Here is a 40,885-nt window from a genome sequence, read left to right as displayed (position 1 = left end):
CGGCGCCCGCCGCGAGCGTGAGAGCGGGGGGGCTCCTGGACGAGCGGCTGGACGCCCGCGCGGTGGCGCCGGCCGCCGCGGCGGCCCCCGCCGCCGACCCGGACACCGATGTGCGCGACCTCATGCCGGACGCGCTGCAGCCCGGCACGCTCGCCGAGCTGACGAGCCCTTCTCTGTTCGCCGAGCGCAAGGTCGTGGTGGTGCGCAACGCACAGGACCTGTCGGCGGACACGATCAAGGACGTGAAAGGGTATCTGAGCGCCCCCGCCGAGGAGATCACTCTCGTGCTGCTGCATGCCGGCGGCGCCAAGGGCAAGGGGCTGCTGGACGCCGCCCGCAAGGCGGGCGCGCGCGAGGTCGCGTGCCCGAAGATGACCAAGCCGGCCGACCGGCTGGCCTTTGTGCGGGCGGAGTTCCGGGCCACCGGGCGGTCCGCCACGCCGGAGGCGTGCCAGGCGCTGGTCGATGCTATCGGAAGCGATCTGCGCGAGCTGGCGAGTGCCTGCGCGCAGCTCGTCGCCGATGTGGAGGGCACGATCGACGAGGCTGTCGTCGCCCGCTACTACACGGGCCGTGCCGAGGCGTCCAGCTTCACCGTCGCCGACCGCGCGGTCGAAGGGCGCACCGCCGAGGCCCTGGAGGCGCTGCGCTGGGCCGTGTCCACGGGCGTGGCCCCGGTGCTGATCACCAGCGCCCTCGCCCAGGGCGTGCGCGCCATCGGCAAGCTCGCCTCGGCGCCGCGCGGTGCGCGCCCCGGCGATCTGGCGCGTGAGCTCGGCATGCCGCCGTGGAAGATCGACCGGGTGCGGCAGCAGATGCGCGGCTGGTCGGCGGATGGTGTGGCGGTGGCGCTGCGCGCCGTGGCCGAGGCCGACGCGGGGGTCAAGGGTGGCGGCGACGACCCGGAGTACGCGCTGGAGAAGGCGGTGGTCACCGTCGCCCGTGCCGCCCGAGCGGGCCGCTAGGCCCCTTCTCCCACGGAGATTCAGCAGAGCTGGATCCATCAGAGATGCGGTAGAAAAGCCACGGACCCGCCCGGGGTTACCGGACGGGTCCGACGGTGACAGCCCGCGCGGCTGCCGCTTCGAGCCGGTTGGCCAACTGGCCGACTACTTCTGCAGCTTCTCCAGCGTCCCCTTGGCGCTCGCCTTGAGCATTTCGGTGATCTCGGCATTGCTCTTGACCGGGCTGTCCGACGAACTCGACGCGTACTGCGACCACGTCGTCTGGTACGTCATCCAGCCGTCGCGCACCCCGAGGATCACATAGGCGCTGGTGTTGCTGGTGCTCTCGTACTCCTGCGCCACCACATACGCCTCGTCGCCGACACCGCTGACCTTGGACACCTTGTAGTGGGTGGTGGAGGTCTTCTGGTTCTTGTACGACATGTAGGTCGCCTTGAACTCGGGCGTGGGGTCGGTCTTCCGGTGAAGATACGCCGTCGTGTAGAGCCAGGCGGAGGAGTAGTCGCTGCTGGACGAGGAGCTGGGCTCGTAGTCGACATTGCATGTCATCGAGTCCATGGCCGGGTCCTCCGAGCTGCTGTGCTGCGGATTGGTCCCGCTGGTCGACTCCTTCTCCTTGAAGGAGGCGTTCTCGATGGGGGTCAAGTCGCTGGAGGAGCACAGGTTGTTGGCGTACTGGTAGGTCCCCAGGTCGGCCTTCTTCTCGTCGCTCCCGAAGCCGCCGGTCGAGAACACGACCCCGGCCCACACCGCCGAGGCGACGACGGCCCCGCCCAGGCCCCACAGCCAGCCCTTGCCCCGGCCGCCGGGGTTGACCGGTCCGGCGGGCGGCATGTGTGGCTGGGCGCCCATCGGGCCGTACCCGGCCCCGGCCGCAGTCTCGGGTGTGGACCAGCCACCGACGCCGGGAGGCGCGGGAGGACCAGGGGGCCCCGGGGGCATCGCGGTGACGGCGGGCATGGCGGGCATCGTCGGCTGCGCGTACGGATACGGCGACTGTCCCTGCTGCGGGCCCTGCGCGTAGGGGTTCGGCTGTGGGGCCGGTGCGCCTGGCTGAGGTGGCTGAGGCTGCTGCGGCGGCCCGTACGGGTTGGGAGACTCCCCCGGTATCGACATGACGTGAACATACCCGATAAAGGCCAAAAGCCCCACGCTGCCCTGGGGAAACGTCCCGCCACCGCGGAGCTGTTGCGGAATGCGCCGGACGCTCTGGCGCCGCAGTGACGCATAGCCGTCGCTCACCTTAATCGACGCCGTCGCCCGCCCGCCGCCGAGGCCGCAGTTGTCCGCTTGTCTGTCCGGTCTGAGCTGGGCTTTCGGACAACTCCCGACGGCCCGAGAGTCGAGGCACCGGCAGCCGGACGGGACATCGACCGGGTCGGGGACAGGCGCCTGACGGCGCTTCTGCCCGCCTGACGCCGTCCGTCGGCCGGCAGTCAACCGGGAAACGGAATCGCTTCCAGGATTCGCCTTCCAAGAAAGGACACCCGATATGCGACGTACCACCGCCGCGGCTCTGAGCGCCGTCGTGCTGGGAGCCGTGGGCGTGCTCGGCGCGCAGCCGTCGGCCTTCGCCGACCCGCGCACCGACACACTCCAGCAGCAGATGGACGAGACGCTGGCCAACACCCAGGGCGGCCGGCAGATCAGCGACTACGAGATCGCCTGGGACGGCGGCGCGGATGCCGTTCGACGTGCCGACGACCTTCGACGGGGACGCCGTGCGATGGAACGAGGACGCGGACACCCTGCGGGTCTGCGATCAGACTCCCGATGGGGTGGGCATACGGGCGTACGTCTTCACTCCGGCCGGCACGGACATCTGGGCCGACGGCGGGGACGCTCTCATCAAGGGGAGCGACACCAGTGACGACGGGGCATGCGAGGAGTCCTCGCGCGATATCCACGAGGCGGCGCACCTCTCGCTCAGGGTCTGCAAGAGCAGCAAGGGCAGCGAGAGCCGCAAGAGCGACAAGACCGGTGAGCCGCCCGGCAAATGCTGGCGCGTGCGGCTGTGATGACGCCCGGGACACAGCAATGCCCCCGGAGTGGGCCCGGGGGCATCGGACGTAGCGTGGCGTACTACGAAGACTGTCCGTGATTCGAGGTAGAGGGCTCGAATGTTCCCACGGCGGGGTGGGGCGGTGGCCCCGAGAATCAGCCCTGGAGGCCGGCGACCTGGCTGGCCAGGGCCGACTTCTTGTTGGCGGCGTTGTTCTTGTGGAGGACGCCCTTGCTGACGGCCTTGTCCAGCTTCCGGGACGCGACGCGGGCGGCGGCGGTGGCCTTCTCGACGTCACCGGCGGCGACGGCCTCGCGGGTCCGACGGATCGCGGTCTTCAGCTCGGACTTGACGGACTTGTTGCGCAGGCGCGCCTTCTCGTTCGTCTTGTTCCGCTTGATCTGGGACTTGATGTTCGCCACGTAAAGAGCCTTCGCAGGTTCGTTGGATTTCGCTGTTTCGTTTCGCGTCCGGTGTCGCTCGCGAGAGCGGCACGAGACACAGTCGACCAGATTACCAGCAGGCTTCGCGGCCTCCTAAACGGAGCCGAATCCGTACCGAACCCGGCCGCCGTCGCCGTACCGAACCCGGGCGCGGTCGCCAGTCGTGGGACCATGGACTGACGACTGACTGACATCACTGTCTGACAACACCGCGTCCCGCCTAGACACAGGACCCTGCGTGCCCGCGACCCCTACCAATGTGCCGGAGCCGAGCCGTACCGACCCGGCTCTCATCCGTAACTTCTGCATCATCGCGCACATCGACCACGGCAAGTCGACGCTCGCCGACCGGATGCTCCAGCTGACCGGTGTGGTCGATCAGCGGCAGATGCGCGCGCAGTACCTCGACCGCATGGATATCGAGCGCGAGCGCGGCATCACGATCAAGTCCCAGGCGGTCCGGCTGCCCTGGGCGCCCCAGGGCGGGGATCAAGGCGGGGATGCGGGCGCCACCCACATCCTCAACATGATCGACACCCCTGGCCACGTGGACTTCACCTATGAGGTCTCGCGCTCCCTCGCGGCCTGCGAGGGCTGCATCCTGCTGGTCGACGCGGCCCAGGGCATCGAGGCGCAGACCCTGGCCAACCTCTACCTGGCCCTGGAGAACGACCTCACGATCATCCCGGTCCTCAACAAGATCGACCTCCCGGCCGCCCAGCCCGAGAAGTACGCCGCCGAGCTGGCCCACATCATCGGCTGCGACCCCTCCGATGTGCTCAAGGTCTCCGCCAAGACCGGTGAGGGCGTGGCCGAACTGCTGAACGAGGTCGTCAGGCTGGTCCCGGCCCCGGTGGGCGTCAAGGACGCCCCGGCCCGAGCCATGATCTTCGACTCGGTCTATGACGCGTACCGGGGCGTCGTGACCTACGTCAAGGTCGTCGACGGCACGCTGGGCAAGCGCGAGCGCATCAAGATGATGTCCACCGGCGCCGCCCATGAGCTGCTGGAGATCGGCACCAACTCGCCCGAGATGACCCCTGCCGACGGGCTGTCCGTCGGTGAGGTGGGCTATCTGATCACCGGGGTGAAGGACGTCCGCCAGTCCAAGGTCGGCGACACGATCACCCAGTTCACCCACGGGGCGACCGAGGCGCTGGGCGGCTACAAGGACCCCAAGCCCATGGTCTTCTCCGGGCTGTATCCGCTGGACGGCTCGGACTACCCGGAGCTGCGCGAGGCGCTGGACAAGCTCCAGCTCAACGACGCCGCGCTGGTCTACGAGCCGGAGACCTCGGCGGCCCTCGGCTTCGGCTTCCGCGTCGGCTTTCTCGGCCTGCTGCATCTGGAGGTCATCCGTGAGCGCCTGGAGCGCGAATTCGGTCTCGATCTGATCGCCACCGCGCCCAATGTGATCTACCGGGTGGACATGGAGGACGGTTCCGAGCACACGGTGACCAACCCCAGCGAGTTCCCCGTGGGCAAGATCGACAAGGTGCACGAGCCGGTCGTACGGTCCACCATCCTGGCCCCGAGCGAGTTCATCGGCGCGATCATGGAGCTCTGCCAGAACCGCCGCGGTGTGATGCTCGGCATGGACTACCTCTCCGAGGACCGGGTCGAGATCCGCTACACCCTTCCGCTTGCCGAGGTGGTCTTCGACTTCTTCGACCAGCTGAAGTCCAAGACCCGCGGCTATGCCTCGCTCGACTACGAGCCCACCGGCGAGCAGGTCTCCGACCTGGTCAAGGTCGACATCCTGCTGCACGGCGACAAGGTCGACGCGTTCTCCGCGATCACCCATAAGGACAAGGCGTACGCGTACGGCGTCCGGCTGGTCGCCAAGCTGCGCGAGCTGATCCCGCGGCAGAACTTCGAGGTGCCGATCCAGGCCGCCATCGGCAGCCGGGTGATCGCCCGCGAGACGGTCCGCGCCATCCGCAAGGACGTGCTGGCCAAGTGCTACGGCGGTGACATCTCCCGGAAGCGGAAGCTGCTGGAGAAGCAGAAGGAAGGCAAGAAGCGGATGAAGATGGTCGGCAGTGTGGAGGTCCCGCAGGAGGCCTTTATCGCGGTGCTGTCCTCCGACTCCGAGGGCGACGCGAAGGCGAAGAAGTAGGGCGGGCCGGCGGGCAGTGGGTCCGGCGCGCGTAGCGCCAGGCCCACTGCCCTCTTCACGCGACTGCCGCCCCACGCTTCCGCACCGACGCGCCCTTGGTTTCAACAAGGTGGCCGAAGCCCCCTTACGCGGTACGGTTCCGGCCCTTACCCTGATCACTGCTCAAAGGTTACTCGCGAGTCAATAAGCGTGAGGCGAGCGAGGCAAGCGAGACAAGCACTGAGGCGGGCTCCGGAGGATGCCGTGACCGTGACCGACACAAAAACTTTGCTCGAGAACCGCCCGCCGTCCCTGGCGACGCACTTCCTCCAGCGCGTCGAGGCGACGCCGGACGCCGAGGCCTACCGCTATCCGGTCCCGCCCGCCTCGGGCGAGGGCCCCGACGACTGGCAGCCCCTGACCTGGCGCGAGACCGCGGACCGGGTCTTCGCCATCGCCGCCGGCCTGATCGACCTCGGCGTCCGCCCCGAGGAGCGGGTGGCGCTCGCCTGCTCCACGCGTATCGAGTGGATCCTGACCGACCTCGGGGTGCTGTGCGCGGGCGCGGCGACCACCACGGTCTACCCGAACACCAACGCCGAGGAGACGGCCTTCATCCTCTCCGACTCCGGCAGCCGGGTGCTGATCGCCGAGGACGGGGCGCAGCTGGCCAAGGTGCGGGAGCAGCGCGAGGAACTTCCCGACCTGGCCCATGTCGTGGTGATCAAGGCCGAGGACGCGATCCCCGCCGAGGGCGACCCCGAGGGCTGGGTGCTCTCGCTCGCCGAGCTGGAGAAGCGCGGCACGGCCCACCTCGACGACCACCCGGACGCGGTGCGCGAGTGCATGGACGCGCTCCGCGCCGACCAGCTGGCCACGCTCATCTACACCTCCGGTACCACCGGACGCCCCAAGGGCGTACGTCTGGCGCATGACACCTGGTCGTACATGGCCATCGTGATCGGCAATCTCGACGGGATCCTCTTCGAGGACGATGTGCAGTATCTGTGGCTGCCGCTGTCGCATGTCTTCGGCAAGGTGCTGACGGCGGGGCAGGTGTACGTCGGCCACACGACGGCCGTGGACGGCCGGCAGGACAAGATCATCGAAAACCTGCCGGTGGTCAGGCCCACCTACATGTGCGCCGTGCCGCGGATCTTCGAGAAGGTCTACAACGGCGTGGCGCAGCGGGCCCGCGCGGGCGGCGGCGCCAAGTACAAGATCTTCCAGTGGGCGGTCGAGGTCGCCCGCGAGTACGCCAAGACCTCCCAGGACAACTTCCGCCGCACCGGCACGGCCTCCGTGCCCATGGGCCTCAAGGCCAAGCACGCCGTCGCCGACAAGCTGGTCTACGCCAAGCTGCGCGAGGCGTTCGGCGGGCGGCTGCGGGCCGCGGTGTCCGGCGCGGCCGCGCTTGCGCCCGACATCGGCTACTTCTTCGCCGGCGCCGGCATCAACATCCTGGAGGGCTACGGACTCACCGAGACCAGCGGCCCCGGCTTCCTCAACCCCGTGGAGTACCGCACCGGCACGGTGGGCAAGGCGTTCGCGGGCCTGGAGGTGCGGGTGGCCGAGGACGGCGAGATCCTGATGCGCGGACCGTCCATCATGCAGGGCTACCACGGGCTGCCAGAGCTGACCGAGCAGGTGCTGGAGTCCGACGGCTGGTTCCACACCGGAGACATCGGCGAGCTTTCGCCGGACGGCTATCTCACCATCACCGACCGCAAGAAGGACCTGATCAAAACCTCGGGCGGGAAGTACGTCGCGCCGGCCGAGGTCGAGGGCCAGTTCAAGGCGGTGTGCCCGTTCGTCTCCAACATCCTGGTGCACGGCGCGGACCGTAACTACTGCACCGCGCTGATCTCCCTCGACGAGCCCACGCTCATGGACTGGGCGCGGGAGCACGGCCTGGAGGGCAAGTCGTACGCCGAGCTGGTGGCCACGGACGAGGTGCGGGACCTGATCGACGGCTATGTGCGGCGGCTCAACGAGGGGCTGCAGCGCTGGCAGACGATCAAGAAGTTCCGGCTGCTGCCGCGCGACTTGGACGTCGAGCACGGTGAGCTCACGCCGAGCCTGAAGCTCAAGCGACCGGTGGTCGAGCGGGAATACAAGGACCTGCTGGAGGATATGTACGCGGGTACGAGGGAGAACTGAGCGGACGCATGCGGCGGGCATCCCGGGCCGGGGTGTCGAGCGGGGGTGTCGGGTGGGGCTGATGCGCCACCCGAGGCGTAACATCCGCACAGGTGCCGCAGCTCCGACACACTGTTCACCTGATTTTTCCCCTCATCGCGGCTCACTTGCGTAACTCGGCGCATATGAGGGCGGCATGTCTGCCACTCTGTCGGTGTCGGACTACGGCGTTAGGCCGGGACTGCTCAGGAGCCGCACAGTGGGGACGCCTTCTTCTGCCACACCTGCTTCTGTCACACCTGCTTCTGTCACATCTGATCCGGCGCCGGGGGCGGTGCCGGGCGTAGTGCCCCGCCCCCGGCCCGGATCCGGGCCAGGGCCGGCGCTCGTGGCCGTGCCCGGGGCCGTACCGGCCGCTCGGATCGCCGCCGCGCGCACCAGCCTGCCCGGCAATCCGCTGGCGGCCTCCGCCGCGCGCCGGTTCGCGCGCACGGCCCTCGCGGACTGGACCTCGCTCGACTTCCCCGCCGTCGGCCGGATTCCCGACCGGGTCGCGGACGAAGTCGTACTGCTGGTGAGCGAGTTGGTCACCAACGCCGTGGTGCACGCAGGGACGGCGGTCGAGGTGAGCTGTGCGCTGGACGTCTTAACCGGGGACGGCGAAGTGCCCTCCGTGGTCGTGGAGGTGACTGACCATCACCCCACCCGTTTCCTGCGCGGTGAGCCACCCGATGAGGGCGAGGACCCGGTGTGCGCTGGGCACGGGCTGCGGCTGGTCGCCGAGCTGGCCGAGTGCTGGGGCACGGCCTACCGCCGGGACAGCAAGACGGTGTGGTTCCAACTGCCCGTCACCGCGGTCGAGTCCGCCGCCCTTCCGGGGGAACCACTTTCGGACGGCTCATTGCCCGCCGATCTGCCCGCCGCCTCGGGTGACTCCCCCAATGACGGCTCCCTAAAGGACGGCTCCCCCAACGGCGCCTCCCTGAAGAGCGATCCGTCAAGTGGCGGCACACTGAACGGCGACTCGCGCGGCGATGCGTACGCCGTCGAACTGCTGGCCCCCGACCCCCGGCGCGTCGGCGGCCGCAAGGACGACGCCGACTGGGTCCGGGAGGGCGCGCTGTCCTTCCTCGCCGAGGCCTCCGAGCTGCTGGCCGGACAGTTCGACGAGGACATGGTGACCTCGCTGGCCGCCCAGCTGCTCGTACCACGGTTCGCCGACTGGAGCGCGGTGTGGCTCGACACGGAAGGCGGCCCGCCGCGGCTCGCCCAGGTGTGGCACGCGAGCGAGAGCCGGATCGAAACCCTCCGCCAACTGCTCGAGAAGGAGCCGCTGGAACTGCCCGCCACCGCACGCGGCCGGGCCGTGCCCTGGCAGTGGCCCAGCGATCCCTCCGCGTACGGGCCCGGCGGCGCGGCTCTGGCCTGCCGGCTGATCGCGGGCGGGCGCACCGTCGGCACGCTGCTGCTCGGCCGGGCCGGGCTGATGCGGGTGCCGGGCGAGGTGGCCGGACTGGTCGAGGACTTCGCCCGCCGGGTCGCGCTGGCGCTGGCCTCCGCCCGGCAGTACACGCGCCAGGAGACGATCAGCCGGGTGCTCCAGCGCGGGCTGCTGCCGTCCCGTATCGCGCGGATCCCGGGCGTGGAGTCGGCGGTGGTGTACGAGCCGACCGGCGGCACCTCGGCCGGGGGTGACTTCTACGACATCTTCCCCGCGGGGAACGGCCGTTGGGTCTTCGTCCTGGGCGACGTATGCGGCAACGGGCCGGAGGCGGCCGTGGTGACCGGGCTCGTACGGCCCTGGCTGCGGCTGCTGGCGCGCGAGGGGTACGACGTCGGGGCGGTGCTGGAACGACTCAACCGGATGCTCGGGGAGGAGGCCGTCGAGGCCGCCGTCGAGGGCGCGGCGGAGGCCGTGGCCGCGGGCGTGGGGTTGTCGGTGGGCGGCGGGGTGTCGCGGTTCCTGTCGCTGCTGTACGGGGAGCTGGTGCCGCTGGGCGAGGAGGGCAAGGACGGCATCCGCTGCACGCTCGCCAGCGCGGGACATCCGCTGCCCCTGGTCCTGCGGCCCGACGGGTCGGTGCGCACCGTCGCCGAGCCGCAGATCCTGCTGGGTGTCGTGGACGATGTCGCGTACCAGAGCGAGACCTTCGAGCTGGCGCCCGGGGAGACGCTGGTGTGCGTGACGGACGGGGTGACGGAGCACAGATCCGGCGCCCGGCAGTTCGACGACGGGGACGGGCTGGCGTCGCTGCTCGGCGACTGCGTGGGGCTGGACGCGAGCGATCTGGCGGAGCGGATCCGCCAGGCGGTGCACGCGTTCGCGGTCGAGCCGCCGGACGACGATCTGGCGATGCTGGTGCTGCGGGCGCGGTAGGAAGCGCTCCGGACGGCCACGCGGCGGAGCCGCGGAGCCGCGTATCGGGCGGCTCCCCGACCTGACACCGGGGCTCCGCCCCGCCAGGGGCCTGGGCCCGGCCCAGGTCCCTGGCGGGGCGGGTCCCTGGCGGGGCGGGGCTGCCCCGGGCGTGCGGGGCGTTCTGGCTACGAGGCGTCCGTCCGCGCGGACCCCTCGGCCCAGGCAGGGGCGGCCCCGGCCGCACGGGCCCCCGGCCAAGGCACGGACCAGCCTTGGCTGCGCGGCCTCCCGGCTGCGCGGGCCTCTCGGCCGTGAGGCGTTCGGCGCGCTGCGCCGATGGCGGACAATGGGCGCATGCCTTCCGTACTGCCCGATGGCGAGCCCATGCCCGAGGACGGCGCGCTGCCCGTGAGCGCCGTGGCCGGGCCGGCGAACCGGCCGCTCGGGTTCTATCTGCATGTGCCCTACTGCGCGACGCGCTGCGGCTACTGCGACTTCAATACCTACACCGCCACTGAGCTGCGCGGATCCGGCGGAGTGCTCGCCTCGCGCGACAACTACGCCGACATGGTCGTCGAGGAGGTCCGCCTCGCCCGCAAGGTGCTGGGGGACGACCCCCGGCCGGTCGAGACCGTATTCGTCGGGGGCGGCACCCCGACCCTGCTGGCGGCTGCCGACCTCGGGCGGATGCTCGGTGCCATCCGGGACGAGTTCGGGCTGGCGGAGGGGGCCGAGGTCACCACCGAGGCCAACCCGGAGTCGGTCGACCCGCGCTATCTGGAGCAGCTGCGGGCGGCCGGGTTCAACCGGGTGTCGTTCGGGATGCAGAGCGCCCGGCAGCACGTCCTGCGGGTACTGGACCGCACCCACACCCCGGGCCGCCCCGAGGCGTGCGTGGCCGAGGCGCGGGCGGCCGGATTCGACCATGTGAACCTGGACCTGATCTACGGCACGCCGGGGGAGAGCGACGAGGACTGGCGCGCCTCGCTGGAGGCCGCGCTGAGCGCAGGGCCCGACCATGTGTCGGCGTACGCGCTGATCGTCGAGGAGGGCACCCAGCTCGCCCGGCGGATCCGGCGCGGCGAGGTGCCGATGACCGACGACGATGTGCACGCCGACCGCTATCTCATCGCGGAGGAGATGCTGTCGGCGGCCGGGTTCCGCTGGTACGAGGTGTCGAACTGGGCCACGTCGGACGCCGGCCGGTGCCGCCACAACGAGCTGTACTGGCGCGGCGCGGACTGGTGGGGCGCCGGCCCCGGCGCGCACAGCCATGTGGGCGGTGTGCGCTGGTGGAACGTGAAGCACCCCGGCGCCTACGCGCAGGCCCTGAGCGAGGGCCGGTCCCCGGGGGCCGGCCGCGAGGTGCTGACCGACGAGGAGCGCCGGGTGGAGCGGATCCTGCTGGAGCTGCGGCTCGCGGAGGGCTGCCCGCTGGACCTGCTGGCCCCGGCGGGCGCCGCGGCGGCGGCCCGGGCCGTGGCGGACGGCCTGCTGGAGCCGGAGCCGTACGGCGCGGGCCATGCGGTGCTCACCCTGCGGGGGCGGCTGCTGGCCGATGCGGTGGTGCGCGATCTGGTGGACTGACGCCCGTCCCAAGGCGCCTGCCTGAACCGAGGCCCTGACCTGACGTTCGGACGACCGACCCGACGCCCCGGCAGGCCCACAGGCCCCCTACGGCCCGGCCGGGCCGCCCACGGTCACATGGTCGATCAGCTCCTCCACCCGCCCCAGCAGGACCGGCTCCAGGTCCTTGTACGAGCGGACCGAGGACAGGATCCGCTGCCAGGCGGCCCCCGTGTTCTCGGGCCACCCCAGCGCCCGGCAGATCCCCGTCTTCCAGTCCTGGCCGCGCGGCACCGTCGGCCAGGCCGGAATGCCGACCGAGGAGGGCTTCACGGCCTCCCATACGTCGATATAGGGGTGCCCGACGATCAGTACGTGCTCGCCGGTGACCTCGGCCGCGATACGGGACTCCTTGGTGCCCGGGATCAGATGGTCGACCAGCACGCCGAGGCGGGCGTCGGGGCCGGGGGAGAAGTCGCGGACGATCGCGGGCAGGTCGTCGATCCCTTCCAGGTACTCCACGACCACGCCCTCGATGCGCAGATCGTCTCCCCACACCCGCTCGACCAGCTCCGCGTCATGGCGCCCCTCCACGTAGATGCGCCCCGCGCGGGCGACGCGCGCGCGGGCCTGGGGGAGGGCGAGGGAGCCGGAGGCCGTGCGGCGCGGACCCGTGGGGGCGGCGGCGCGGGGGCGTACCAGGGTGACGACGCGGCCCTCCAGAAGGAAGCCGCGCGGCTCCATGGGGAAGACCCGATGTTTACCGAAACGGTCTTCCAGAGTCACCGTGGGGCCCTGCGCGGTCTTCTCGCAGCGGATCACGGCGCCACAGAACCCGGTGGTGACCTCCTCGACGACCAGGTCGGGCTCGGCGGGCACCTCGGGCGCGGGCGCCTGGCGCTTCCAGGGTGGGGTCAGGTCCGGGTCGTACTGTCGCATCCGCATGACCCTAGCGCCGCGGCGGCGGCCTCAGGAGGACACGCCGAAACGAGCCGTGAGTTCAGCGGCCGAAACGAGCCGCGAGTTCATCGCGCTGTGCCCGGACGAAACGGGCGTCCACGGCGGCGCCGTGCCCCGGGACGTACACCGCGTCCTCACCGCCGAGGGCGAGCAGCCGGTCCAGGGCGGCGGGCCACTGGCCGGGGACCGCGTCGGCGCCCGCCTGGGGCAGCCCCGACTCCTCGACCAGATCGCCGCAGAAGACCACCTCGGGCTCGCCCGGGGCCCGGCCGGGGACGAGGACGGCCAGGTCGTGGGCGGTGTGGCCGGGGCCCACGTTCGCCAGCAGGACGGGCCGGTCGCCCAGGTCCAGGGTGAGCTCGCCGCACACCAGGTGGTGCGGGCGTACGAGATGGTCGGCGGCCCCGGCGGCGGCGCCGGGGTCCACGCCGTGCCGCACCGCGTCGTCGCGCAGCGCGTCCCGTTCGCGGCGCAGCAGCTCGTCGAGCCCGGCCGCCCCGTACACCTCGCAGCCCGCGAAGGCGGCGGTGCCGAAGACGTGGTCGAAGTGGGGATGGGTGAGGGCGATATGGGTGGGCCGGCGGCCGAAGAGCCGGGTGACCTCGCGCCGAACCCACGCGCCCTCGGCCAGGTCGGCGCCGGTGTCGACGACCAGGACGCCGGTTCGGCCGGCGATCGCGCCGACGGTCGCGTCCCAGCCGGGCAGCCGGCACCGGACGACGGACGGCGCGAGATCTTCCCAGCGCGCCTCTTCCCAACGGGTGTCCATACGGAGACGCTAGCTCCAGTGGTGGCAAAGCGGCGGCTCTTGCCCCGGCCACGGCACCCCGCCGTACACTGGCTGAGGGGTTCTGGCACTCGTGACCATTGAGTGCCAGGGGGAATACCTGATGAGACGGCTGGACTGGAGGTGCGCGCGGTGCTCAGCGAACGCAGACTCGAGGTACTGCGTGCGATCGTCCAGGACTATGTGGGCACGGAGGAGCCGGTCGGCTCCAAGGCGCTCACCGAGCGGCACCGGCTGGGCGTCTCCCCGGCCACGGTGCGCAACGACATGGCGGCTCTGGAGGACGAGGGCTATATCGCCCAGCCGCACACCAGCGCCGGGCGCATTCCCACGGACAAGGGCTACCGGCTGTTCGTCGACAGGCTGGCCGGGGTGAAGCCCCTGTCCACGCCGGAGCGGCGGGCCATCCAGAGCTTCCTGGACAGCGCCGTGGACCTGGACGACGTGGTGGGCCGTACGGTCCGGCTGCTCGCGCAGCTGACCCGGCAGGTGGCGGTGGTGCAGTACCCCTCGCTGACCCGCTCGACGGTCCGCCATGTGGAGCTGCTGGCGATGAGCCCGGCGCGGGTGATGCTGGTGCTGATCACCGACACCGGGCGGGTCGAGCAGCGCATGGTGGACTGTCCGGCGCCCGTGAGCGAGGAGTCGCTCGCGGACCTGCGGGCCAGGCTGAACAGCCGGGTCGTGGGCCGGCGGTTCGCGGATGTGCCGCAGCTGGTGCAGGATCTGCCCGAGTCCTTCGAGCAGGAGGACCGGGGTGCCGTCTCGACGGTCCTGGCCACCCTGCTGGAGACGCTGGTCGAAGAGACCGAGGAGCGGCTGATGATCGGCGGCACCGCCAATCTCACCCGCTTCGCGCATGATTTCCCCCTGACGATCCGGCCCGTGCTCGAAGCGCTTGAGGAGCAGGTCGTGCTGCTCAAGTTGCTGGGCGAGGCGAAGGACTCGGGCATGACCGTACGGATCGGTCATGAGAATGCTCACGAGGGCCTGAATTCCACTTCGGTCGTGGCAGTCGGCTACGGTTCGGGCGACGAGGCGGTCGCCAAACTCGGCGTGGTCGGACCGACCCGCATGGACTACCCCGGAACGATGGGAGCGGTACGCGCAGTGGCACGTTACGTCGGACAGATCCTGGCGGAGTCGTAAGTGGCGACGGACTACTACGCAGTCCTGGGCGTGCGGCGTGATGCCTCACAGGACGAGATCAAGAAGGCATTTCGCCGGCTCGCCCGTGAGCTGCATCCGGATGTGAATCCGGATCCCAAGACCCAAGAGCGGTTCAAGGAGATCAACGCCGCCTACGAGGTCTTGTCCGATCCTCAGAAGAAGCAGGTCTACGACCTGGGCGGAGACCCGTTGTCCGCCGCGGGCGGCGGGGGCGGCGCGGGCGGCTTCGGCGCCGGCTTCGGCAACTTCTCCGACATCATGGACGCCTTCTTCGGCACCGCGTCCCAGCGCGGCCCGCGGTCCAGGACCCGGCGCGGCCAGGACGCCATGATCCGCCTCGATATCGAGCTGACCGAGGCGGCCTTCGGGACCACCAAGGACATCCAGGTCGACACCGCGGTCGTCTGTACGACGTGCAGCGGCGAGGGCGCGGCGCCCGGCACCACGGCGCAGACCTGTGACATGTGCCGCGGCCGGGGCGAGGTGTCCCAGGTGACGCGGTCCTTCCTCGGCCAGGTCATGACCTCCCGGCCGTGCCCGCAGTGCCAGGGCTTCGGCACCGTGGTGCCGACCCCGTGCCCGGAGTGCGCGGGCGACGGGCGGATCCGCTCGCGCCGGACGCTGACCGTCAAGATCCCGGCCGGTGTGGACAACGGCACCCGGATCCAGCTCGCCGGCGAGGGCGAGGTCGGCCCGGGCGGTGGCCCGGCGGGCGATCTGTACGTGGAGATCCACGAACTGCCGCACGCGGTCTTCCAGCGCCGGGGCGACGATCTGCACTGCACGGTGACCATCCCGATGACGGCGGCGTCCCTGGGCACCAAGGTGCCCCTGGACACGCTCGACGGCCGGGAGGACGTCGACATCCGGCCCGGCACCCAGTCCGGCCAGTCGATCCCGCTCCACCAGCGCGGCGTCACGCACCTGCGCGGCGGCGGCCGGGGCGACCTGATCGTCCACGTCGAGGTGCAGACCCCGTCCAAGCTCGACCCGGAGCAGGAGGAGCTGCTGCGGCGGCTGGCCAAGCTGCGGGGCGAGGAGCGGCCGGTGGGCGAATTCAAGCCAGGGCAGCAGGGGTTGTTCTCGCGACTGAAGGATGCGTTCAACGGACGGTAGGCGCCCGGCCGGGGGTCCGGCCCGCGGCGGAGCCGCTGTTGTCCGCAGCGGCCCCGGGGGATGGAGTAAGCCAGGGCAGCAGGGGTTGTTCTCGCGCTTGAAGGATGCGTTCAACGGACGGTAGGCGCCTCAGCGGGCCTGAGGCGGCCCTGAGCGGCACCGAGCCGAGTACGGATTCACGCGGAGGACATGACACGATGTCGCCATGTCCTCCGCGTTGACCGATCTCTTTCGGTACCCGATCGTGCAGGCCCCGATGGCGGGTGGGGCCTCCTGCCCGCAGTTGGCCGCCACCGTCTCCGAGGCCGGTGGCCTCGGGTTCCTCGCCGCCGGCTACAAGACGCCGGAGGCGATGTACGAGGAGATCAAGCAACTGCGGGGGCAGACCGCCCGGCCCTTCGGCGTGAACCTGTTCATGCCGCACGCGCTCACCGCCGACCCCGCCGCCGTGGAGGTCTACCGGGAGCAGCTGGCCGGCGAGGCGGCCTGGTACGACACCCCGCTGGGCGACCCCGACGCGGGCTCCGACGACGCGTACGACGCCAAGCTGGCGATACTCCTCGACGACCCGGTCCCGGTCGTCTCGTTCACCTTCGGCTGCCCCGCCCGCGCCGTCCTCGACGCCTTCGCGAAGGTCGGGACGCGGACGGTGGTGACCGTGACCTCGCCCGCCGAGGCGCAGGCCGCCCAGTGGGCGGGCGCAGACGCCGTATGCGTGCAGGGTGTCGAGGCGGGCGGCCACCAGGGCACCCACCGCGACGACCCGCGCGCCGACGGGACGGGCGCCGGGCTCGGCCTGCTGTCGCTGCTCGCGCTGGTCCGGGAGATCGTGCAGATTCCGGTCATCGCGGCGGGCGGGCTGATGCGCGGCTCGCAGATCGCCGGGGTGCTGGCGGCGGGCGCGGTCGCGGCCCAGCTCGGGACCGCGTTCCTGGTCTGCCCCGAGTCGGGGGCCAACGCCCTGCACAAGCGGGCCATGACCGACCCGGTCTTCGGCCGTACGGAGCTGACCCGCGCCTTCTCCGGGCGCCCCGCGCGCGGGCTGGTCAACCGCTTCATGCGCGAGCACGGCCGGTACGCCCCGGCCGCCTACCCCCAGGTGCACCACCTCACCTCGGGGCTGCGGAAGGCGGCGGCGAAGGCCGGCGATCCGCAGGGCATGGCGCTGTGGGCGGGGCAGGGGCACCGGCTGGCCCGGGAGCTGCCCGCCGCGCGGCTGGTGGAGGTGCTGGCGGCCGAACTGGACGCGGCACGTGAGGGTTTGGGCATCGTGTGGGACAGAGGGGCGGTGTCGTGACCGCCCCTGTCTTCCTGGCCGACTCCCTCGCGGGGGCGGCCGTAGGGGCGCGGCTGGCGCTCGAGGGGCCGGAGGGGCGGCATGCCGTGTCCGTGCGTCGGCTGCGCGTGGGCGAGCCGGTGGTGCTGACCGACGGGGCCGGTACGGGCGCCTTCGGCGCCGTTGCGGCCGTCGAGGGCAAGGACCGGATGCTGGTCGAGGTGGCAGAGGTGCGCCATGAGGCGCCGCCGAGCCCGCGGATCACCGTCGTCCAGGCACTGCCGAAGGGGGACCGCGGCGAACTGGCCGTGGAGACCATGACGGAGACCGGCGTGGACGCCATCGTGCCCTGGGCGGCGGCGCGTTGTGTCACCCAGTGGAAGGGCGAACGCGGCCTGAAGGCGCTGGGCAAGTGGCGTGCGACCGCCCGGGAGGCGGGCAAGCAGTCGCGGCGGCTCCTCTTTCCCGAGGTGATGGACGCGATGACGACCCGCCAGGTTGCTCGGCTTCTGGCCGAATCCGACTTCGCGGCCGTGCTGCACGAGGAGGGCGCCGAGCCGCTTGCGACCGCGCCGCTGCCCGCCGAGGGCGGCGTCGTGCTGGTGGTCGGCCCTGAAGGGGGCGTATCTCCCGAGGAGTTGGCGGCCTTTGCCGAGGCGGGGGCGCGTCCGTACCGCCTGGGCCCGACCGTGCTGCGCACCTCCACGGCCGGAACGGCGGCGGCCGCACTGCTGTTGGGCCGTACGGGCCGCTGGGGCTGACGCACGCCGGCCCGGATGGCCGCCGCCCGGCGGATCATGTGGCCGAGGTTGCTCTTCCGGTTCCCCCCGCTCCGGTGGGAACCTTTTCTTATGGGGGCAATGAGGCATCAAAGGAACGCGCTCTTCGCGGTGGTGGCGGCGGCTCTGACGATCGTCGCCGTGGCGGCGTGCGAGCCCAGGGACAACACCGGGCTCAACGCCATCGGGGTGGCGGTCACCACGGACCGGGTCAGCACGCGCGCGCTCGAAAAGGGCGGTATCGACGTGCGGTGGATGACGTGCAACGCGGATGTGAAGGGCAAGCACACGTCCGGCCCGTCGCAGGACGCGAAGGCGTCCGTCCGCTGCCGGGGCAAGACCGATGACGACCGCACCATCAAGGTCAGCGGCACCGTCACCTACGAGCGCAAGAACGTCTGCGTTCGGGGCGATCTGACCGCCAAGGTGGACGGGCACCAGGTCTTCCAGGCCAATGTGATCGGCGACTGCAACGCGCGGAAGACGACGCATCCCCGGCCGTCCGGGCACACCACCCACCCGTGGGACCGGAAGACCACGGCGGGCAGCAACAAGTAGGCGGAACGAGTAGGCGAGACAAGCAGACGGGCCGAGCAGGCGGCACAGGCAGGCGCCAAGGGCGGCAAGGGCGCCATGCGGTTCCGGCGCGCGCCCTCCGGGCGTCCCGGTAGCATCCGGTTCCGTACCAGCCGACGTTGCGTAAGGAGCCACCGGTGGCGGGAGAACCGCAGGCCGACTGCCTGTTCTGCAAAATCGTCTCGAAGGAGGTGCCGGCGACCGTCGTCCGCGAGACCGAGACGACCCTCGCCTTCCGGGACATCAACCCCCAGGCGCCGACCCACGTCCTGGTGATCCCCAAGGTCCACTACCCGGACGCCGCCTCCCTCGCGAACGCGGAGCCGCAGATCGCCGCCGACATACTGCGCGAGGCGGGTGTGGTCGCCGCCGACGAGGAGATCGACGCCACCGGCTTCCGCGTCATCTTCAACACCGGCTCGGGCGCGGGACAGACCGTCTTCCACGCGCACGCCCACATCCTGGGCGGCCGCGGCTTCAACTGGCCCCCCGGGTAATCCCGTTGTCGTCACGCGAACTGGTCGTCCTGGGCACCGCGAGCCAGGTGCCGACCCGGCACCGCAACCACAACGGCTATCTGCTGCGCTGGGACGGCGAGGGCATCCTCTTCGACCCCGGCGAGGGCACCCAGCGCCAGATGGTGCGGGCAGGGGTCGCGGCCCATGACATCAACCGGATCTGTGTCACCCACTTCCACGGGGACCACTCGCTGGGCCTGGCCGGGGTCGTCCAGCGGATCAACCTGGACCGGGTGCCGCACCCGGTGACCGCGCACTACCCGGCGAGCGGACAGCGCTTCTTCGAGCGGCTGCGGTACGCGACCGCGTACCGCGAAACCGTGTCGCTGGCCGAGGCGCCGGTGGCGGGGGAGGGCGGCGTCCTGGTGCGGACCGCCGCGTACACGCTGGAGGCGCGCAGGCTCTCCCACCCGGTCGAGTCCTACGGCTACCGGCTGATCGAGCCCGACGGCCGCCGCATACTGCCCGAGCGGCTTGCGGCGCACGGCATCCGCGGGCCCGAGATCGGCCGGCTGCAGCGGGAGGGGGCGCTGGAGCGGGAGGGGCGCACGGTCACGCTGGAGGAGGTCAGCGAGGTGCGGCGCGGACAGCGCTTCGCCTTCGTCATGGACACCCGGCTTTGCGAGGGCGCCCATGATCTGGCCCAGGGCTGTGACCTGCTGGTGATCGAGTCCACCTTCCTGGACGAGGACGAGCCGCTGGCGGTCGAGTACGGGCATCTCACCGCCGGGCAGGCGGCTCGGCTGGCCGCGGAGGCGGGGGTGCGGCATCTGGTGCTGACCCACTTCTCACAGCGGTACGGCGACCCCACCGACTTCGAGCGCCAGGCGCGGGCGGCGGGCTTCGAGGGGGAGCTCACGGTGGCGCAGGACCTGATGAGCGTGGCGCTGCCCAAGCGGCGCTGAACGCTCCAGGCGGCGCTGATCGTCCGGGGCGTCCGCCGCTGTCAGTGCCATCGGGCAGACTGGCGGCAACCGCATTCATCCATATTCATCCGCATCGCATTCACTGAACGAGATTCATGGAACGGGACCGGCGACGAGGCCGGTCCGATCTGGGAGCGCACGGTGACCACAGACCACGGCCAGCCGCTCGCGGCGGCGTACCCGGCGGAGTACCCCTTGCTCGACCCGCTCGAGGCCGTCCGCAGACCCGGTGACCCGGCCTGTGACGTCTATCTCACCGGCTCGGTCTTCCTGGACATCATTTTCACCGGCCTGGACTCCGCCCCCGTGCGCGGCACCGAGTCCTGGGCCCGCGGTATGGGCTCCAGCCCCGGCGGGGTGGCCAATATGGCCACCGCCCTGGCCCGCCTGGGTCTGCGCACCTCTCTCGCCGCCGCCTTCGGCGACGACATGTACGGGGACTACTGCCGCGACGCTCTGGACCGCGGCGAGGGCATCGACCTGTCGCTGTCCCGTACGGTGCGCGGCTGGCACTCCCCGGTGACCGTGTCCATGGCCTACGAGGGCGAGCGGACGATGGTCTCCCACGGCCACGAGGCGCCGCCGCCCGAGGAGCCCGCCCCCAGCTGCCCGCCCCCGGCCCGCGCCGCCATCGCCTCCCTGGTCCCGGGGAGCCGCGAGGAGTGGGTCACCCAGGCCGTCGGCCACGGCAGCATGGTCTTCGCGGACGTCGGCTGGGACGACACCGGCCGCTGGGACCCGGCCGATCTCGCGGATCTCGAGCACTGCGAGGCGTTCCTGCCCAACGCGGCCGAGGCGATGCGGTACACCCGCACCGAATGCCCGCGCGCCGCCGCCCGCGCGCTCGCCGACAAGGTGCCGCTCGCGGTGGTCACCCTCGGCGCCGAGGGGGCGTACGCGGTGGACGGGCGCACCGGCGAGACCGCCGAGGTGCCCGCGATCGCCGTGGAGGCCCTGGACCCGACCGGCGCGGGTGATGTGTTCGTCGCGGGCTTTGTCACCGGCACCCTCGCCCAGTGGCCGCTCGCCGACCGGCTGGCCTTCGCGGGCCTGAGCGCCGCGCTGTCGGTGCAGGAGTTCGGCGGCTCGCTGTCGGCGCCCGGCTGGGTGGAGATCGCTGCCTGGTGGCAGCACGCCAAGTCGTACGACGACCAGAACCCCTCCGCGCTGCGCCGCTACGCCTTCCTGGACCGTATCCTCCCGGCCGCCGCCCGCCCCTGGCCGCTGCGCCGGGCCGTGCCCACGATCGGCTTCCGGCAGGCGTGACGGAGAGGCATGAGGGAGTGGAGTAAAAGCACTCGGGTCTTGTCAGTGCTCCGTCGTACCCTTGTACTCGAGGTTGTCGAGCAACGAGAACCCCGCAAGAGGAGGTAGGAGCAGGCCTCAGAGCCGGCCCATGACGCAACCAACCACAGCACGCCAGGCGCATGCGCAGTTCACGGTCCCGACCAAGCACCCGATGGTCATGGTGCTGGGATCGGGCGATTCGCTGCTGCGCGTCATCGAAAAGGCCTTCCCGGCGACCGACATCCATGTGCGGGGCAATGAGGTCAGCGCGACCGGGGACCCCGCGGAAGTCGCTCTCGTCCAGCGCCTGTTCGACGAGATGATGCTGGTGCTCCGCACCGGTCAACCGATGACAGAGGACGCGGTGGAGCGCTCGATTTCCATGCTGCGCGCCGCGGAGAACGGCGAGAGCGGGGTGGAGACCCCGGCCGAGGTGCTCACGCAGAACATCCTCTCCAACCGCGGGCGCACCATCCGCCCCAAGACCCTCAACCAGAAGCGCTACGTCGACGCCATCGACAAGCACACCGTCGTCTTCGGCATCGGCCCGGCCGGTACCGGCAAGACCTATCTGGCCATGGCCAAGGCGGTCCAGGCCCTGCAGTCCAAGCAGGTCACCCGGATCATCCTGACCCGGCCGGCGGTCGAGGCGGGCGAGCGGCTCGGCTTCCTGCCCGGCACGCTCTACGAGAAGATCGACCCGTATCTGCGCCCGCTGTACGACGCGCTGCACGACATGCTCGACCCCGACTCCATCCCGCGCCTGATGGCCGCGGGCACGATCGAGGTCGCACCGCTGGCGTATATGCGCGGCCGCACGCTCAACGACGCGTTCATCATCCTCGACGAGGCCCAGAACACGAACCCCGAGCAGATGAAGATGTTCCTCACCCGGCTCGGCTTCGACTCCAAGATCGTGGTCACGGGTGATGTCACCCAGGTCGACCTCCCGGGCGGGAAGAGCGGTCTGCGCCAGGTGCAGGAGATCCTGGAGGGCGTCGAGGATGTGCACTTCTCCCGGCTCACCAGCAAGGACGTGGTCCGCCACAAGCTGGTCGGCCGCATTGTGGACGCGTACGAGCTGTACGACAGCCGGAACGGAAAGTAAAACAACACTCTCATGGCGATCGACGTCAACAACGAATCCGGCACAGAGATCGACGAGCGGGCGGTGCTGGATGTCGCCCGCTACGCGTTGGCCCGGATGCGTATCCACCCGCTCTCCGAGCTCTCGGTGATCGTCGTCGACGCCGACGCCATGGAGCAGCTTCATATTCAGTGGATGGACCTGCCGGGGCCCACCGACGTCATGTCCTTCCCGATGGACGAGCTGCGTCCGCCCGTGAAGGACGACGAGGAGCCCCCGCAGGGCCTCCTCGGGGATATCGTGCTCTGCCCCGAGGTGGCCAAGAAGCAGGGGGAGGAGGCGCCGACCGGACACTCCATGGACGAGGAACTTCAGCTCCTGACCGTCCACGGCGTCCTCCACCTCCTGGGCTACGACCACGAGGAGCCGGACGAGCGGGCCGAGATGTTCGGCCTGCAGGCCGCCATCGTCGACGGCTGGCGCGCCGAGCGCGGCATGACCGGCCCCTCCCCGGCCCCCACGACCCGATGAACGGCCCGCTGATCACAGCCGCCGTCCTGCTGGTGGTGGTCGCCTGGCTGGCGGCCTGCGCCGAGGCCGGCCTGGCCCGCACCACCCGCTTCCGCGCCGAGGAGGCCGTACGGGCCGGGCGGCGCGGCAGCGCCAAGCTGATGCAGGTCGCCGAGGACCCGACCCGCTATCTGAACGTCGCGCTGCTGGTGCGGGTCGCCTGCGAGATGGCGGCCGGCGCGGTCGTCACGTACGCGTGTCTGCGCGAGTTCGACGAGACGTGGAAGGCGCTGACCATCGCGATCGGCGTGATGGTCCTCGTCTCGTATGTGGCCGTCGGCGTCTCGCCGCGCACCATCGGCGCCCAGCACCCGCTGAACACGGCGACCGCCGCCGCGTATGTCCTGCTGCCCCTGGCCCGCGTCATGGGCCCCATCCCGCCGCTGCTGATCCTCATCGGCAACGCGCTGACCCCCGGCAAGGGCTTCCGCAAGGGCCCCTTCGCCTCCGAGGCCGAGCTGCGCGCCCTGGTGGACCTCGCGGAGAAGGAGTCGCTGATCGAGGACGAGGAGCGGCGCATGGTGCACTCCGTCTTCGAGCTGGGCGACACGCTGGTGCGCGAGGTGATGGTGCCGCGCACCGACCTCGTCGCCATCGAGCGCTTCAAGACCATCCGGCAGGCCCTGACCCTCGCGCTGCGCTCCGGCTTCTCCCGGATCCCGGTCACCGGGGAGAACGAGGACGACATCGTCGGCATCGTCTACCTCAAGGACCTGGCCCGTAAGACGCATATCAACCGCGATGCCGAGTCCGAGCTGGTCTCCACCGCCATGCGGCCCGCCGCCTTCGTGCCCGACACCAAGAACGCGGGCGATCTGCTGCGCGAGATGCAGCAGGAGCGCAACCACGTCGCGGTCGTCGTCGACGAATACGGCGGCACGGCCGGGATCGTCACCATCGAGGACATCCTCGAGGAGATCGTCGGCGAGATCACCGACGAGTACGACCGCGAGCTGCCGCCGATCCAGGACCTGGGCGACGGCACCCACCGGGTCACCGCCCGGCTCGGCCTGGACGACCTCGGCGAGCTGTACGGGACGGACCTGGACGACGAGGACGTCGAGACGGTCGGCGGGCTGCTGGCCAAGTCGCTGGGGCGGGTGCCGATCGCGGGCGCCACGGCGGAGGTCGAGGTCGAGGACGGCGGCCCGGACTCCGATCTCAAGTCCCTCCGGCTGACCGCCGAGTCCACGGCCGGCCGCCGGAACCGCATCGTCACGGTCCTGGTCGAGCCGGTCCGCGCGACGGCCGAGACCGAGCCCGGGGACTGAGAAGACCGGCCCGGAGACTGAAGGGACCGAGGGCCCGTACGGATCGGGGAGGCGCGGCCTACGGCGGGAGCGCGCTCCCGTCCAGTGTCAGGGTGCGCAGCTCGCCGCGCGCCGTGATGCCCAGCTTCGGGAAGATCTTGTACAGGTGGTAGCCGACGGTGCGCGGGCTCACCCCCAGCCGTGCGCCGATCTCGCGGTTGGTGAGCCCGCCCGCCGCCAGCCGCGCCACCTGCAGCTCCTGCCCGGTGAGCCGGGAGGCCGCGTCCTCGCCGCCGCGCCGCGCCGAACCGCCGGCCGCCCGCAGCTCGCCGAGCGCACGGTCCCGCCACACGGGTGCGCCGAGCCCCTCGAACAGATCGGCGGCGAGCCGCAGATGCGCCCGCGCCTCGCCCGGCCTCCGTGCCCGCCGCAGCCACTCGCCGTGCAGCAGCGCGGAGCGGGCACGGGTGAAGGGGTGGTCGTGCAGGCCGTCCGCGCCGGGCCCGGTGCCTGTCTCGGTGTCCGTGCCGGTGTCCGTGCCGTGGGCCTCTCGGAACGCGTCCTCCGCGCCCTCTGCGCCCTCAGCGCCCTCCGCGTCGGCCAGCAGCGCACGACAGCGGTGCCACTGCGCGCGGGCCCACGGCAGACCGCTGCCGACCGCCCACCCCGCGAACCCTTCCGCCACCGCGCGGGCGGCGGCCCAGTCGCCCGCCGCCCGCTGCGCCTCGACCAGATCGGCGGCGGACCGGCGGGCGATCCGCCCGTGCGCGTACGGTGAGCCGGGCGTGTGCACCGCCGTCAGCCGCTCGCGCGCTTCGCCGTGGTCGCCGCGGGCCAGAGCGAGCAGCGCTGCCGCCCAGGTGGCCTCGGCGGCGGCCGAGCGGTTGCCGAGGGGGAGGGCGATTGCCAGCGCCTTCCCGGCGTACGCACGGCACGCGGCGTCGTCGCCGCGCAGCGCGGCCAGGCGGGCGAGTACCGCCAGGGCATCGGCGGCCCGCACCTGCTGGTCCATGTCCCGGGTCAGCCGCAGCGCCTCCTCGGCGTGCTCCTCGGCGGGCCGCGCCAGGCCCAGCTCGCACTCCAGCCCGGCGAGCCAGATCATCGGCAGGGCGAGCAGCGCGAGCGTGCCGGAGGAGCGGATGGTCTCGCATGCGGCCAGGGCGAAGTCCCGGGCGCGGCGCGGTGCGGGACCGTCGCGGGTGATCACCAGCGGCCACAGCCAGCGGTGCACACCGCTCGTCCCGAGTTCCTCGGGCGCCTCCCGCAGAATCCGCCACGGGTCGGCGCCGGAGGAGGCGGTGTCCCCGTCGAAGGCGGCTGCGAGCAGCCGTCCGTAGCGCCGGTAGCGGGAGTCGAGGTCAAGGCCGGCGATGCGCAGGGCGGCCTCGCGCATACGGTCGTGCCGGTCGGCGTGGTCGGCCGCGTCGCACGCCATGAACAGCAGCGCGGCCGCCGCCTCAGGGGAGTGCGGGGCGAGCGCGTCGGCGCTGTGGGTCAGCTCCCGGAGCGCGGCGTCCTGATGCCCGCCGGAGTGCTCCATGAGCCCGCGCAGCCGGGCGAGCGCGATCTGGGCGCCCCGGTCCGAGGCGTGCGCCTCCGGGGGCACCGCCGCCGGACCGGAGCCGTCGTGGGCGCGGTCGGCGACAGGCCGCCCCTGCCTCGTGGCGGTGGCCCGGGCGGCGAGCCGGCGGGCCGTGTCCTGGTGGCCGGACTTCCAGGCGGCGTGGGCGGCCGCCGCCAGGCGTCGGGCGCGGGCGCCGCCGGTCGTGCTGAGGTCGGCGGCGCGGCTGAGTACGGACGCGACGGCGGAGAGCCCGCCACGGTCGGCGATCTCGTCCGCGCCGCGTTCCAGGGCGGCCGCGATGTCCTCGTCGGGGCCGGTGGCGGTGAGGGCGCGGTGCCAGGCGGCGGCGGTGGCCAGGCCGGAGGCGGCCAGTTCGGCCGCGAGGGCCAGGTGGGTGGCGCGGCGCTCCAGGAACGGGGCGTCGGTGTGGACCGCGGAGCGGACCAGGGGGTGGCGGAAGCGGATGTCGGGGCCCGACACCTGGACCAGACCGGCGCGTTCGACCGAGGTGAGCGCGGCGGCGGTGACGCCCAGCCGTGCGGCCGCGGCCAGCACGATGTCGGTGCGGCCCCGGTCCTCGGCCGCCGCGACGAGCAGCAGGGTGCGTTGGGCGGAGGGCAGCGTACGCACCCGGACCGCGAACGCCTCGCGCAGCCGCGCGGTCAGCGGCAGTGAGCCGAGGGGCAGCGGGCCGAGAGGGACTGGGCTGACGGGGACCGGGCTGACGGGGACCGGGTCGGGAGAGGCCGAGCCGAGGGGCGGCGGGCCGAGGCCGCCTGGAGGCGTCGGCCTGGGCCCGTCGGCCGTCGTTACGGCCGTCGTCGCGGTCCCCGTCAGTTCGAGCAGCGCCAGCGGGTTGCCACCCGTGTCGGCCACCAGCGCGGCGAGTTCCGGGCCGCTCATGCCCCGCCCGCGCCCGGCCAGCAGGGCCGCGGCGTCCTGTGGGCCGAGTCCGCCCAGCCGCAGGCCGGGCAGGTCGTCGGCGCGGACGGACCCGCCGCCGCCCATGTCGTCGCGCACCGCGAGCAGGGCCGAGGCCCGCAGCCCGCCCAGCCGCCGGGCCACGAAGAGGACCGTCGTGAGGGTCGCCGGATCCAGCCACTGCAGATCGTCCACGGCCAGCAGCAGGGGCGAGCGCTCGGCGGCCCGCTCGAGCAGTGCCAGCGCGGCCGTGCACACCATCAGGTCCCTCGCCGTACCGTCGGCCAGCCCCAACGCGGTGTGCAGGGCGGCCCGTTGGGCACCCGGCAGGTCCTCGGCCTGGGGCAGCACCGGAGACAGCAGCTGCTGGAGCCCGCCGAAACCGAGCGCGACCTCCGACTCCAGACCGGTGCAGCGCAGCACCACGGCCGCCGGGTGTTCCCGCGCCGCGAACGAGACGGCATCGCCCAGGAGCGCCGTCTTGCCGATCCCGGCCTCCCCGCGCACCAGCAGGGCGCGGCCCCGCCCGGCCACCGCGTCGGCGACGACGCCGCGGACGGCGGCCTGCTCGCCGTCCCGTCCGCACAGAGGTTCCATGCGCCGAGCGTATCGCCGGGCGTATCGCCGGGCGCATCGGTGACCAGCCGGCGCACCCGGGACACCCGCCTGGCGGGCTCGGCGCGCGCCGGCCCGGTCAGGTCATGAACTTGTCACACTTGTTCTCCGGTACCCACCGGTGGGAGCTGATGGCGTTGTTCACGCCGCGCACGGCTCCGTTGGACACGGTGAAGTAGTTGTCGGAGAGGTCCGAGGCGTACTTCTCGGACTTCTTGAGGCAACTGTGGCCGCCGGTCCAGTCCTGCCCGGTGTCGTTGAAGAACTGGACGGCGTAACCGGACGTACCCTTGTGCAGGACCGAAGTCGCCTCGTTGGTGTCTCCGTCTTCGAAGGGGCCGGAGCTGTTGCCCCAGTCCGAGTCCCAGCTCTCGGTCCAGCCGAGGACATCGCCGTAACAGTTGGTGCCGCCATAGGCGACGACGAGGCCCGACCTCGTGTTGTTCCACTTTTCGTCACAGTGTGCGGAGGCCGCTTGTGCGCCGGACGCGGGGACTGTCGCCCCGAGGCCCGCGAGGGCGAGCGTCGCGAGTGTGGCGGTGATTCTGCGCATGGTGCATCACTCCTTGTTTCATGAGGTGTTGTGGGGACATCCCGCAGCTACGAGGCTGAGGCGATGTGCTCGGCCCGGGCCAGTGCGGCGAGCCCCATCCGCTGGTGGACGGCGATGTCGTCGCGGTAGCGCTTGAGCTTCTTGTCCCGGTACTCGTTCTCGAGCGTGCGTAGCGTGTTGCCCAGTGATGTCTCGGTGGCGCAAGTGGCTTCGACGACTGCCAGCTCCACCTCGGTGGTGTGCGCCTTCGCGGGGCTCAGCCCCTTGGTGAGGGCAGGCAGTTCCTGGCGGAGCTCGGAAGGGTCGGCATAGTCGTGCCCTTCCTTGCGCATACACCTCGACCACGTCTCGACCGCGCCCAGGAAGCGCTTGTCCTTGACGAGATCCGGCACGTACAGGGACGTGAGGTTCGTTGCGGTCTTCTCGACGCGGAACCAGGCCGGGAAATCGCCGTAGAGCCGGCCCTTGGCGTCGGCGCGACAGCCGCTGCGAGGCGTCTCGATGGTGCCGCCTCCGGGCAGCTCGGCCGACAGCACGTCGCTCGACGGCCTGCCGTCGAGAGCCTTGGAGTAACGGATGCGCTCTGCCTTGGGAAGCGCGTTCTCGTACGCGATGTTCCGGTCGTTCAGCCGAGCTTCCTCGGCTTCCTGCTGGAGCCGCGTGCCGTAGCCGTACTTCTCCGCCCAGCCGACATCGTCCAGCACATAGCTGTAGCTCTGGCGCTCCGGGACACTCGGCACCCGCCCCACCCAGTACGTGAAGCCTTCCCGCTCCATGCACTTTTTGACGAGAATTTCCTCGGCGCGCTCCACCCGGACCTGCTCGGCATCGGTCAGCTCGCGGCCCGGGGTCCGGGCTCCTGTCTTCCGGGGCTGTGAGGGTTCGCCGGTGGCGACCGCGGTGCAGCCGGTCATGGCGACCGCGACGATCAGTGTGCCGAGGCAGACAGGAACGGACAATCGCTTCATACCGGTGGTACCCCCCGTTGGATGCGGCACATCCCGTCCAGGCTCAGCTGTCGGTCCACCAGTAGCGCGTCCAGTTGTCGCCGACGACGTTCTTGTTGCTCTTGTTGCCGATGTCGGCGCACCAGGTCTTGTCGCCCGTCTTGGCGCAGGCCCGCATGTAGCGGTTCTTCACATCGCCGCTGCTGTGGATGAAAATCTTGCTGGTGAGGACGTGCCCAATGGTGTTGCCCTTGGTCACGGACCCGCAGACCTTCCAGGTCTTGCCCTTGTCATGGCTGATGTCGACCCAGACCTTGTCGCCCTTCTTGGCGTGCGTCAGCCTGCCCGCCGAGCGGTCGTACAGCTTCCCGGTGGCCAGCTGGAGCTTCCGGCCGTGCTTGTCGGTGTAGCCGTCGTTCTGCGTGTTCGAGCCGCTTCCCTTGCGCGTGACTATCTCGCCGGGACCGAAAGAGCTGTAGGAGTTGTATGTGCATGACGACGACGCGGCGGCCATGTACGTCGGGTCACCGGCCCCCGCGGCCTTGGCCTCATGCTGAGCGGCCTTCGGCTTGCTGTCCTTCGCGTCGTCCGTCTCGGTCGGCGACGAGCAGGCGGACAGCACCATGACGGACGCCACCGTGCCCGCGGTGAGCATGGGCAGGCAAAGCTTCATTCTCGATCCCCCGATGTGTGAGGCGGGCGCACCCCGTGATTCACCCGATGCGGCAATGACAGCAGGTGAGTTCGGCAGGGTGTGGGCCGCTGTGATGCCGATGTGTCGTGTCGGCGAGATCAACTGTGCTGTTCCGCCCCGGCCGAGGGCCAGCCATCTCGTGTTTCAAGTCGGCGTGGGACGTACGCTGCCCTGCTGACCTGGTGTGTTGCAGATGGAATGGGACGCGTATGTGGAATGCTGGGACGGGATTCTGAGGCAGACGCCACGGGGGTGGAGGGCTTGGACGGGCCAGAGGGCGCCCAGGAGTTAGCCGGCGTCCTGGCGGGGCTGAAGGAGCGTAGTGGCCTCAGCTACCAGGAGTTGGGGCGGCGAGTTTTCACGAGCAGTTCCACCCTTCACCGGTACTGCAACGGGAAGGGGACGCCAGGGGACTACGACCTCATCGTCCGTATCGCCAAGGAGTGCGGAGCCGACGCGGACGAGCTGAACAAGCTGCTGCGATGCTGGAGGGCCGCGACGGGGCAGGGGCAAGATCCCGGTCCGGTGTCCGCCGCGGTGGATCGCGGCCCGTCTCCCGTCGTCGGCACCGCCTTCGCCGGAGCGCCCGTCAGCGCCGCTGCCGCTGGTCCGACAAGGAGACGGCCCGCCTTCGGCATGCGGTTCGTCCTCGCCGCCGTCATGGCACTCGTCGTTCTCTGCACCGCCGTCGCAAGCGCCCCGTACGAGGCCGCGACGGCGTCCGTGCCCGCGTCCGTGCCGGCGGCCGTGCCCGCGCCGACCGGGGCGACGAGCTGGGCGCAGACACCGGAGCCCGTCGATCCGGAGCTGTTCGGCGTGACGATGAACAGCTCCAGCGGGGCCATGCCGTCCTTCCGGACCGGCGCGCTGAGGCTGTGGGACAGCGAGACCCGCTGGGCCCAAGTGGAACCGGCGCGCGGAGAGTACGACTGGTCCACGCTCGACCGGCTCCTCGACGGCGCCGAACGGGAGGGCCTGCCCTCGTTGTTCGTCTTCGGCGGTACGCCCGCCTGGGCTGCCCCGGACGCCCGGAAGGCCCCGTATCCGGACGGTTCCCGAGCGGCGCCGCCGGACGATCTCGACGACTGGGACGCATACGTGCGCGCTCTCGTACGGCATGCGGGTGCCCGTATCGATGCCTACGAACTGTGGGTCATGGCGAACCATGAGCACCACTACAACGGAAGCGTCACGACACTCGTCGAGATGACCCGGCGGGCGAGCCGCATCATCCGGGAAGCCGACAGGAACGCGACCGTGGTGTGCCCCTCGATCACCGAGCTGTGGTCGGCCGAGGCACACGAGTACCTGCTGAGGTTCGCCGAGTTGGGCGGCTACCAGTACTGCGACGCAGCGGGGATCAAGCTGTACCAGCGTCGGATCACCGACCCGCCGGAGACCATGCTCGAGGCGGTGCGGAAGGTCGATCGGACGTTCCAGCTGGCGGGGTACCACCTGCCGCTGTGGAACACCGGCACCACACAGACCCTGCCGCTGAACGATCCACTGGAGGAAGCGACAGCAGCCGACCACGCGGTCCGCTTCTATCTGACGGGCCTGTACGCCCGGAACTGGAACCTGGCGCGCATGTACTTCTACGCCTGGGGCAACGGCAAGATACCCCTTGTCCTCCAGGCCGAGGGTCAACCGCCCACCAGGGCCGGGCTGTTCGTCGCCCGCCTCCAGCAGTGGTTGGCCGGCGCGGACCTCCGCTCCTGCGGCCACGGCGTCCAGATCGCCCTGCCCGAGAACGTCTGGCAGTGCGAATTCCTCATCCCTGACGGACGAGGCACCCGCCGTACGGCCCGCATCCGCTGGACCCACGCAGGCACGGCCGACACCCGCGTCGGTGCCGACGCCCGCACCGTCGAGTACCTGGACAGCACCACGCGCGAGGTCGACCACCGGGACACGGTGCGCGTCACGGAACAACCGGTGCTGATCCGGTACGGCTGAGTGGGCTGGGCGCATCGGTGACCAGTCGATATGACAGATGCCCGCGCCCCGCTCCCCGGCGGAAGCTCGAACCCGACAGAAGCACACCACTCATGAGGGTCGAGGAGCCGGATCGTGTCCGAGAAATCCTTCAACCGTTTCGACCGCCGCAGAGTCATCTCGGGAGCGCTGGCCGGCGCCGCCGGGCTCGCCGCGGCCACCGCCGGGGCGCAGGGGGCACAGGCCGCGCCGGGCGCGCGGCGCAGCGGTGCCAGGGCCGGGGGCGAGGGGCGCTTCGCCGGGAAGGTGGTGGTCATCACGGGTGCGACGTCGGGCATCGGCCGGGCGACGGCCAAGGCGTTCGCCGCCGAGGGCGCCAAGGTGGGGTTCTGCGGGCGCCGGGAGCACCTCGGCGCCGAGGTCGAGCGGGAGATCCGGAAGGCCGGCGGCGAGGCCGTCTACATCCGGGCCGACGTCCGTGAAGCGGACCAGGTCAAGGCCTTCGTGGACACGGTGGCGAGCCGTTACGGCGGTCTGGACGTCGCGTTCAACAACGCGGGCATCGAGTTCTCCAAGCCGCTGCACGAGACGAGCGTCGCCGATTGGGACAACATCATCGGCACCAACGAGCGCGGGGTCTTCCTGGCGATCAAGCACGAGATCCCGCACCTGCTGGAGCGGGGCGGCGGCGTGATCGTGTGCACCGCGTCCGCCGGGGCGGAGCGGGCCCGTCCGGGCCACGCCGGCTATACGGCGAGCAAGCGCGGTGTGGAGGGCATCGTGCGGTCCGCCGCGCTCGACTACGGCCCGGGCATCCGTGTCAACGCGATCCTGCCCGGCACGACCGACACCCCGCTGGTGCGGCCCGCGGGGGTGTCCGACGCCGACTGGGCGGCGTACAAGAAGGCGTGGGGGCCGCTGAACGTGCCCGGTCTGCAGCGGATGGCCACCGCCGAGGAGATCGCGGACTCCGTACTGGCGCTCGCGTCCGACCAGTTCGTCTTCATGACGGGGGCTTCGGTGCCGGTGGACGGCGGCGCCCTCGCCGGTGCGAAGATGATCTGGCCGGAGGGCTTCCCGCAGCCGCCGCAATAATGCCGCAGTAATAGCGGCGGCGACCGTCGCGCCTATGCTCATCCGCATGAGCGAAGCCGCACCTCTGGACCCCGAAGACCGCAAGATCATCACCCTTGCCCGCTCCGCACGAGCCCGCAACGGCGTGCCCGAGGGCGCCGCCGTACGCGACGAGACGGGCCGTACGTATGTCGCCGGCACCGTCGCCCTCCCCTCGCTCCCGCTGAGCGCGCTGCGGACCGCCGTCGCCATGGCCGTCGCCAGCGGCGCCAAGTCCCTGGAGGCCGCGGCCGTCGTGACCGGGGCCGAGGACCTTCCGGAGGAGGACCGCGCGGCCGTACGGGACCTGGGCGGGGCGGGCACCCCGGTGCTGGTTGCGGGCCCCGACGGCGGGCTGCGCACCACGCTCCAGGCCTGAGCGGCCCGTAGGTACAGGTCAGACCGTCAGGCCGACGGCTATCGCGCGGTTCGAACCGTGCGGTCGGCGAGGGCCGGGGCATCGGGGACAATGGGCGCCATGAGTGCCGCTACGTCCCCCTCCCAGCCCGAGCCGCGGGCGACCCCGCACCGCGCGGGCTTCGCCTGCTTCGTCGGCCGCCCCAACGCGGGCAAGTCGACCCTGACCAACGCACTGGTGGGGACGAAGGTCGCGATCACCTCCAACCGCCCGCAGACCACCCGCCACACCGTCCGCGGCATCGTGCACCGCCCCGACGCCCAGCTGGTGCTGGTCGACACCCCGGGCCTGCACAAGCCGCGCACCCTGCTCGGCGAGCGGCTGAACGACGTCGTACGGGCCACCTGGGCCGAGGTCGACGTCATCGGCTTCTGTCTGCCCGCCGACCAGAAGCTCGGCCCCGGCGACCGCTTCATCGCGGGCGAACTGGCCGGGATCAAGAAGACCCCCAAGGTCGCCATCGTCACCAAGACCGACCTGGTCGACTCCCAGCAGCTCGCCGAGCAGCTGATCGCCGTCGACCGGCTCGGCAAGGAGCTGGGCTTCGAGTGGGCCGAGATCGTCCCCGTCTCCGCCACCGGAGGCAACCAGGTGGGCCTGCTCGCGGACCTGCTCGTGCCGCTGCTCCCGGAGAGCCCGGCGCTCTACCCGGAGGGCGACCTCACCGATGAGCCCGAGCAGGTCATGGTCGCCGAGCTGATCCGCGAGGCGGCCCTGGAGGGCGTCCGGGACGAGCTGCCGCACTCCATCGCCGTGGTGGTCGAGGAGATGCTGCCCCGCGAGGACCGCCCCGCCGACCGGCCGCTCCTCGACATCCACGCCAACCTCTACATCGAGCGCCCCAGCCAGAAGGGCATCATCATCGGCCCCAAGGGCAAGCGCCTGAAGGAGGTCGGGACGAAGTCCCGCAAACACATCGAGGCGCTGCTGGGCACGCCGGTTTTCCTGGACCTGCATGTGAAGGTGGCGAAGGACTGGCAGCGGGATCCGAAGCAGCTGCGGAAGCTGGGGTTCTAGCGGCAGTGGTCACCGCCGGTCGGAGGCCGGCGCAGCCGTCCGAAGCCCGGGAGGCCCCCTGGGGCCGAGCGGTGCGAGGGCGGCAGACAAGAGGGGCCCCGAAGCAGTTGCGGAAGCTGGGGTTCTAGCGGCACCGGTCACCGCCGGTCGGAGGCCGGCGCAGCCGCCCTACGCGCCCTCCTTGAGCACCGTACGCACCAGCTCCCGCTGGGCGTCGCTCAGCTGCGGGTCGGCGGCGTGGACGGTGCGCCCGTCCACCGTGATCTCGTAGTGGAAGCCGTCCGGGACGCCGCGCGTGGGCGTGATGTGTCCCGTCTCGACGGCCTGGTGGGCCAGGGCCTGCAGATGTTTGGCGTCGGGCCGGCCGGAGGTGTCCAGCTCGGCCCGGCGCTCGATACCGGCGAACCCGCCGGTGCGGGTGACGGAAATGCGCATGGATCCATTACTACCCGGTACGGGCCGCGGCCCGCCGCAGACGCGGAGATCCACCGAAGATCCGTCCGTACGGCCCCCGACAGGGCCTCCGACACGACCCCCGACGCACCCGAGGGGCTAGCGCGCCCCCGCCCGCGCCCGCAGGTCGGAGATGCCCACCTTGGCCCAGGCGTCCAGCACCGCCCGCTGCTCCTCGCCCTCCCCGTAGAGCGACTGCGCGGTCGCCACCGTCGCCTGCGCGAAGGCGGCGAAGTCCGCGTCGACGGCCAGCTCCCCGCCGGTCAGGGTGGCGTACCAGATCTTCCCGGCCCGCTCCCAGGCGTGGCCGCCGAGGGTCTTGGCGACGAGGTAGAAGGCGTGGTTGGGGATGCCGGAGTTGATGTGCACCCCGCCGTTGTCCTGCGAGGTGCGCACATAGTGCTCCATCGTCGCCGGCTGCGGGTCCTTGCCGAGGACGTCGTCGTCGTACGCCGTGCCGGGGGCCTTCATGGAGCGCAGCGCGACGCCGGTGACCCGGTCGGCCAGCAGCCCGGCGCCGATCAGCCAGTCGGCCTCGTCGGCCGTCTGGCCGAGCTGGAACTGCTTGGTGAGCGAGCCGAAGACATCCGACAGGGACTCGTTGAGCGCGCCGGACTGGCCGAAGTACTCCAGGTTGGCCGTGTACTGGGTGACGCCGTGGGCGAGCTCGTGGGCGGTCACGTCGACCGGGATGGTGAAGTCGTTGAAGATCTCGCCGTCGCCGTCGCCGAAGACCATCTGCTCGCCGTTCCAGAAGGCGTTCCCGTACTCCTGGCCGTAGTGGACGGTCGCGTTCAGCGGCAGCCCGGAGTCGTCGATGGAGTGCCTGCCGTACGCCTTGAGGAACATCTCGAAGGTCGAGCCGAGGCCGTCGTACGCGCGGTTCACCGTCGCGTCGCCGGTGGCCTGGCCGCCCTCGGCGCGCGCCTTCTTCCCCGGCAGGGTCTCCCTGTGCCCGGCGTCGAAGATGGTGCGCTTGGGCTTGTCGGAGGGGGCGCCGGTGGGGGCGGCGAGGCCGCGGACGGTGGTGATGCGGCGGCGGGTGCGCTCCAGGGCGTCGCGCTCCAGGGTGCGGCGGGCGGGCTCGGCCAGCGCGGGGTCCTGGGCGCGGGCCAGTTTGTCGAGGACGTGTGGCGGCACGATGGTGCAGAAAACAGGGGTGCGGGAAACAGCGTGGTTGTTCGCGTTGGCGTCCATGCGAGGCAATGTGGCAGTCTGTGCATCGCTTGTCACGCCTTGACGTCACGATTCCTGAAAACGAGTGGTTGATGACCAATCGTGCCAAGTGAGAGTGGCGAATACGTCATCCCGCATAGTGATACGGGTCGGCCGGTCCCCGGGGTCTCGGTTACGCTTCTACGCATCATGCGTTTCGGGCTGCTTCTTCTTAGCTGCCGCGGCGAGGGCCTGTAGTCGTAGGCCGACCCCCTCCCCGCGGAGTTCGGTGTTGCGGTGCTTTCGCCCCGTCGGCCGCCCAGCGGACATACGAGGAGCCCCACGCATCATGAGCACGTCTGATCATTCCGCGAGCGCCCAGAGCCCTGTCGGCCGTCGTACGCCGATCACCGCCGCGACCGTGACCCAGCGCCCGTCCGGGATGCCGATCCACAAGTACGGCCACTACGAGGCCGTGGACATCCCCGACCGCACCTGGCCGAACAAGCGCATCACCGCCGCCCCCCGCTGGCTGTCCACGGATCTGCGCGACGGCAACCAGGCCCTGATCGACCCGATGTCCCCGGCCCGTAAGCGCGAGATGTTCGACCTGCTGGTACGCATGGGCTACAAGGAGATCGAGGTCGGCTTCCCCTCGTCCGGGCAGACCGACTTCGATTTCGTACGATCGATCATCGAAGAGGGCGCGATCCCCGAGGATGTGACGATCTCCGTCCTCACCCAGGCCCGCGAGGAGCTGATCGAGCGCACCGTGGAGTCCCTGCGCGGGGCCCACAAGGCGACCGTCCACCTGTACAACGCCACCGCGCCCGTCTTCCGCCGGGTGGTCTTCCGGGGCTCGCGCGAGCAGGTCAAGCAGATCGCCGTGGACGGCACCCGGCTGGTGGTGGAGTACGCCGACAAGATCCTGGGCGACGAGACGGTCTTCGGCTACCAGTACAGCCCCGAGATCTTCACCGACACCGAGCTGGACTTCGCGCTGGAGGTCTGCGAGGGCGTCATGGACATCTGGCAGCCCGAGGACGGCCGCGAGATCATCCTCAACCTGCCCGCCACCGTCGAGCGCTCCACCCCCTCCACGCACGCGGACCGCTTCGAGTGGATGTCGCGCCATCTGTCCCGGCGCGAGCACGTCTGCCTGTCCGTCCACCCGCACAACGACCGCGGCACCGCCGTCGCCGCCGCCGAGCTGGCGATCATGGCGGGTGCGGACCGTATCGAGGGCTGTCTGTTCGGGCAGGGCGAGCGCACCGGCAACGTCGACCTGGTGACGCTGGGTATGAACCTCTTCTCCCAGGGCATCGACCCGCAGATCGACTTCTCGCAGATCGACGAGATCCGTCGCACCGCCGAGTACTGCAACCAGATGGAGATCCACCCGCGCCACCCGTACGCGGGCGATCTGGTCTACACCTCCTTCTCCGGCTCCCACCAGGACGCCATCAAGAAGGGGTTCGAGGCGATGGAGACGAGCGCCGCCGAGCAGGGCAGGACGGTCGACGAGATCGAGTGGGCGGTCCCGTACCTGCCGATCGACCCCAAGGACGTCGGCCGTTCGTACGAGGCGGTCATCCGCGTCAACTCGCAGTCCGGCAAGGGCGGCATCGCCTATGTCCTGAAGAACGGCCACAAGCTGGACCTGCCGCGCCGGATGCAGATCGAGTTCTCGAAGATTATTCAGGCCAAGACCGACGCCGAGGGCGGCGAGGTCACCCCGGCCCAGATCTGGTCCGTCTTCCAGGACGAGTACCTGCCCACCGACGACAACCAGTGGGGCCGGATCTCGCTGCGCACCGCGCAGACCTCGACGACGAGCGAGGGTACGGACGCGCTCACCGTCGAGGCGGTCGTGGACGGCGCCGAGACCGTGCTGACCGGCTCGGGCAACGGCCCGCTGGCCGCGTTCTTCGACGCCCTGGCCGCCATTGACGTGGACGTTCGGCTGCTGGACTACTCCGAGCACACCCTCAGCGAGGGCGCGGGCGCACAGGCCGCCGCGTATATCGAGTGCGCGATCGACGGCAAGGTGCTGTGGGGCGTCGGCGTCGACGCCAACATCGTGCGGGCCTCCCTGAAGGCCGTCGTCTCGGCCGTCAACCGCGTCGGCCGCTGACCCGCCGGCCCCTTCCACGAGGGCCGCGTCAACCGCGTAAGGCACCACGAAACGCCTTCACCCGCATGGGCCCCGCCCGCCGTGTACCCGGATGTCACGGCGGGCTGGGTTCCGTCTTTGGCCTGTTGTCTCCGTTCGGGGTACTGACGCCGCATCATGGATGTGGCTAGCATCACGTCAGCGCGGCAACGTGGCCGAAGCGTTATGGAGGTGTGACGTGGCGCACGCGCAAGCCCGACGCGGCCGGGATCTGTGTGTGATAGGCGTTCGCACTCTGTGGCGGACCGTGGGCGACGGCGAGTTCTTCTGCCCCGACTGCGGAGGCGACCGGAACTATCGCCGACGCACCGGCCGCCGCCGTATCGTCGTCCTCGGCCTGCCGGTGCTGCCGCGCGGGCCGGTCGCGCCGGTCGTCGAATGCGCCGCCTGCGGCGGCCGCTTCGGCACCGAGGCGCTGGACCACCCCACCACCACCCGCTTCTCCGCGATGCTGCGCGACGCCGTGCACACCGTGGCCCTCGCGGTGCTCGCCGCGGGCGGCACCGACTCGCCCGCGGTGCGGCAGGCCGCGGTCGGCGCGGTGCGGGCCGCCGGGTTCACCGAATGCGGCGAGGAGCAGCTGCTGGAGATCGTCGAGGCGCTGGCCGCCGACACCGGGCGGCTGCCCGGCGCCGCCGCGTACGACGCCGCGACGGCCGCGGCCGCGGGCACCGCCGGACAGGGCGGGCGGGACACCGGGCGGGACGGCCTCGATCCGTGCGGCACCGCGCTGGCCATCGAGCTCCACGAGGCCCTGGAGCCGCTGGCACCGCACCTGGCGCCGACGGGGCGGGAGTCGATCCTGCTGCAGGGCGCCCGGATCGCGGTGGCCGACGGGCCGTACCGGCCGGCGGAGCGCGCCGTGCTGGAGACCGTGGGCCGGGCGCTGATGATCTGCCCCGACGACACGGCCCGGCTGATGGCCGCGATCCGCGCGCCGTTCTGAGCGGGGGCGGAGTACTCCCCCGGGAGTAATCCGGCGCGCCGCGCACCCGGCGCAGTAGCCGCCATCTCCCTCGCCGGCGCGACGATTCGCCCGCCCGGCGCCGGGAGCCTGGAGGGCATGCAGACCACACAGCCGACGCATACGACCGCGCCACGAAAACCGGAGGGACCGGAAGAGGAGGGACCGGAGGAGCCGGGCCGTGCCACCGGGCGCCGCCGCGCACTGCCGTGGACGGTCATCGCCGTATGGGCCCTGGTGCTCCTGGCCGCCGTGCCCTTCGCGGGCAAGCTGGGCGACGTCAAGCGCGATACGGCGGTCGACTATCTGCCCGCGAGCGCCGACTCCACCCAGGTCGCCAAGCTCCAGGCGGCGCTGCCCGGCGGCGACACCACCGACCTCGTCCTCGTCTACCGGCGGGACGGCGGGCTGACCGCCGCCGACCGCGAGGCGGCCGCCGCGCAGGTCGCCCGGGTCACAGGCCGCCACACGACCGTCCAGGGCAGGGCACCGCGGGCCATCCCGTCCCGGGACGGCAGCACCGTGATGTACCCGGTGGCGCTCACCGCGCTGACGGACGAGAAGGAGCGCGCCGACGCCGTCAAGGACGTACGCGCCGAACTGGCCGACCACCCCAAGGGGCTGAGCGTCCAGGTGGGCGGCCAGGGCGCGCTGCGCGCCGACTCGCAGGAAGTCTTCGCGTCCACGGACGGCACCTTGATGTTCGCCACCGTCGGCGTCGTCGCCGTGCTGCTGATCCTCACCTACCGCAGCCCGCTGCTGTGGCTGGTGCCGCTGGTGGTCGTCGGCGCGGCCGCGGCGGCCTCGATGGCCGTCGTCTACGGCCTGGTCCAGGGCTTCGACCTCGTCGTCACCAGCATGAGTTCGTCGATCATGACCGTCCTCGTCTTCGGCGCGGGCACCGACTACGCGCTGCTGCTGGTCTCCCGCTACCGCGAGGAGCTGCGCCGCCACCGGCTCCCGTACGACGCGATGCGCGCCGCCGTACGCGGCTGCGGCCCCGCCGTCCTCGCCTCCTGCGGCACCGTCGCGGCCGGGCTGCTGTGTCTGCTCGCCGCCGATCTCAACAGCAGCAGCGGCCTCGGGCCCGTCGGCGCGGTCGGCGTGGTGTGCGCGCTCGCCGCCATGCTGACGCTGCTGCCCGCGGTGCTGGTGCTGCTCGGCCGCCGGGTGTTCTGGCCGCTGATCCCCGCGTACGGCAGCGAACCCCGCGCCCGGCGCGGCCTGTTCGCCGCCATGGGGAGTTCGGCGGGGCGCCGGCCCGGCACCGTGCTGGTCGCCGGAGGCGCGCTGCTGGGCGCCCTCGCGCTCGGCATCCTCAACCTGCCCGGCGACCTCAAGCAGGCCGACACCTTCACCGAACGGCCCGAGTCCGTCGCCGCCATGCAGACCCTCACCGACGCCTACCCCGGGAGCAGCAGCCAGCCGATCAGCGTCCTCGCGCGCAGCGAGCGCGCCGGTGACGTGCTCGACCGCGCGGGCGGTACGGAGGGCGTCGAACGGGCCGAGCGCGGCCGCAGCGGCGGCGGATGGACCGAGATCGACGTCTACGCCAAGGCGCCCCCGCAGTCCGCGGGGGAGCGGGACACCATCCACGCCCTGCGCGACGGACTCCACCGCATCCAGGGCGCCGACGCCCACGTCGGCGGGGCCAGCGCCCAGGAACTCGACCTGGAGGACACCAACTCCCGCGACCGGGCGGTCGTCGTCCCGCTCGTCCTCCTCGCCGTCCTGCTGATCCTCGCCGCCCTGCTGCGCAGCCTGGTCGCGCCGCTCGTCCTGGTCGTCGCCGTGGTCGCCGTCTGGGGCGCGGCGATGGGCCTCGGCGGTCTGTTCTTCGAGCCGGTCTTCGGCTTCGCGGGCATCGACCCCGGACTGCCGCTGCTGTCCTTCGTCTTCCTGGTCGCCCTCGGCGTCGATTACGGCATCTTCCTGATGCACCGCATGCGGGAGGAGTCCCTGCGCGGCGCGGACGTGTCGGAGGCCGCGGTCACCGCCCTGCGCACCACGGGCGGCGTGATCGCCTCGGCGGGCCTGGTGCTCGCGGCGACCTTCGCGGTGCTGGGGTCGCTGCCGCTGGTGATGCTGGCCGAGATGGGGTTCGTCGTCGCGGTCGGGGTGCTGCTGGACACCTTCCTGGTCCGGACGTATCTGGTGACCTCGGCGAGCCTGCTGCTGGGGCGCTGGGTGTGGTGGCCCGGAGCGCTCTCCCGCCGCCCGGCCGCCCCCGGGGCCGTTGCCCCGAGGCGGGCAGTGCCCGCAGCCCGGAGATGAAGGGATGAGCGGCGCCGCGCGGCGGAGCCGCATGTCGATACAGTCCCCTGGCCCGAGCCGGTTTGCCCGGCTCGGGCCGGGACTCGCCCGGGACGACCCGTCAGGATGGACCCGTGCCCCCACTGACCCGCACCGAGCCCGAGCGGCGGACGGAGCCCGCCACGCCGCCGGGCCCGGGACGCCGACCGCCGGCCGCGCGCTTGCCGCGCGCCCTC

The 40,885-nt window shown here is 71.4% G+C and carries 34 protein-coding genes; 24 read left to right on the top strand and 10 right to left on the bottom strand.

Translation table 11 applies throughout. The annotated features are described in order from the left end of the window. The first annotated feature begins 17 nt into the window (after positions 1 to 17). Entirely contained in the window at positions 18 to 965 is a 948-nt protein-coding gene (gene holA / locus ACWDSL_RS28935) for a DNA polymerase III subunit delta (RefSeq protein WP_450490295.1), read from the top strand. A 144-nt stretch (positions 966 to 1,109) separates the two neighbouring features. On the opposite strand, the gene ACWDSL_RS28930 is transcribed toward holA, so the two are convergent. Next, positions 1,110 to 2,081, bottom strand: coding sequence for a hypothetical protein (locus ACWDSL_RS28930; RefSeq protein ID WP_450490293.1), 972 nt, complete (start codon positions 2,079 to 2,081; stop codon positions 1,110 to 1,112). A gap of 566 nt (positions 2,082 to 2,647) precedes the next feature. Between ACWDSL_RS28930 and ACWDSL_RS28925 the strand changes: the two genes are divergently transcribed. Continuing rightward, entirely contained in the window at positions 2,648 to 2,983 is a 336-nt protein-coding gene (locus ACWDSL_RS28925; RefSeq protein WP_450490291.1) for a hypothetical protein, read from the top strand. Positions 2,984 to 3,122: 139 nt separating this feature from the next. Here ACWDSL_RS28925 and rpsT read toward each other — a convergent pair whose 3' ends face one another. Next, positions 3,123 to 3,389, bottom strand: coding sequence for a 30S ribosomal protein S20 (gene rpsT, locus ACWDSL_RS28920; protein WP_089506760.1), 267 nt, complete (start codon positions 3,387 to 3,389; stop codon positions 3,123 to 3,125). Between the two features lie 259 nt (positions 3,390 to 3,648). Between rpsT and lepA the strand changes: the two genes are divergently transcribed. From lepA to hemW, 4 genes are all read left to right on the top strand, one after another. Further along, positions 3,649 to 5,529 carry a translation elongation factor 4 gene (gene lepA / locus ACWDSL_RS28915; RefSeq protein ID WP_450490289.1) on the top strand — a complete coding sequence of 627 codons (1,881 nt, stop codon included), beginning with the start codon at positions 3,649 to 3,651 and terminating at the stop codon, positions 5,527 to 5,529. A 249-nt stretch (positions 5,530 to 5,778) separates the two neighbouring features. Then, positions 5,779 to 7,668: an AMP-dependent synthetase/ligase gene (locus ACWDSL_RS28910; RefSeq protein WP_450490287.1), complete on the top strand. Its 1,890-nt coding sequence runs from the start codon at positions 5,779 to 5,781 to the stop codon at positions 7,666 to 7,668. A gap of 367 nt (positions 7,669 to 8,035) precedes the next feature. Continuing rightward, positions 8,036 to 10,024: a SpoIIE family protein phosphatase gene (locus ACWDSL_RS28905; protein WP_450490285.1), complete on the top strand. Its 1,989-nt coding sequence runs from the start codon at positions 8,036 to 8,038 to the stop codon at positions 10,022 to 10,024. Positions 10,025 to 10,360: 336 nt separating this feature from the next. Next, the gene (gene hemW / locus ACWDSL_RS28900) at positions 10,361 to 11,593 is read left to right on the top strand and encodes a radical SAM family heme chaperone HemW (RefSeq protein WP_450490283.1); all 1,233 of its coding nucleotides are present in this window, start codon (positions 10,361 to 10,363) and stop codon (positions 11,591 to 11,593) included. 87 nt (positions 11,594 to 11,680) lie between these two features. Here hemW and ACWDSL_RS28895 read toward each other — a convergent pair whose 3' ends face one another. After that, on the bottom strand, positions 11,681 to 12,511 hold the full coding sequence (locus ACWDSL_RS28895) for a DUF3097 domain-containing protein (protein WP_450490281.1): 831 nt from the start codon (positions 12,509 to 12,511) through the stop codon (positions 11,681 to 11,683). 61 nt (positions 12,512 to 12,572) lie between these two features. Then, entirely contained in the window at positions 12,573 to 13,301 is a 729-nt protein-coding gene (locus tag ACWDSL_RS28890; RefSeq protein WP_450490279.1) for an MBL fold metallo-hydrolase, read from the bottom strand. 150 nt (positions 13,302 to 13,451) lie between these two features. Between ACWDSL_RS28890 and hrcA the strand changes: the two genes are divergently transcribed. The 11 genes from hrcA to ACWDSL_RS28835 all read left to right on the top strand — a co-directional run bounded on the left by hrcA (position 13,452) and on the right by ACWDSL_RS28835 (position 23,895). Further along, positions 13,452 to 14,468 (top strand): heat-inducible transcriptional repressor HrcA, encoded by a 1,017-nt coding sequence (gene hrcA / locus ACWDSL_RS28885; RefSeq protein WP_450490277.1) that lies wholly within the window; start codon positions 13,452 to 13,454, stop codon positions 14,466 to 14,468. Then, on the top strand, positions 14,469 to 15,605 hold the full coding sequence (gene dnaJ, locus ACWDSL_RS28880; protein ID WP_450490275.1) for a molecular chaperone DnaJ: 1,137 nt from the start codon (positions 14,469 to 14,471) through the stop codon (positions 15,603 to 15,605). Positions 15,606 to 15,810: 205 nt separating this feature from the next. Then, the gene (locus ACWDSL_RS28875) at positions 15,811 to 16,902 is read left to right on the top strand and encodes a nitronate monooxygenase (protein WP_450490273.1); all 1,092 of its coding nucleotides are present in this window, start codon (positions 15,811 to 15,813) and stop codon (positions 16,900 to 16,902) included. Beyond that, entirely contained in the window at positions 16,899 to 17,642 is a 744-nt protein-coding gene (locus ACWDSL_RS28870) for a 16S rRNA (uracil(1498)-N(3))-methyltransferase (RefSeq protein ID WP_450490271.1), read from the top strand. The genes ACWDSL_RS28875 and ACWDSL_RS28870 overlap by 4 nt, the downstream gene beginning before the upstream one ends. Positions 17,643 to 17,741: 99 nt before the next feature. After that, complete coding sequence (locus ACWDSL_RS28865; RefSeq protein ID WP_450490269.1) at positions 17,742 to 18,218, top strand: hypothetical protein; 477 nt, start codon at positions 17,742 to 17,744, stop codon at positions 18,216 to 18,218. A gap of 155 nt (positions 18,219 to 18,373) precedes the next feature. Beyond that, positions 18,374 to 18,733 (top strand): histidine triad nucleotide-binding protein, encoded by a 360-nt coding sequence (locus ACWDSL_RS28860; protein WP_450490267.1) that lies wholly within the window; start codon positions 18,374 to 18,376, stop codon positions 18,731 to 18,733. 5 nt (positions 18,734 to 18,738) lie between these two features. Further along, the gene (locus tag ACWDSL_RS28855; protein WP_450490265.1) at positions 18,739 to 19,659 is read left to right on the top strand and encodes a ribonuclease Z; all 921 of its coding nucleotides are present in this window, start codon (positions 18,739 to 18,741) and stop codon (positions 19,657 to 19,659) included. A gap of 162 nt (positions 19,660 to 19,821) precedes the next feature. Further along, positions 19,822 to 20,946 carry a carbohydrate kinase family protein gene (locus ACWDSL_RS28850; protein WP_450490263.1) on the top strand — a complete coding sequence of 375 codons (1,125 nt, stop codon included), beginning with the start codon at positions 19,822 to 19,824 and terminating at the stop codon, positions 20,944 to 20,946. Positions 20,947 to 21,076: 130 nt separating this feature from the next. Beyond that, positions 21,077 to 22,075, top strand: a complete 999-nt coding sequence (locus tag ACWDSL_RS28845) for a PhoH family protein (protein ID WP_450490261.1) — start codon at positions 21,077 to 21,079, stop codon at positions 22,073 to 22,075. 12 nt (positions 22,076 to 22,087) lie between these two features. Continuing rightward, entirely contained in the window at positions 22,088 to 22,585 is a 498-nt protein-coding gene (gene ybeY, locus ACWDSL_RS28840) for an rRNA maturation RNase YbeY (RefSeq protein ID WP_450490259.1), read from the top strand. Further along, positions 22,582 to 23,895, top strand: coding sequence for a hemolysin family protein (locus tag ACWDSL_RS28835; protein ID WP_450490257.1), 1,314 nt, complete (start codon positions 22,582 to 22,584; stop codon positions 23,893 to 23,895). The genes ybeY and ACWDSL_RS28835 overlap by 4 nt, the downstream gene beginning before the upstream one ends. 58 nt (positions 23,896 to 23,953) lie before the next feature. Here ACWDSL_RS28835 and ACWDSL_RS28830 read toward each other — a convergent pair whose 3' ends face one another. From ACWDSL_RS28830 to ACWDSL_RS28815, 4 genes are all read right to left on the bottom strand, one after another. Then, positions 23,954 to 26,956, bottom strand: coding sequence for an AAA family ATPase (locus ACWDSL_RS28830; protein WP_450490255.1), 3,003 nt, complete (start codon positions 26,954 to 26,956; stop codon positions 23,954 to 23,956). Between the two features lie 97 nt (positions 26,957 to 27,053). Next, complete coding sequence (locus tag ACWDSL_RS28825; protein ID WP_450490253.1) at positions 27,054 to 27,527, bottom strand: hypothetical protein; 474 nt, start codon at positions 27,525 to 27,527, stop codon at positions 27,054 to 27,056. Positions 27,528 to 27,574: 47 nt separating this feature from the next. Further along, positions 27,575 to 28,495: a hypothetical protein gene (locus ACWDSL_RS28820; RefSeq protein WP_450490251.1), complete on the bottom strand. Its 921-nt coding sequence runs from the start codon at positions 28,493 to 28,495 to the stop codon at positions 27,575 to 27,577. 43 nt (positions 28,496 to 28,538) lie between these two features. Next, on the bottom strand, positions 28,539 to 29,147 hold the full coding sequence (locus ACWDSL_RS28815; RefSeq protein ID WP_450490249.1) for a hypothetical protein: 609 nt from the start codon (positions 29,145 to 29,147) through the stop codon (positions 28,539 to 28,541). Positions 29,148 to 29,429: 282 nt separating this feature from the next. Here ACWDSL_RS28815 and ACWDSL_RS28810 point away from each other — a divergent pair, with 282 nt between their 5' ends. From ACWDSL_RS28810 to era, 4 genes are all read left to right on the top strand, one after another. Then, positions 29,430 to 31,124, top strand: a complete 1,695-nt coding sequence (locus ACWDSL_RS28810; protein ID WP_450490247.1) for a helix-turn-helix domain-containing protein — start codon at positions 29,430 to 29,432, stop codon at positions 31,122 to 31,124. Between the two features lie 114 nt (positions 31,125 to 31,238). Further along, positions 31,239 to 32,198 carry an SDR family NAD(P)-dependent oxidoreductase gene (locus ACWDSL_RS28805; RefSeq protein ID WP_450490245.1) on the top strand — a complete coding sequence of 320 codons (960 nt, stop codon included), beginning with the start codon at positions 31,239 to 31,241 and terminating at the stop codon, positions 32,196 to 32,198. Between the two features lie 46 nt (positions 32,199 to 32,244). Beyond that, a complete protein-coding gene (locus ACWDSL_RS28800; RefSeq protein ID WP_450490243.1) occupies positions 32,245 to 32,595 on the top strand; it encodes a cytidine deaminase in 351 nt (116 codons plus the stop codon). Between the two features lie 90 nt (positions 32,596 to 32,685). Continuing rightward, on the top strand, positions 32,686 to 33,651 hold the full coding sequence (gene era / locus ACWDSL_RS28795; RefSeq protein WP_450490241.1) for a GTPase Era: 966 nt from the start codon (positions 32,686 to 32,688) through the stop codon (positions 33,649 to 33,651). A 168-nt stretch (positions 33,652 to 33,819) separates the two neighbouring features. Here era and ACWDSL_RS28790 read toward each other — a convergent pair whose 3' ends face one another. Both ACWDSL_RS28790 and ACWDSL_RS28785 read right to left on the bottom strand, forming a co-directional pair. After that, entirely contained in the window at positions 33,820 to 34,086 is a 267-nt protein-coding gene (locus ACWDSL_RS28790; RefSeq protein WP_450490239.1) for a protealysin inhibitor emfourin, read from the bottom strand. A 117-nt stretch (positions 34,087 to 34,203) separates the two neighbouring features. Continuing rightward, entirely contained in the window at positions 34,204 to 35,301 is a 1,098-nt protein-coding gene (locus ACWDSL_RS28785) for a M4 family metallopeptidase (protein ID WP_450490237.1), read from the bottom strand. A 307-nt stretch (positions 35,302 to 35,608) separates the two neighbouring features. Between ACWDSL_RS28785 and leuA the strand changes: the two genes are divergently transcribed. The 3 genes from leuA (at position 35,609) to ACWDSL_RS28770 (ending at position 40,670) form a co-directional block, all read left to right on the top strand. After that, a complete protein-coding gene (leuA, locus tag ACWDSL_RS28780) occupies positions 35,609 to 37,393 on the top strand; it encodes a 2-isopropylmalate synthase (RefSeq protein WP_450490235.1) in 1,785 nt (594 codons plus the stop codon). A gap of 217 nt (positions 37,394 to 37,610) precedes the next feature. Further along, positions 37,611 to 38,378 (top strand): TerB family tellurite resistance protein, encoded by a 768-nt coding sequence (locus ACWDSL_RS28775; protein WP_450490233.1) that lies wholly within the window; start codon positions 37,611 to 37,613, stop codon positions 38,376 to 38,378. A 117-nt stretch (positions 38,379 to 38,495) separates the two neighbouring features. After that, a complete protein-coding gene (locus ACWDSL_RS28770; RefSeq protein ID WP_450490231.1) occupies positions 38,496 to 40,670 on the top strand; it encodes an MMPL family transporter in 2,175 nt (724 codons plus the stop codon). Positions 40,671 to 40,885 lie beyond the last annotated feature (215 nt).

It is taken from the genome of Streptomyces sp. NPDC000941, assembly GCF_053599555.1.
This window is presented reverse-complemented; position numbering and strand designations above follow the sequence as displayed.

What these genes read in the sequence shown, in the direction of transcription:
- ACWDSL_RS28930 (WP_450490293.1), bottom strand. Translation starts at nt 2,081, where the DNA reads ATGTCGATACCGGGGGAGTCTCCCAACCCGTACGGGCCGCCGCAGCAG.
- ACWDSL_RS28785 (WP_450490237.1), bottom strand. Translation starts at nt 35,301, where the DNA reads ATGGACGCCAACGCGAACAACCACGCTGTTTCCCGCACCCCTGTTTTC.
- ACWDSL_RS28895 (WP_450490281.1), bottom strand. Translation starts at nt 12,511, where the DNA reads ATGCGACAGTACGACCCGGACCTGACCCCACCCTGGAAGCGCCAGGCG.
- ACWDSL_RS28770 (WP_450490231.1), top strand. Translation starts at nt 38,496, where the DNA reads ATGCAGACCACACAGCCGACGCATACGACCGCGCCACGAAAACCGGAG.
- hemW (WP_450490283.1), top strand. Translation starts at nt 10,361, where the DNA reads ATGCCTTCCGTACTGCCCGATGGCGAGCCCATGCCCGAGGACGGCGCG.
- era (WP_450490241.1), top strand. Translation starts at nt 32,686, where the DNA reads ATGGGCGCCATGAGTGCCGCTACGTCCCCCTCCCAGCCCGAGCCGCGG.
- ACWDSL_RS28865 (WP_450490269.1), top strand. Translation starts at nt 17,742, where the DNA reads ATGAGGCATCAAAGGAACGCGCTCTTCGCGGTGGTGGCGGCGGCTCTG.
- ACWDSL_RS28890 (WP_450490279.1), bottom strand. Translation starts at nt 13,301, where the DNA reads ATGGACACCCGTTGGGAAGAGGCGCGCTGGGAAGATCTCGCGCCGTCC.
- ACWDSL_RS28800 (WP_450490243.1), top strand. Translation starts at nt 32,245, where the DNA reads ATGAGCGAAGCCGCACCTCTGGACCCCGAAGACCGCAAGATCATCACC.
- ACWDSL_RS28875 (WP_450490273.1), top strand. Translation starts at nt 15,811, where the DNA reads ATGTCCTCCGCGTTGACCGATCTCTTTCGGTACCCGATCGTGCAGGCC.
- ACWDSL_RS28815 (WP_450490249.1), bottom strand. Translation starts at nt 29,147, where the DNA reads ATGAAGCTTTGCCTGCCCATGCTCACCGCGGGCACGGTGGCGTCCGTC.
- ACWDSL_RS28820 (WP_450490251.1), bottom strand. Translation starts at nt 28,495, where the DNA reads ATGAAGCGATTGTCCGTTCCTGTCTGCCTCGGCACACTGATCGTCGCG.
- leuA (WP_450490235.1), top strand. Translation starts at nt 35,609, where the DNA reads ATGAGCACGTCTGATCATTCCGCGAGCGCCCAGAGCCCTGTCGGCCGT.
- ybeY (WP_450490259.1), top strand. Translation starts at nt 22,088, where the DNA reads ATGGCGATCGACGTCAACAACGAATCCGGCACAGAGATCGACGAGCGG.
- ACWDSL_RS28845 (WP_450490261.1), top strand. Translation starts at nt 21,077, where the DNA reads ATGACGCAACCAACCACAGCACGCCAGGCGCATGCGCAGTTCACGGTC.
- ACWDSL_RS28825 (WP_450490253.1), bottom strand. Translation starts at nt 27,527, where the DNA reads ATGCGCAGAATCACCGCCACACTCGCGACGCTCGCCCTCGCGGGCCTC.
- ACWDSL_RS28830 (WP_450490255.1), bottom strand. Translation starts at nt 26,956, where the DNA reads ATGGAACCTCTGTGCGGACGGGACGGCGAGCAGGCCGCCGTCCGCGGC.
- ACWDSL_RS28835 (WP_450490257.1), top strand. Translation starts at nt 22,582, where the DNA reads ATGAACGGCCCGCTGATCACAGCCGCCGTCCTGCTGGTGGTGGTCGCC.
- ACWDSL_RS28790 (WP_450490239.1), bottom strand. Translation starts at nt 34,086, where the DNA reads ATGCGCATTTCCGTCACCCGCACCGGCGGGTTCGCCGGTATCGAGCGC.
- ACWDSL_RS28925 (WP_450490291.1), top strand. Translation starts at nt 2,648, where the DNA reads ATGCCGTTCGACGTGCCGACGACCTTCGACGGGGACGCCGTGCGATGG.